This is a genomic window from Enterobacter sp. BIDMC109, from assembly GCF_001037885.1.
Classification (GTDB): Bacteria; Pseudomonadota; Gammaproteobacteria; order Enterobacterales; family Enterobacteriaceae; genus Enterobacter; species Enterobacter hormaechei_C.
The window spans coordinates 1,828,416-1,886,086 of the sequence record NZ_KQ090002.1; the positions used below are offsets into that span (position 1 = coordinate 1,828,416).

At 55.3% G+C, this 57,671-nt stretch carries 46 protein-coding genes and 3 pseudogenes (2 of these 49 cut by a window edge); 39 read left to right on the forward strand and 10 right to left on the reverse strand.

Annotated elements, in window-relative coordinates; all coding sequences use genetic code 11:
- Window positions 1-398, reverse strand: the beginning of a protein-coding gene (gene ldcA, locus SK62_RS08745; protein WP_045348645.1) for a muramoyltetrapeptide carboxypeptidase. Its footprint begins 517 nt before the window's first position; only the first 398 of its 915 coding nucleotides appear in the window; the start codon lies at window positions 396-398; its stop codon lies beyond the left edge, outside the window.
- Window positions 399-505: 107 nt separating this feature from the next.
- Between ldcA and emtA the strand changes: the two genes are divergently transcribed.
- Window positions 506-1,117 (forward strand): membrane-bound lytic murein transglycosylase EmtA, encoded by a 612-nt coding sequence (gene emtA / locus SK62_RS08750; protein WP_017384310.1) that lies wholly within the window; start codon window positions 506-508, stop codon window positions 1,115-1,117.
- A gap of 37 nt (window positions 1,118-1,154) precedes the next feature.
- Here emtA and SK62_RS08755 read toward each other — a convergent pair whose 3' ends face one another.
- Window positions 1,155-1,886 carry a flagellar brake protein YcgR gene (locus SK62_RS08755; RefSeq protein WP_017384309.1) on the reverse strand — a complete coding sequence of 244 codons (732 nt, stop codon included), beginning with the start codon at window positions 1,884-1,886 and terminating at the stop codon, window positions 1,155-1,157.
- Between the two features lie 160 nt (window positions 1,887-2,046).
- On the opposite strand from SK62_RS08755, the gene SK62_RS08760 reads away from it, so the two are divergent.
- Entirely contained in the window at window positions 2,047-4,149 is a 2,103-nt protein-coding gene (locus tag SK62_RS08760; RefSeq protein ID WP_047719469.1) for a TonB-dependent siderophore receptor, read from the forward strand.
- Between the two features lie 90 nt (window positions 4,150-4,239).
- On the opposite strand, the gene SK62_RS08765 is transcribed toward SK62_RS08760, so the two are convergent.
- On the reverse strand, window positions 4,240-5,922 hold the full coding sequence (locus SK62_RS08765; RefSeq protein ID WP_023303876.1) for an alpha,alpha-trehalase: 1,683 nt from the start codon (window positions 5,920-5,922) through the stop codon (window positions 4,240-4,242).
- A gap of 437 nt (window positions 5,923-6,359) precedes the next feature.
- Between SK62_RS08765 and SK62_RS08770 the strand changes: the two genes are divergently transcribed.
- The gene (locus SK62_RS08770; RefSeq protein WP_023303875.1) at window positions 6,360-7,697 is read left to right on the forward strand and encodes a carbohydrate porin; all 1,338 of its coding nucleotides are present in this window, start codon (window positions 6,360-6,362) and stop codon (window positions 7,695-7,697) included.
- A gap of 87 nt (window positions 7,698-7,784) precedes the next feature.
- Here SK62_RS08770 and gap read toward each other — a convergent pair whose 3' ends face one another.
- The gene (gene gap, locus SK62_RS08775) at window positions 7,785-8,795 is read right to left on the reverse strand and encodes a type I glyceraldehyde-3-phosphate dehydrogenase (RefSeq protein ID WP_015570325.1); all 1,011 of its coding nucleotides are present in this window, start codon (window positions 8,793-8,795) and stop codon (window positions 7,785-7,787) included.
- A gap of 78 nt (window positions 8,796-8,873) precedes the next feature.
- Window positions 8,874-9,854 carry a GlxA family transcriptional regulator gene (locus SK62_RS08780; RefSeq protein WP_047719470.1) on the reverse strand — a complete coding sequence of 327 codons (981 nt, stop codon included), beginning with the start codon at window positions 9,852-9,854 and terminating at the stop codon, window positions 8,874-8,876.
- Window positions 9,855-10,701: 847 nt separating this feature from the next.
- On the opposite strand from SK62_RS08780, the gene SK62_RS08785 reads away from it, so the two are divergent.
- The 31 genes and pseudogenes from SK62_RS08785 (at window position 10,702) to SK62_RS08940 (ending at window position 48,620) form a co-directional block, all read left to right on the forward strand.
- A complete protein-coding gene (locus SK62_RS08785) occupies window positions 10,702-11,196 on the forward strand; it encodes a hypothetical protein (protein WP_047719471.1) in 495 nt (164 codons plus the stop codon).
- Between the two features lie 23 nt (window positions 11,197-11,219).
- Entirely contained in the window at window positions 11,220-11,723 is a 504-nt protein-coding gene (gene tssJ, locus SK62_RS08790; protein WP_022648418.1) for a type VI secretion system lipoprotein TssJ, read from the forward strand.
- Window positions 11,724-11,751: 28 nt separating this feature from the next.
- Window positions 11,752-13,096 (forward strand): annotated as a pseudogene (gene tssK / locus SK62_RS08795) (type VI secretion system baseplate subunit TssK).
- 17 nt (window positions 13,097-13,113) lie between these two features.
- Window positions 13,114-14,352, forward strand: coding sequence for a DotU family type VI secretion system protein (locus tag SK62_RS08800; RefSeq protein ID WP_047719472.1), 1,239 nt, complete (start codon window positions 13,114-13,116; stop codon window positions 14,350-14,352).
- Window positions 14,353-14,354: 2 nt separating this feature from the next.
- Window positions 14,355-17,975: a type VI secretion system membrane subunit TssM gene (tssM, locus tag SK62_RS08805; RefSeq protein ID WP_047719473.1), complete on the forward strand. Its 3,621-nt coding sequence runs from the start codon at window positions 14,355-14,357 to the stop codon at window positions 17,973-17,975.
- Window positions 17,976-17,991: 16 nt separating this feature from the next.
- Entirely contained in the window at window positions 17,992-18,708 is a 717-nt protein-coding gene (gene tagF / locus SK62_RS08810) for a type VI secretion system-associated protein TagF (RefSeq protein ID WP_015570330.1), read from the forward strand.
- A gap of 11 nt (window positions 18,709-18,719) precedes the next feature.
- Complete coding sequence (gene tssA, locus SK62_RS08815) at window positions 18,720-19,736, forward strand: type VI secretion system protein TssA (RefSeq protein ID WP_015570331.1); 1,017 nt, start codon at window positions 18,720-18,722, stop codon at window positions 19,734-19,736.
- 75 nt (window positions 19,737-19,811) lie between these two features.
- Window positions 19,812-20,336 (forward strand): type VI secretion system contractile sheath small subunit, encoded by a 525-nt coding sequence (gene tssB, locus SK62_RS08820; RefSeq protein WP_008502644.1) that lies wholly within the window; start codon window positions 19,812-19,814, stop codon window positions 20,334-20,336.
- A gap of 3 nt (window positions 20,337-20,339) precedes the next feature.
- On the forward strand, window positions 20,340-21,839 hold the full coding sequence (gene tssC, locus SK62_RS08825) for a type VI secretion system contractile sheath large subunit (RefSeq protein ID WP_006810956.1): 1,500 nt from the start codon (window positions 20,340-20,342) through the stop codon (window positions 21,837-21,839).
- A gap of 65 nt (window positions 21,840-21,904) precedes the next feature.
- Complete coding sequence (locus tag SK62_RS08830) at window positions 21,905-22,411, forward strand: type VI secretion system amidase effector protein Tae4 (protein WP_017384301.1); 507 nt, start codon at window positions 21,905-21,907, stop codon at window positions 22,409-22,411.
- Complete coding sequence (locus tag SK62_RS08835) at window positions 22,408-22,833, forward strand: T6SS amidase immunity protein Tai4 family protein (RefSeq protein ID WP_017693279.1); 426 nt, start codon at window positions 22,408-22,410, stop codon at window positions 22,831-22,833. Before SK62_RS08830 ends, SK62_RS08835 begins: the two co-directional genes overlap by 4 nt.
- A gap of 180 nt (window positions 22,834-23,013) precedes the next feature.
- Window positions 23,014-23,496, forward strand: coding sequence for an Hcp family type VI secretion system effector (locus SK62_RS08840; RefSeq protein WP_014884229.1), 483 nt, complete (start codon window positions 23,014-23,016; stop codon window positions 23,494-23,496).
- A 75-nt stretch (window positions 23,497-23,571) separates the two neighbouring features.
- Window positions 23,572-24,561 (forward strand): hypothetical protein, encoded by a 990-nt coding sequence (locus tag SK62_RS08845; RefSeq protein WP_047719474.1) that lies wholly within the window; start codon window positions 23,572-23,574, stop codon window positions 24,559-24,561.
- Window positions 24,555-24,971 (forward strand): hypothetical protein, encoded by a 417-nt coding sequence (locus tag SK62_RS08850; RefSeq protein WP_047719475.1) that lies wholly within the window; start codon window positions 24,555-24,557, stop codon window positions 24,969-24,971. The genes SK62_RS08845 and SK62_RS08850 overlap by 7 nt, the downstream gene beginning before the upstream one ends.
- 90 nt (window positions 24,972-25,061) lie before the next feature.
- Window positions 25,062-26,837 carry a type VI secretion system-associated FHA domain protein TagH gene (tagH, locus tag SK62_RS08855; RefSeq protein ID WP_047719476.1) on the forward strand — a complete coding sequence of 592 codons (1,776 nt, stop codon included), beginning with the start codon at window positions 25,062-25,064 and terminating at the stop codon, window positions 26,835-26,837.
- Window positions 26,834-27,631 (forward strand): PP2C family protein-serine/threonine phosphatase, encoded by a 798-nt coding sequence (locus tag SK62_RS08860; RefSeq protein WP_003859969.1) that lies wholly within the window; start codon window positions 26,834-26,836, stop codon window positions 27,629-27,631. Before tagH ends, SK62_RS08860 begins: the two co-directional genes overlap by 4 nt.
- 16 nt (window positions 27,632-27,647) lie before the next feature.
- A complete protein-coding gene (locus SK62_RS08865) occupies window positions 27,648-28,634 on the forward strand; it encodes a hypothetical protein (RefSeq protein ID WP_040117762.1) in 987 nt (328 codons plus the stop codon).
- A 9-nt stretch (window positions 28,635-28,643) separates the two neighbouring features.
- Window positions 28,644-29,456, forward strand: a complete 813-nt coding sequence (locus SK62_RS08870) for a type VI secretion system accessory protein TagJ (protein ID WP_047719477.1) — start codon at window positions 28,644-28,646, stop codon at window positions 29,454-29,456.
- The gene (gene tssE, locus SK62_RS08875) at window positions 29,449-30,012 is read left to right on the forward strand and encodes a type VI secretion system baseplate subunit TssE (RefSeq protein WP_047719478.1); all 564 of its coding nucleotides are present in this window, start codon (window positions 29,449-29,451) and stop codon (window positions 30,010-30,012) included. Before SK62_RS08870 ends, tssE begins: the two co-directional genes overlap by 8 nt.
- 2 nt (window positions 30,013-30,014) lie before the next feature.
- Window positions 30,015-31,886, forward strand: a complete 1,872-nt coding sequence (tssF, locus tag SK62_RS08880; RefSeq protein WP_023296775.1) for a type VI secretion system baseplate subunit TssF — start codon at window positions 30,015-30,017, stop codon at window positions 31,884-31,886.
- Entirely contained in the window at window positions 31,883-32,926 is a 1,044-nt protein-coding gene (tssG, locus tag SK62_RS08885) for a type VI secretion system baseplate subunit TssG (RefSeq protein WP_045911218.1), read from the forward strand. Before tssF ends, tssG begins: the two co-directional genes overlap by 4 nt.
- A 38-nt stretch (window positions 32,927-32,964) precedes the next feature.
- The gene (gene tssH / locus SK62_RS08890) at window positions 32,965-35,580 is read left to right on the forward strand and encodes a type VI secretion system ATPase TssH (RefSeq protein WP_047719479.1); all 2,616 of its coding nucleotides are present in this window, start codon (window positions 32,965-32,967) and stop codon (window positions 35,578-35,580) included.
- A 24-nt stretch (window positions 35,581-35,604) separates the two neighbouring features.
- The gene (locus SK62_RS08895) at window positions 35,605-37,038 is read left to right on the forward strand and encodes a serine/threonine protein kinase (RefSeq protein ID WP_047719480.1); all 1,434 of its coding nucleotides are present in this window, start codon (window positions 35,605-35,607) and stop codon (window positions 37,036-37,038) included.
- Between the two features lie 20 nt (window positions 37,039-37,058).
- On the forward strand, window positions 37,059-37,862 hold the full coding sequence (locus SK62_RS08900; protein ID WP_047719481.1) for a hypothetical protein: 804 nt from the start codon (window positions 37,059-37,061) through the stop codon (window positions 37,860-37,862).
- A complete protein-coding gene (locus tag SK62_RS08905; RefSeq protein ID WP_032648547.1) occupies window positions 37,846-38,298 on the forward strand; it encodes a hypothetical protein in 453 nt (150 codons plus the stop codon). Before SK62_RS08900 ends, SK62_RS08905 begins: the two co-directional genes overlap by 17 nt.
- Window positions 38,299-38,369: 71 nt before the next feature.
- Window positions 38,370-40,931: a type VI secretion system tip protein TssI/VgrG gene (gene tssI / locus SK62_RS22650; RefSeq protein WP_039270586.1), complete on the forward strand. Its 2,562-nt coding sequence runs from the start codon at window positions 38,370-38,372 to the stop codon at window positions 40,929-40,931.
- Window positions 40,931-41,629 carry a hypothetical protein gene (locus SK62_RS22850; RefSeq protein WP_052948413.1) on the forward strand — a complete coding sequence of 233 codons (699 nt, stop codon included), beginning with the start codon at window positions 40,931-40,933 and terminating at the stop codon, window positions 41,627-41,629. Before tssI ends, SK62_RS22850 begins: the two co-directional genes overlap by 1 nt.
- 81 nt (window positions 41,630-41,710) lie before the next feature.
- A complete protein-coding gene (locus tag SK62_RS08920; RefSeq protein WP_023303865.1) occupies window positions 41,711-42,151 on the forward strand; it encodes a DcrB-related protein in 441 nt (146 codons plus the stop codon).
- A gap of 3 nt (window positions 42,152-42,154) precedes the next feature.
- Window positions 42,155-46,579 carry an RHS repeat-associated core domain-containing protein gene (locus SK62_RS08925; protein WP_107591235.1) on the forward strand — a complete coding sequence of 1,475 codons (4,425 nt, stop codon included), beginning with the start codon at window positions 42,155-42,157 and terminating at the stop codon, window positions 46,577-46,579.
- A gap of 8 nt (window positions 46,580-46,587) precedes the next feature.
- A complete protein-coding gene (locus tag SK62_RS08930) occupies window positions 46,588-47,151 on the forward strand; it encodes a hypothetical protein (protein WP_017384278.1) in 564 nt (187 codons plus the stop codon).
- 950 nt (window positions 47,152-48,101) lie between these two features.
- Window positions 48,102-48,620, forward strand: coding sequence for a hypothetical protein (locus tag SK62_RS08940; RefSeq protein WP_047719482.1), 519 nt, complete (start codon window positions 48,102-48,104; stop codon window positions 48,618-48,620).
- A 650-nt stretch (window positions 48,621-49,270) separates the two neighbouring features.
- Here the strand turns inward: SK62_RS08940 and SK62_RS23165 are convergent.
- Window positions 49,271-49,447 (reverse strand): annotated as a pseudogene (locus tag SK62_RS23165) (hypothetical protein); the annotation flags it as partial.
- Here SK62_RS23165 and SK62_RS08955 point away from each other — a divergent pair.
- The 3 genes and pseudogenes from SK62_RS08955 to SK62_RS08965 form a co-directional block, all read left to right on the forward strand.
- Window positions 49,406-50,632: pseudogene (locus SK62_RS08955) on the forward strand (RHS repeat-associated core domain-containing protein); the annotation flags it as partial. The pseudogenes SK62_RS23165 and SK62_RS08955 sit on opposite strands and share 42 nt — an antisense overlap.
- A 10-nt stretch (window positions 50,633-50,642) precedes the next feature.
- Complete coding sequence (locus SK62_RS08960) at window positions 50,643-51,125, forward strand: SMI1/KNR4 family protein (protein WP_017384273.1); 483 nt, start codon at window positions 50,643-50,645, stop codon at window positions 51,123-51,125.
- A gap of 172 nt (window positions 51,126-51,297) precedes the next feature.
- Window positions 51,298-51,771 carry a hypothetical protein gene (locus SK62_RS08965; RefSeq protein WP_017384271.1) on the forward strand — a complete coding sequence of 158 codons (474 nt, stop codon included), beginning with the start codon at window positions 51,298-51,300 and terminating at the stop codon, window positions 51,769-51,771.
- A 57-nt stretch (window positions 51,772-51,828) separates the two neighbouring features.
- Here SK62_RS08965 and ychF read toward each other — a convergent pair whose 3' ends face one another.
- Together ychF and pth are read right to left on the reverse strand one after the other, a co-directional pair.
- On the reverse strand, window positions 51,829-52,923 hold the full coding sequence (ychF, locus tag SK62_RS08970) for a redox-regulated ATPase YchF (RefSeq protein ID WP_003856650.1): 1,095 nt from the start codon (window positions 52,921-52,923) through the stop codon (window positions 51,829-51,831).
- Window positions 52,924-53,049: 126 nt separating this feature from the next.
- Complete coding sequence (pth, locus tag SK62_RS08975) at window positions 53,050-53,634, reverse strand: aminoacyl-tRNA hydrolase (protein ID WP_047719483.1); 585 nt, start codon at window positions 53,632-53,634, stop codon at window positions 53,050-53,052.
- A gap of 274 nt (window positions 53,635-53,908) precedes the next feature.
- Here pth and ychH point away from each other — a divergent pair, with 274 nt between their 5' ends.
- Together ychH and SK62_RS08985 are read left to right on the forward strand one after the other, a co-directional pair.
- Window positions 53,909-54,184: a stress-induced protein YchH gene (ychH, locus tag SK62_RS08980; protein ID WP_003856655.1), complete on the forward strand. Its 276-nt coding sequence runs from the start codon at window positions 53,909-53,911 to the stop codon at window positions 54,182-54,184.
- Between the two features lie 120 nt (window positions 54,185-54,304).
- Window positions 54,305-55,363 (forward strand): MerR family transcriptional regulator, encoded by a 1,059-nt coding sequence (locus SK62_RS08985; protein WP_047719484.1) that lies wholly within the window; start codon window positions 54,305-54,307, stop codon window positions 55,361-55,363.
- Here the strand turns inward: SK62_RS08985 and dauA are convergent.
- Together dauA and prs are read right to left on the reverse strand one after the other, a co-directional pair.
- Window positions 55,349-57,028, reverse strand: coding sequence for a C4-dicarboxylic acid transporter DauA (dauA, locus tag SK62_RS08990; protein WP_040117750.1), 1,680 nt, complete (start codon window positions 57,026-57,028; stop codon window positions 55,349-55,351). The genes SK62_RS08985 and dauA overlap by 15 nt on opposite strands.
- Window positions 57,029-57,152: 124 nt before the next feature.
- Window positions 57,153-57,671: the 3' portion of a ribose-phosphate diphosphokinase gene (gene prs, locus SK62_RS08995; protein ID WP_003856663.1), read on the reverse strand. 429 nt of this gene lie beyond the right edge of the window; only the last 519 of its 948 coding nucleotides appear in the window; its start codon lies off the right edge, out of view; its stop codon occupies window positions 57,153-57,155.

Below are 57,671 nucleotides of genomic sequence, written 5' to 3' on the forward strand. Positions count from 1 at the left end.
AAGTTGCCGGCCAGCATCGGGCCGCTAAAGGTAATGACGTTATGCAACGCCAGCAGGCCGAGCTGGATCGCCGTGAAATCGCTGTGTCCGCAGATTAACAGCGGATCCTGCTGCTGGCGCGCGGCCAGCCCGGCCCAGTCGATGCTCTCCAGCAGCCGGCTTGCGCCATAGCCGCCGCGCACGGCCAGCACAATAGTGTTTTCACCTTCCAGCGTCGCCAGGCTGTTGATATCGCTCAGTCTCTGCGCCTCCGTACCGGCAAAACGCTGCATACGGCGGGGGATAATAGTCTGATTTTCTACCTGATGGCCCATTTCCAGCAGGCGCTGAACGCCCCGCTGTGCCGCCTCCTGGTTGATGCAGTAGCCTGACGGTGCGATGAGATGAAACTGAGGCATGGCAATTCCTTGCTGAATGAGAATCTAATTGTCTATATCATGCCGCTTATACGCCGCCTGCTTCAAGGGGCGACGTACCGCGATGACCGGCTATAAGGATAGATGACGTGAAATTGAGATGGTTTGCTTTTTTGATTGTGCTGCTCGCTGGCTGTAGTTCAAAACATGATTATCAAAATCCCCCCTGGAACCCTGAAGTGCCGGTAAAGCGGGCCATGCAGTGGATGCCGATCAGCGAACAAGCCGGGAAGGCCTGGGGCGTGAGCCCGCGTCTGATCACGGCGATCATTGCCGTGGAGTCCGGCGGCAACCCGACGCTGGTGAGTAAATCGAATGCGGTGGGGCTGATGCAGTTAAAAGCCTCGACGGCGGGAAGAGAGGTCTATCGCTACATGGGCTGGAAGGGACAGCCATCCACCAGCGAGCTGAAAAACCCGGAACGTAATATCTCTATGGGAACCGCTTACCTGAGCATTCTCGAGCATGGCATTCTGAAGGGGATTGACGATCCGGAAGTGATGCAATATGCGCTGGTGGTGTCGTACGTTAACGGAGCCGGCGCGCTGCTCCGAACCTTCTCATCCGATCGCAAAGAGGCGATAGAAGAGATTAACGATATGGATAAAGATGAATTCTTCGAGCACGTTGTGAAGAATCATCCGTCAGCACAGGCTCCACGTTATATCTGGAAAGTACAGAAAGCGATGGACGCCATGTAACGCCTTTGTCGGGCGGCAGCATGCTGCCCGACGCCTTTCAGCGCACTTTGTTCGCGCGTTCCCGCGCTTCACGCTCCAGTGAGAAGATGATGCGCTGTAGTTCGCGTTCGGCGCCTGGCCCGACATTCAGAAAGCGAAAGCTCAGTCGCGGCGTGGTAATGGTTTCGTTTTTGCTGTCCACCACCTTACGCTCGCTGATGGCAATCAGCTGGGCGTCAAACCAGAAGCGTCCCCATCCGCCCATATCCAGCTCAATCTGACTAAAACGCATGCCTTCCACCAGTCCTTCCGGCTTCGGCGTATCCATTAACGCGCCCATCCCGCCCAGTGACAGGTCGAAGAGACGAAAGCGGATCTCTTTTTTGTCCGGCATTTTTGCCTTACAGAAATAGGCCGGGTGAAGCGGGGCGCTGATGCGAAAAAACTCGCGGCGTTGCACGAACCAGAGGTTAGCGGGCAGGGGAGCGATAAACGCAGGCAAACCCTGGTACGCGATCGTGGTCAGGCGGGGCAGTATAAACTCGACTTTAGCCCCCTGCGTTTCGGCCATCACCGAGAGGTTTTCTGCCTGGAGCGCGGCACGGTTTTCTTCGCTCTGGCTACCCAGATCCACGATCAGGTGTTCTGCCGTCACGTCCAGGATCTTACTGATAAACTGGCTGGTTGACCAGTTGATGCGCAGCGGCACCTCGCCCTTTTTCAGGTCGCGTAATACCCCTAATACAGCCAGCGGATTTTGTTTCAGGAACTGCTCACTGTAGCTACTCACGCCAGATGGCTCCTCGATAGATGACAGACTGTCTCTGGGTTATCGGCACGCTGGCATGAAACTTAATACAAACGATCTGTTTTTCTCCGCCGATATTGATTTGCTAATGGAAATGATAATAATTGGCGTTCCCAATACCATCTAATAACAAGACGACACTATGAGCACCTCACGTTTTGCGTTATGCGCGTTGGCAGGCGCCGTCACGCTGGCATTGCAAACACAGGCTTTTGCAGAAGAACCCACCATCGTGGTGACCGGTACAGAGCAGGGCAGCGCGCTCCCTGCCTGGACCAACAGCGCCACGAAATCAGCCGTCGCGGAAAGTAAAACGCCCCAGGTGATCAACACCATCGCCGCTAAAGAGATTGAGCAGCGGCACGCCAGTTCGGTAAACGAGATCCTGCGCTATGCGCCGGGCGTTTCCACGGAGGTGCGCGGGAGCACCTCTTACATGAGCGAGTACAAAATCCGCGGGTTCAACGTCGAGCAGGAGTTCTACAACGGCCTGCAACTTCCCTATAACGTCACCGGGAACACTAAAGCGCGAATCGATCCGCTGCTGATTGAGAGCGTCGATATCCTGAAGGGGCCGTCATCCGTGCTGTATGGCGGTGGCTCCCCGGGCGGGCTGGTCAATATTCAGAGTAAAAAGCCGCAGAAAGAGGCGAAAACAGAACTGGGCTTTAACACCGGAAACCGCAATCTGAAAGAGGGGTACCTGGACTCCACGGGGCAGATTGCGACCAGCGACTGGAACTATCGCCTGCTGGGTAAAGCGACAGAGAGTGACGAACAGGCGCACACCACGCGCTATGAAAACTATCTGGTGGCCCCCTCCGTGACCTGGCAGCCGGATGACAAAACGCGCCTGACCATTGACGCGCTGGCGCAAAATACGCCGAGCCTGACGCCGTCTGATCCGATGCCGCTAAGCTATCTACGGTCTAAATACGCCGATCGTCGTGACTATGCCGGGGATGAGTGGAGCGGCTTTAAGCAGCGTCAGTGGATGCTGGGCTACAGCTTTGAACATGAGTTTGACAGTGGCTGGGGCTTTAGCCAGAAAGCGCGCTACTTTGACGTGGACACCCACCAGCGCAGCGCCTATTCAACCGGGACGGGCAGCGAGGTCTACCAGCTTAACCGCTTCGCCTATACCACGGATGAAGATTTACAGAGCTTCAACATTGATAACCAGGTCACCCGAACCGTCGCGCTGGGGGACTGGAAACATCATCTGCTGGCGGGCTTTGACTACCAGAAGCTGAACTCTCACTTCCATTATCGTTACGCCTCGTCCACACCGGGTATCGATATGCGTAATCCGGATCACTCGCAGATCGATAACGATGCGCTGGGGCTTGAAACCGCGCAGAAAAACCGTCTCAGCTATCAGCAGAATGGCTATTACCTCCAGGATCAGATTGCGTTTGGCGGGCTGAACGTGCTGGCCAGCCTGCGCTATGACGACTACCGTTCTGTCACCACCAACTATCTGCAAAACGGTGACAAAGCCTGGGTATCGCAGGATCGCCTCACTAAGCGACTGGGCGCGCTTTATGCCTTTGACAATGGTCTCTCGCCGTTTATCAGCTATTCGGAAGGGTTCGCCCCGGTATCGCCGCAGGGCACGTTGACCGCGAAAGACGTTAAGCCCACCACCAGCAAGCAGGTGGAGGGTGGGGTGAAATACCTGCTGGCGGATTACGCAACCACCTTCACCGCCTCGGTGTTTAACATTCGTCAGAAAAATGTGGTGACCAGCGATCCGGGCTTCCTCAACTATCGCCAGACCGGGGAAGTGGAATCGAAAGGTGCGGAGCTTTCCGCTATGAGTCGTCCAACGGATAAACTGACGCTGATTGCCAACTATGCCTACACCCACGCCATCAATACCGAAGATGACAAGTACCAGGGCAAACGACCGACGCAGGTCCCTGAGAACGCCTTTAATCTGTGGGGAGATTACACCTTTGACAGCACACCGCTGAGAGGGTTAACGCTGGGGGCAGGGGCACGCTACACCGGGCCGATGGAGATCTCGCCAGCCAACGACGCAGGCAAGCTGGGCGGTACGACGCAATACGATCTGGCGGCATCTTACCGCATGGGCGAGCTGGCGCCATCGCTGGAGGGGCTGACGCTGAAAGCGAGCGCGCAGAACGTCACCAACAAAGAGACGCTCACCTGCTATGACGCGACCAACTGCTGGATAGGCCGCGACCGCACGTTCCAGGTCGGGGCGAGTTACAGCTTCTGAAAAAAGCCCGGTGGCGCTTCGCTACCGGGCCAATCTATTGCACGGAACCGTCCCCTCGCCCCACCGGGGAGAGGGTCAGGGTGAGGGGCGCTACTGCGCCGCCTGTTTCGCAGGTGCAACATCATCGTTTGCCGCAGGCTGATTCTCCGGTACGCTGTCGCACGGCTTCTCTTTCGGGCAGACCATGTCCAGCATCCTGAGCGTCACGCCGTTACTCCAGCCGAAACCGTCCTGCAACGGATACTCACCGCCGCCACCGCCGGTACCGGTCGAAGAGACATCGTACTTCTCAACCAGTTTCTTCTCGCGATCGTAGGTATGCTGAACGTTTTTCAGGAAACGCCAGGTTACGTCCATCGCCACTTTCTGCTGACCATAGTTCTGCAACCCTTCCACCGCTACCCACTGCAACGGCGCCCAGCCGTTCGGCGCATCCCACTGCTGCCCGCTGTTGATGGTGGTGGTAGAAATACCGCCCGGTTTCAGCAGGCGTGACGACGCGGCTGCGGCCACTTTATCCGCGCGATCCTGTGATGCGGCCTTCACATACAGCGGGAAGAGGGCTGCGGCCGTCAGCTGATTACGCACCTTCCCGGTTTTCAGATCGTAATCCGCATACCAGCCCTCTTTATCGTTCCACAGGTGGCTTTCCATGGCTTTCTGACGTGCGGAGGCCAGCGCGTCATATTTACTTGCACTGGCGTTATCGCCGTCTTCCTGACTGGCGCGGGCCAGCAGTTTTTCCATCTTAAACATCAGCGCATTCAGATCCACCGGCACGATGCTGGTGGTGCGGATGGTACCCAGCTTCTGTGGATCGTCCATCCAGCGGGAGCTGAAATCCCAGCCCGAGGCCGCGGCAGAGCGCAGATCGCGGTAAATCTCGGTGGCCGGACGGTTAGGGTTATTTTTGGCGGTGGTCACGTCATCCAGCCACGACTCAGGGCGCGGCGTGTCCCGATCGTCCCAGTAGCGGTTGAGGATCGAGCCGTCATCCAGTTTCACCACGCGTTTGTTCGCCTGACCAGCCTGGAGCCCATCAGCCCCCTCCATCCAGTAAGCGTACTCTTTCTCCATCTGCGGACGGTATTTCTTCAACGCGTCGCTGTCATGCGTGGCCAGCAATTCCACCATCAGCGAGAAGAACGGCGGCTGAGAGCGGCTCAGGTAGTAGCTGCGGTTACCGTTAGGGATATGGCCCCAGGTATCAAGCTCGTAAGCGAAGTTGTCCACCATGTCGCCGATCTTATCCCAGTGGCCGCTCTCGGCCAGGCCCAGCATGGTGAAATAGCTGTCCCAGTAATAGACTTCGCGGAAGCGTCCTCCCGGCACGACATAGGGCTTTGGCAGGGGCAGGAGGGAGTCCCATTTGTTCGCTTTGTCAGTGGTGCGGGTCAGTACAGGCCACAGATCGTCTATGTGTTCGCGCAGGCTCTGGCCCTCAGGGGGAACGTATTTCTCACCTTCCTTCGGCAGGATAAAGTTCATCTCCACGAAGTGGCGCAGGTCAAAACCGGACTGGGTATGCTGCATCCGGTAATCCGCCAGGATGGTTAGCGGGTCGCTTTTGGGAACGGCATCCGCGAAGGTTTTCTGATCCGGGAACAGTTTGGCACTCTGTACTTCATTAAAGAGGGGGCCAAGGAGAATATCAGGTGAGCTTTGCTGGCTCGTTGGCTGGTCTTCAGCATAACCAAATGCGGTAACACCGAGTAGGGCGCCTGCCAACGTAAGGTGTAACAAGCCAGGGCGTAGCATTCGAGTTTTTATCATCGGTTCATCTCCATTCGTCGCTGGGCAGCGTCACCGCTGTCGTCAATCACCTGAAAACCTTAGACGAATATTGCCCGCTTCGCGTGTTAGATATCCCATTTTGCGCATTACCAGACAATTTACCGCCGCGCCCGGACGTGAGAAGCGCGCCGAAAACTATTTACTCGGGGAATGTTTTTTGGGGAATGATTTTAATTAAATATCCTGTCAGGGCACGCCATGAATATTGACCAGGCTTATGGGTTGCAACCTTTTTTAATTCTGTGAGCGGGATTGTGTTTCTTTATTACATTCCGCGAATAACTTTCCGTGAAGGTCACACAAAGTAAAAAACATAACCGACATAACAAAAAACATAATAGCCTGCCGAAAAGCATTTGGACGAAATAGAGTGGCCCATCACTTTGGGTATTCACTTTTATTTCAGGATGGATTCTATGCAATTTAAAAAAATGGTTGTCCTCGTGGGGGCACTCTGTTCTGGCTCTCTTTTTGCGGCACAAAGCGCGACGAGCGTAGATGAAAAACTGGCGCAACTGGAGGCGCAAATCGAGGCGTTGAAACAACAGCAGGCGGCCAGTCAGCAGGCTGCTCCCGTGGTCGTCCAGTCAGAAGAGCCCGTCAATAAAGACGCACCACCGAAGCTGACGCTTTCGGGCTTTGGAGATATAAAATTTTATGGCGATGTGGAATTTAATATGGATGCTGCCAGCAAAACCGGCAGTCTGACTTCTGTTAAGCAAAGTGCTAATAGCGACTGGGCACCGGGAGATAAAGAACGGTGGGATATTAATGGTCGTATTTTGCTGGGGTTTGATGGTTATCGAAAAATGGATAACGGCCATTTTTCCGGATTTTCTGTACAACCACTGGGCGATTTGGCAGGGCAAATGTACCTTGATGATGCGGTATTTTTCTTTGGCGCAGAAAACGACTGGGAAATTAAAGTTGGACGTTTTGAAGCCTACGATATGTTCCCGCTCAACCAGGATACCTTTGTTGAATACTCGGGCAATACAGCGGACGATCTTTATAGCGACGGCTATGGTTACATTTATATGCTGAAAGAGGGGCGTGGCCGTACCGACAGCGGCGGTAACTTCCTGATGAGTAAAACGCTGGATAACTGGTATTTCGAGCTGAATACGCTGTTCAAAGACGGCAGCGATCTGTACGTCGACCAGCGCTACCATGGCGCGGAACTGGAAAATGATAAGAACGTCGCCTATGTCCGGCCAGTTATTTCGTGGCAGGACGGCCCGTTCTCAACGGCCGTCGCCATGGAAACCAATCTGGTCAACAATGCTTATGGCTATCGGGATGACGCGGGTCGTTGGGTCGATCAGTCTGACCGCACCGGTTACGGATTCACCATGACCTGGGATGGTCTGAAAGCCGATCCTGAGGATGGCATAGTCGTGAATCTCAACACAGCGTATCTTGACGCCGCAGACGAAACGGACTTCACCTCCGGCGTCAATGCCCTGTGGCGTAACGCTGAGCTGGGCTATATTTATGCGCATAACGAAATCGACGAATTTAACACTTCAACCTTTGACGCAGAGTGTGAGAATGATTGCTGGATCACCGATCCGGGTGAGTATGATATTCACACTGTCCATGCGTCGTACCTTATTCCCAACGTAATGAAGATGAAGAACTTTAACATTTACCTAGGCGCCTACGCTTCGTGGGTGAACGCGTCGCCGAAAAAGGGAAGCGATAAGAACGACGATCGTTATGGTGGTCGTGTGCGGTTTAAATATTATTTCTGAAGAGTGTCATGATGCCCCTCTGTTAGCAGGCAGAGGGGCCATTTTGCAGGCCGGGTATGCGCAAGCGTCACCCGGCAATACGATCGGCTACAACCCTTTCTTATCCATCAGCACCGCCAGATCCACCAGACGGTTCGAGAAGCCCCACTCGTTGTCATACCACGACAGGATCTTCACCATATTCCCGCCAATCACCAGCGTTGAAAGCCCGTCGATGATGGATGAGCGCGGGTCGCCCTGATAATCACGGGAGACCAGCGGTTCATCGCTGTAGCCCAGGATGCCTTTCAGCGGCCCGCTGGCGGCAGCCTGACGGAACGCGTCATTCACCTCTTCGGCGGTCACGTTGCGGCTCAGCGTCACCGTCAGATCGACAATCGACACCACCGGAACCGGCACGCGCAGAGAATACCCGGTGAGTTTACCGTCAAGCTCGGGGATCACTTTCCCGAGCGCTTTTGCCGCGCCGCTGGAGTAAGGCACAATGGATAATGCTGCCGCGCGCGCGCCGCGCAGATCTTTTTCCGGCTGGTCATGCAGCGCCTGGCTGTTGGTGTAGGCATGCGTGGTGTTCATCAGCCCGTGCTCAATGCCAAACTGCTGGTGCAGCACCTGCGCCGCTGGCGCCAGACCATTAGTGGTGCAACTCCCGTTGCTGACCACAAAATGCTGGGCCGGATCGTACAGCGTGTGGTTCACACCCATTACCACCGTCAGATCATCATTTTTAGCCGGGGCGGAAATAATGACGCGTTTTGCGCCGCCGCTCGTGATATGCACCGCCGCTTTTTCACGTTCGGTGAAGAAGCCGGTTGCTTCAATTACCACCTCAACGCCTGCGTCTTTCCACGCAATGTTTGCCGGGTCGCGTTCACTGAATACGGTGATGCGTTGCCCGTCAACCTGTAGCGCGCCGTCCGCCGCTTCCACAGGCACCGGCAGCGTGCCGAGCAGAGAGTCATATTTCAGCAGATGGGCGAGGGTTTTACTGTCCGTCAGATCGTTAATGGCCACAATCTGGAGATCCGGGTTGCCCAGCGCTGCGCGCAGGACATTACGTCCGATACGGCCGAAACCGTTAATACCGACCTTAACCATGATGCACTCCTTATCTGTGTTGTCTGGAGTTACTGTAGGCGTCAGGTCAGATGGCGTAAATGACAAAAAAGGATCATATTACGCCATTCTGCGGCAGTGGAAGCGCTGGCGGTATTCGCCCGGCGTGAGATGAAGCTGCTTTTCAAAAACGCGGCGCAGGTTGATGCTGGTACCAAACCCGCTTTTTTCGGCAATGACCTCAAGCGGATCCTGGGTCTGCTCCAGAAGCTGTCGGGCGGCGGCCAGACGCGCTTCGGTGACATAACGGGCCGGAGGCACGCCCACGTCACGCGTGAACACGCGGGTGAAATTGCGCGGGCTCATGGCGACCCGTTCGGCCAGCCTTTCGACGCACAAATCTGCGGTGAGGTTTTGCAGGATCCAGCTTTGCAGTTCGCTGACTGGTCCGGTCGCGCCGGACTGCTCCAGATTATAGCGGCTGAACTGTAGCTGGCCGCCAGGCCGACGCAGGTACATCACCATATTCTGCGCCACATTGCGGGCGAGGGTGAAGCCGTAATCATCCTCCACCAGCGCCAGCGTCAGGTCAAACCCGGAGCTGACGCCGCCGGACGTCCAGACGGGGCCATCCTGAACATAGAGCGGGCCGCCCTCAACGTTGACCGCAGGATAGCGGGTTTTCAGGGTTTCCAGAAGCCGCCAGTGGGTCGTTGCCCGGCGCCCATCGAGCAATCCGGCCTGTGCCAGCAGCAGGGCCCCGCCGCAGACAGAGGCGACGCGTCGCGCATGCGGCGCGGCCAGGTGCAGCCAGTCCACCACGGCGGTGCTCTCCAGCTCATTCATGCCGCGGCCGGTAATGATGATCGTGTCCAGTGGCTCGCGCGGATCCAGCTCCGGCAGGCGATAGTCCGCCAGCAGGTTCAAGCCGGACTGGCCGTGGATCACCAGATGAGGCTGGGTGGTGGCGATAATGATGCGGTAGCGGGGCTGCGCAAGGCCGTCCGGGTGCAGCCGGTTGGCCTGCATCAGAATGTCGGCGATACCGGCGGCCTCAAACAACATGCCACCATCAGGAACGATAATCAGGATCTTCTTCATGTCCTGAAAAGTACCTTTATCACAAAATAAGTCAAGCGGAAGGCGAACATTGTAGAAGAGACAAATGAGGCGTGCCGGGTGAAAGAGTAGAACGGCAGATGTTGGGAAGAAGTAAAAGAAATATGTAGTAACGGTAAAACTTCTTGCGTGAGGTTCACTGTCAGCGCCGCTGAACCCCCCAGTTTATGGGCTGCAAGGGAGCGCGCTGAACGATGAGAGAGCAAAAAGATGTAGCCGGGCTTAATTGTTTAGGTGCAAAAAATAACCCCAAAGGGGAATTTTGCTCAGGTTATTTCGGATCGCGAAATTAAATTTCTGCCATTTTCTTTGCCGTCATTTGTTAATGCAGGACGCTCGTGCACAATAAAAGTTATCTTCTGAATGCAACAATGAAAATATCCCAGATATATCCCGCAGCGCACAGAAAAAATGAAATTCTACTAATTATGGTAGTGGCGATAATAAGGGGTTAGGTTAATGATAGTGGTTCTCTTTTGCCTGTTTAGTCATTAATTTTCATGCAGTTACGCTCGTAATTCGTCTAAGAAAAAGACGATTTTAGCTAAGTGCGCATTTTTTATGAGATTAATCCTATAATGCATTGGGCGTATCATTAAACGCCATTAAGCAGGCAGGAAATATTGAATTGATGACAAGCTCATGTAAACTTGTCTACCGTTTGTCAAAATATGTCAGGAGCATGCTGGGCCCATTTCTGTCGGGCTCGTGCGGTAGCTATGCCTTAAAATAGTTACCTGCTGAAAATATCCCGACTATTTTAACAATAGCACCTAAGTCAAATTTTATCCCCTCTCTTCATCCTCTAAATATCGCTACGGAAAAGCATATGAAACTGCGCGTATTGTTATCACTTCTGTTTGTTATGGCGGTGGCGGGCTGTAAGGCGCCGCAGAAACCAGCGATCACCGATGATACGATTGTGACCAGCCAGGTGAATGGCGTCACGCTGACCCACCGTCACGCTGTTACCCCTCCGGCGGAGTTCACTCAGGTGAATGAACCGTACCGTGCCATGTACCCGGCATCCCTGATGAGCCGTCCTGACTACGGCGGAAAAGTGATCCGTACGCTTGAGACCGGCAAAACTTACGTTGTGCTGGGGCAGGTTGAACATTTCTGGATGGCGCTGGCCGATGAAGGGAGTGAACAGCTGATTGGTTACGTGCCGATGCGTGCCGTGATCAAGGCTGACCAGTACGAAGCCACCGTGCGTAAACAGGCACTGCGCCCGAAAGCGCGTAAGAAAACCACCTGTGTTGATGTCGATGGCAACAGCAAAGCCTGCAAAGACAGCGCGAACGGTACCTGGATCCTGAACTAAACGGGTTTCATGAGCATATTTTTATGAATAATAAAAATTTTCATCGGATGTGGTTCCCTTTTTTTGCGTTGATTCTCGCGCTGATCGGTGGTTGTACGTCGTCTTCACACAGCGACCCCTCCCGCTACAATCTTCAGTTTCAGGCTCATCCTCAAATCAATGATTCTGCACCGCTTAAGGTCAGAGTATTGCTGCTGAAATCCGATGCGGATTTCATGTCCAGTGACTTCTACTCCTTACAGAACAACGCGTCAGCCACGCTTGGCGCGAATCTGCTGAACAGCGATGTGTTCTTCCTGATGCCGGGCCAGCTTTCGAAAACCCTGAGCGGACAAAGCTCACCGGAAGCGCGCTATATCGGCGTGATGGCGGAATACCAGGCGCTGGACGGCAAAAAATGGCGCGTCTCACTTCCTTTGCCTGTTCCCGGTGAAAACGCGATTTACCAGTTCTGGAAATGGTCCGCAGATGAACTCCAGGCCAGCGTCTTTCTTGACGTAAATGGTATCCGGGTCATCAGCCAGTAACGCCCTTCATAACAGGAAAGAGATCATCATGACGAAAGCAGAAAAGGTCGTCTGGACCGAGGGCATGTTCCTGCGTCCCCACCATTTTCAGCGGACAGAAAGTTACCTCCTCAACCACGTTCGTGAGTGGGGGGGCCTTGCAGCGATCGTATCTTTGGGGCTTTCTCGACCTTGAGCTGGATGAAGCGATGCTTCGCCAGGGCTGTATTGCCCTGAGCTACTGTAGCGGTTTGCTGCCTGACGGCACCTTTTTCCAGGTTCGCAGCGACCGCAACGGTCCGGCTCCGCTAAAAATCCCCGATAATCTCACCAATGAAAAGGTGGTGCTTGCGCTGCCGGTTCGTCGCGGTGGCCGTGAAGAGGTGATTTTCAGCGAGGAGCAGTCTTCTCTGGCGCGTTTTATTACCTTTGAACAAGAGGTGGAAGACGACAACGCCATGTCGGTTGGGGAGGCGACGGTCCAGTTTGGCCGCCTGCGTCTGACCCTGATGCTGGAGAAAGATCTGACGGCAGAATGGACCGCCATTGGCGTGGCGTACGTCACCGAAAAGCGCAACGATAACCACGTGCGGCTGGATAACAGCTACATTCCGCCAATGCTGAACGCCAATAACAGCCCGCAGCTGTACGGTATGATCAATGACCTGCACGGCTTGCTGGTGCAGCGTAGCCAGCAGATCGGCGGTCGACTGCGCCAGCCGGGGCGTTTCAATACGTCCGAGATGGTTGAGTTCACGCTTCTCTCGCTGATCAACCGCCACCTTGGCGACGTCTCACATTTAAAAACGCTGCCGCTGCTTCACCCGGAAGCGCTCTGGCGCAGCTGGCTGCCGTTTGCCACGGAGCTCGCCACCTGGACGCCGCAGCGTACCGCAGAGAGCATACTGCCGGTATACGACCATGACGATCTCGCCGTTTGCTTCAGCAAACTGATGCTGATGCTGCGTCAGGGGCTGTCGCTGGTCATGGAAGATCATGCCATCCAGCTGCCGCTGCACGAACGCTCCCACGGGCTGAACATCGCCACCGTGCCGGAGACCAGCATGGTCCGCGAATTTGGCTTCGTGCTGGCGGTAAAAGCCAATGTCCCCGGCGAACACCTGCAAACCCATTTCCCTGCCCAAATGAAGGTTGCGCCAGTGTCGAAAATTCGCGATCTGGTCCAGCTCCAGCTGCCGGGCATCATGCTTCGGGCAATGCCCGTCGCGCCGCCGCAGATCCCGTGGCATGCAGGCTACAGCTATTTCGAGCTCGAGAGGGGCAGCGAACTGTGGCACGAGATGGACAAGTCCGGGGCATTCGCGCTGCATCTCGCAGGGGAATTCCCGGGTCTCGATATGGAGTTCTGGGCCATCCGTAGCCCGACAGAATAATAAAGCGAGCGCTTAATATGCAGGAACGACAGGATACCGGCAGTGATGCCGTGTTTACCGGAGCCAGTGGGAACAATCAGCTGGTGGCGGCCGCCAATCCGCTGCTCAATGCGATTCCGCAAATCCGTCATTCGGTTTCCCACGACGATCAGGTCGGGCTGCGCCAGCGCCTGATTGACGAAATTCGCCGTTTCGAAGTGCGATGCCAGCAGGCGGGCTTACCGTATGAAGTGATTGTCGGCGCGCGCTACTGCCTCTGCACGGCGCTGGACGAAGCCGCCGCGCTGACCCCGTGGGGAAGCAGCGGCGTCTGGTCAAGCAATGGTCTGTTGGTGACGTTTCATAACGAAACCTGGGGCGGTGAGAAGTTTTTCCAGCTGCTGGCGCGTCTGTCGCAGAATCCGCGCGAACACATTCTGCTGCTGGAGATGATCAACTACTGTCTGCTGCTCGGCTTTGAAGGCCGCTACCGCGTGCTGGACAATGGCCGGACCCAGCTTGAAACCATCAAACAGCGCCTGTGGCAGATGATCCGTGGCGTGCGCGGCAGCTATCCGCCGCCGCTCTCGCCGCACCCGGAAGATCGCCCCGTTCTGCGCAAGCTCTGGCGGCCGATGATCCCACTCTGGGCGTGCGTGGCGCTGGTCGGCTTTATCGCCTGCCTGTTCTATATCGTGCTGAACTGGCGTCTGGGTGATAACACCAGCCCGGTGCTGGCGAAAATTTACCAGTCCCAACTGCCGGAAACCACCATCCAGCAGCCTGCGCGTCAGCTGCCAGCGGTGCTGAACCTGCGCGGCTTCCTGAAACCAGAAATTGATGCCGGTCTGGTGGCCGTTAAGGATGAGGCGGATCGCAGCGTGGTGATCCTGAAAGGGGACGGACTCTTTGGCTCGGCCTCAACGGTGGTGCGCGATCGCTATGAGCCGGTCATCGACCGCATCGCCCAGGCGATGAATAACGTCAGCGGCAAAATTCTGGTGGTGGGGTACAGCGACAACGTGCCGATCCGCAGCGCACGCTTCGCTTCTAACTATGAACTCTCGCTTGAGCGCGCCCGTTCGGTGCAAAAACAGCTCCAGGGTAGCCTCTCACAGCCTGAGCGCGTCAAAGCCGAAGGGCGGGGTGAGATCAACCCGGTAGCGCCTAACACCACGCCTGAAAATCGCGCCCGTAACCGCCGCGTAGAGATTACGCTGCTGGTATCGCCTGACAATACCCAGGCCGAGCTGAACGGATTGCCGCAAGGAAACTAAGGATGCTGACAACTCTACTTTCTATACTGACCAATCGCATTCTGTGGAGCTTCCTGGGCGTAACGGCGCTCGCGGCGGTCATCTGGATGATTGGCCCGCTGTTGTCCATCGTGGATACCCGGCCCCTTGAATCAGAGCAGAACCGCGTCATCAGCATTGCGGTGGTCTACCTGATTTGGGCCCAGAGCCACATTCTGCCGCGGCTGTATAACGCCTGGCTGAACCGTAAGCTGATGGACAAGCTCAACGAAAATACCACCAGCCCGGAGGCGGCCGATCCGCAGAAACGTCTGAACAGCGAGGAGCAGATCCTTGCCGGGCGTTTCGATGAAGCCGCCCAGATGCTGAAAAAAGCCCACTTCAGCAAAGCGGGACATGGCGCGCAGTGGACGCAGCGCTTCAGCACACAGTACCTCTATCAGCTGCCGTGGTACGTCATTATTGGCGCGCCGGGTTCAGGTAAAACCACCGCGCTGGCCAACTCCGGGCTGCAATTCCCGCTGGCGGATCGCTTCGGTAAAACCGCGCTGCGCGGCATTGGCGGCACGCGCAACTGTGACTGGTGGTTTACCAACGAGGCGGTTCTGCTGGATACCGCGGGGCGCTACACCACTCAGGAGAGCGAGCAGGTTCAGGACGCCGGGGAGTGGCTGGAATTTATCAACCTGCTGCGTAAATACCGCCGTCGCCAGCCCATTAACGGCGTGATTATCACCATCAGCATTTCCGACCTGCTTTCGCAGTCCGCTGAGGCCTCGCGCCAGCAGGCGGTCAACCTGCGCCAGCGTCTCTCCGAGCTGCATGAACAGCTGGGTATTCGCTTCCCGGTGTATGTGATGGTGACCAAAGCGGACCTGCTTAAAGGCTTCCGCGCCTGGTTTGCGGATTACGACAAAGCCCAGCGCGACCAGATCTGGGGCTTTACGCTGCCGTGGGAGCAGACCAAACACGCTGATTACGACCTGATGGGCAACTTCCAGCAGGAATTTTCCCTGCTGCAACAGCGTCTGGATGCTGGCCTTCCGGAAACCATGCTCAAAGAGCATGACGCCAAAACCCGTGCGGAAGCCTATCTCTTCCCGCAGGAGTTCGCCGCGCTGCGTCCGCTGCTGGCTGACTACCTGAGCACGGTCTTTGCTCGCTCAAACTTCGAAACCGAATTTTCGCCGCGTGGCATCTACTTTGCCAGCGGCACTCAGGAAGGGATGCCGTTTGACCGCGTGATGGGCGAGCTGAATCGCGCGCTCTCCTTACCTGAAGGGGGGGAAAGCACGCGCTGGGATTCGGTGAGCAAAGAGGCGCCGATCCCAGGCGCGAAGGGCCAAAGCTTCTTCATTAAAAACCTGCTGCAAAACGTGATTTTCCAGGAAGCGGGCATCGCCGGGGAAAACCGCTGGTGGGAACTGCGCAACCGCGCCGTGATGTGGTCCGGCTACGCGGCGCTGCTGGCCCTGCTGGTGATCCTGGGTGGCCTGTGGCTGACCAGCTACGCCAAAAATAAAGCCTATCTGGAAGAAGTGGACGCAAAAGTGCCGATGCTGGAGCAGCAGAGCAAGGCGCTGCAAAACCAGCCCCAGCGCGATCTGTTTGCGCTTCTGCCGCTGCTTAACAGCCTGGTGGATCTGCCGAAAAGCAATGCCTTCGACGTTAACGACCCGCCGGTTTCCCGCCGCATGGGGCTTTATCGCGGGGATGACGTCAGCGATGCCTCGCAGTCTCTGTACCAGAAGGCGCTGGATCAGATGCTGCTGCCCGCCGTGGCGATGCACATTACCACCTGGCTGCGCAACGACAACGGCAGCGATGTGGAGTACAGCTATGAGGCGCTGAAAGCCTATCAGATGCTCTACCAGCCGAAGCACTATGACGGCAAATTCCTGCACTCGTGGGTGATGCTCAACCTGCAACGCAACCTGCCGCAGAACGTGACGCAGGCGCAGCTTCAGGAGCTGGAATGGCACCTGACCCAGCTGCTGGAGCCAAAAATTCAGGCTTCACCGTATGCGCAGGATGAGGATCTGGTGGCACGTGAAAGGGCGCTTATCAACCAGCAGCCGCTCTCAACTCGCGTATATGGCCGCCTGAAACGTCTGCTGGAGCATGATGAGAACCTGAAGCCGGTTTCGCTTTCAGATCTCGGCGGCCCGCAGAGCGAGCTGGTGTTTTCCCGTAAAAGCGGCAAGCCGGTGAGTGAAGGCGTACCGGGCCTCTATACGCCGGACGGCTACTGGAAGAGCTTCAACGACCAGATCGACAGCGTGACCACCGCCCTGCACGAGGACGACGCCTGGGTACTGGGAGCGACCACCGCCCAGGAAGATAAACAGCAGATCGACAACGCCGTGCGCCAGCTCTACATGCGCGACTTTATCGTCAACTGGGATCGCTTTCTCGCTGACATTCAGCTCAACAACAGCGCCGATCTTTCCCAGCGTATTAACACCGCGCGCCTGCTTTCAGGCACCAACTCGCCGCTGCGCCGTCTGGTGCTTAACCTGAGCAAGGTGCTGACCCTGTCGCGCACTGCGCCTGCGCCGGAAGATGCGCAGAAAGCGGAAGACCAAAGCAACCGCGCCACCCGCACGCTGGAAGCGCTGTTCAGCAACGGTGACAATGCCCCGACGCAGGGCGCGGTCGTGACGCAGGCGCCTGAGCAACTGGTGACCGACCACTATGCGCCGATGATTGAGCTGGCGCAGCCGCTGGAGAAGGGTGGCAAGACCATCGTCTTTGACGATTTTCTTAAGCAGGTTGACGAGCTTTATCGCTACCTGACCGCCGTTCAGGATGCGGCAAACAGCGGTATGCCCGCGCCGGGCGGGGATGCAATCAGCCGCCTGCAAGCCAGCGCGGGACGTCTGCCGGGCGGGCTGCAAACCATGTTCAGCAATATGGCCGTCGGCGCCAGCAGCGATACCCAGCGTCGCGATCTGGAGAACGTGCGTAAGCGCATTAACGTGGAAGTGGGTGGGTTCTGCCGTCAGGCGATTGCCGGGCGTTATCCACTGGTGCGCAGCGCCAGCACCGAGGTGACGCCGGACGATCTCGCCCGCATGTTCGCGCCGGGCACCGGACTGATGGACACCTTTTTCCGCGACAACCTGACCAACAAGGTGGACACCACCCAGGCGAACTGGCGCTTTATGCCGGGCATCGACGGTAAAACGCTGCCGGGCAGCGAAGGGCTGTTGCGTCCGTTCCAGCAGGCGCAGTCTGTCCGCGATGCCTTCTTCGCCAACGGCGCGACCACGCCATCCTTCAGGGTGACGGTGCGCACCGTGCGGATGGACAACACCATTCTGAACCTGACGCTGGACGTGGACGGCCAGCTGCTGCGCTACAGCCACGGTCCGCAGGCGGTGCAGATCATGACCTGGCCGGGGCCGGGCGGGACGAACCAGGTGCGTATGCAGCTCGGTCTGGCCAATGGCAGCACCGCAACGCTGGTGACCAACGGTTCCTGGGCGCTCAACCGCTTTTTCGACAAGGCGCGCACCAGCCCTGGCGCGGGTAGCCTGAGCCGTCAGGCGACCTTCAACGTCGACGGACATCAGGTCACGCTGGAGTTTGCCCCGAACAGCATCCGTAACCCGTTCCAGCTTCCCCGTTTCTCATGCCCATAACCGCAAGGACAGCCGTATGACGAATACCCCTGCGATGAACCGTTATAGCTGGTATGGCAAATTACCCAGCGCCGGAGATTTTTTGCAGCGTCGCTTTCCGGATACCCTGCAACGCCAGTGGTCGCACTGGTTCCAGGTCGGCCTGCTGGCCTGGCAACAGGAAGAGCAGCGCAGCGGCGAGCGCCCGTTTTCTAAAGCCCCGGTGTGGAACTTTGTCGTCCCGCCGATGCTCGGTAGCCAGATGATTCAGATGGGCTGCCTGCTGCCGGGCCGTGACAGCGTAGGCCGCCACTATCCGGTATGCCTGCAACTGAGCTTCACCCCCGCCGAGTGGTCATCCCGCCTGCTCGGGCAGGCTGAAAGCTGGTACCAGCAGCTTGGCCGTCTGGGGCTGCACGCGGTGCGTAACAGCTATTCTGCCTCCCAGCTGGATGAAATGCTGATGACCATCCCGGCGCCCCAGCCGGTTGAGCCGCAAAAGCGTTCCGACATTCTCGACGTGATTGGCTATGACGACGATGGTCAGAGCACGCTGGGCTGGCCGCAGGCGGCAGAGTGTTTTGATCCGCTGCGCCAGACCAGCTACTGGTGGACAAACCGCTGCGACGGCTATCCGCTGTACACCCACGTCCACAGCGGAAACTTCACCGGGCAGCTCTTTACGCTGCTGTTCGATCCGGCAGGCGGCGCCCGTCCGGGCCGCCACGGTCTTTACCCGCCTATGTTTGAATAAGCAGGGATCTTATGAATATCGATGAATTTCTCGCGCCGATAAGCCCCGATAACCCCTGCGGTGAAAACCTGGAGTACGACGCTGATTTCCAGGCCATGGGTCAGGCCAGTCAGGGTAAAGCCGAGCAGCAGTTTGGCGACACCATCATTCCGGCAGAGCCTGCCGACTGGAACACGGTGGAAAAACTCGCCACCAGCCTGCTGGGTCGCACCAAAGATCTTCGCGTCATGCTGGCGTTAACCCATGCCTGGACGCGTCGTCGCGGGCTGGCAGGTTACGCCGACGGGCTACTGCTGGTGCAGGAAGCCCTGTCCCGTTACTGGGAGCAACTTTACCCGCTGCTGGAAGAGTATGGCGAAACCGATCCGTTCTACCGTATCAACGCCCTCGCCGGGCTGAGTGATAAATCTGACCTGACGGTCGCGGTGCGTAACGCCTCACTGCTCCGCTCAAACGGCGATGAGATTTCGCTCCGTGACGCCCAGGCGCTGCTTGACGGCAGTAAAACCGAGTGTCCGGATTATCCGGGCGGTCGTCCACGACTGATCGATGAGCTGGCCCGGGGCGATCAGCCCGGCACCGAAGCGGTAATCGTGATCAACGAACGCCTGCTGGCCATCCGCGAACTGCTTACCGGCTATCTCGGGGAAAGTGGCGTACCGGAGATGGAACAGCTGTTGAAAACCGTCGGACTGGTTTCCAGCGCCTGTCAGGTGACCGATATCAGCAAGCTGCTGCCGAACCGTGACGCGCAGGCTGAACAGCACGCCGAGCCGCAGCCGGTGGCCGCGTCGCCCGTTCAGCAGGTGACGGACTGGCGCAGCGTGCAGGTGACCAGCCGCGCCGACGCCCAGCTGATGCTGGAAAAAGCGAAGCAGTATTTTGCGCAGTACGAACCCAGCCATCCCGCACCGCTGATGATTGAACGGGTGCAGCGGCTGTCTGAACTCAACTTTATGGACATTATTCGCGACCTGGCGCCAGACGGCGTTAACCAACTGGAAAACATCTTTGGACGCCGCGAATGACGCGTCCTGGCATTATGACGACAGGCATGGAGTCTGCCGTTTCACCTTCACCGCGCATCTTTGATGGAGAACATCATGGCAATGAGTAACAGTGGACAGAAATTCATCGCACGCAACCGTGCTCCCCGCGTGCAGATCGAGTACGACGTAGAGATCTACGGCGCAGAACGCAAAATTCAGCTGCCGTTTGTGATGGGCGTTATGGCCGATCTGGTTGGCAAGCCGGTGGAAAATCTGCCAGCCGTCGACGAGCGTAAGTTCCTGGAAATCGACATCGACAACTTCGACGAACGCATGAAGGCGCTGAAGCCGCGCGTGGCGTTCCAGGTGGATAACACCCTGACCGGCGAAGGTAAGCTCAATGTCGATCTGACCTTCGACAGCATGGACGACTTCCTGCCGGACGCGGTGGCCCGCAAAGTAGAGCCGCTGAACAAGCTGCTGGAAGCCCGTACCCAGCTCTCCAACCTGCTGACCTACATGGACGGTAAAAACGGTGCGGAAGAGCTGATCGCGAAAATTCTCCAGGATCCGACGCTGCTCAAATCCCTGAGCCAGTTGCCAAAAAATGACGAAAGTGCGAAAGGTAGCGAGGAATAATCGATGAGCAACCAGACTCAACAACACGATCAGCAGGCGGGCCAGGCGTTCAGCCAGGACGAGTTCAGCGCGCTGCTGAATAAAGAGTTCCGCCCGAAAACCGATCAGGCGCGCTCTGCCGTAGAAAGCGCGGTTAAAACCCTGGCGCAGCAGGCGCTGGAAAACACCGTGACCTTCTCAAACGATACCTACCGCACCATTCAGAACCTGATTGCCGGTATTGACGAGCAGCTTTCACAGCAGGTGAACCAGATTATTCACCACGAGGAGTTCCAGAAGCTGGAGAGCGCCTGGCGCGGGCTGAGCTACCTGGTGAACAATACCGAAACCGACGAGATGCTGAAGATCCGCTTTATGAGCATCTCCAAGCAGGAGCTGGGCCGCACCCTGAAGCGCTACAAGGGCGTGGGCTGGGACCAGAGCCCGATCTTCAAAAAAATCTACGAGCAGGAGTACGGCCAGTTCGGTGGCGAGCCGTTTGGCTGCATCGTGGGCGATTACTACTTCGACCACAGCCCGCAGGACGTTGAGCTGCTGGGCGAGATGGCGCGCATCGGCTCTGCGGCCCACTGTCCGTTCATCACCGGCACCGCGCCGGGCGTGATGCAGATGGAGTCCTGGCAGGAGCTGGCTAACCCGCGCGACCTGACCAAGATCTTCCAGAACACCGAATACGCTGCCTGGCGTTCACTGCGTGAATCGGAAGATGCCCGCTATCTGGGCCTGGTGATGCCGCGCTTCCTGTCGCGTCTGCCGTACGGTATTCGCACCAACCCGGTGGACAGCTTCGATTTTGAAGAGCAGACCGACGGCGCGAACCACAACAGCTACTCCTGGGCGAACGCGGCCTATGCGATGGCAGCCAACATCAACCGCTCCTTCAAAGAGTACGGCTGGTGCACCTCGATTCGCGGCGTGGAATCCGGCGGGGCGGTGGAAAACCTGCCGTGCCACACCTTCCCGAGCGATGACGGTGGCGTGGACATGAAGTGCCCGACCGAGATCGCCATCAGCGACCGTCGTGAAGCGGAACTGGCGAAAAACGGCTTTATGCCGCTGGTGCACCGCAAAAACTCCGACTTCGCCGCCTTCATCGGCGCGCAGTCTCTGCAAAAACCGGCCGAGTATCATGACCCGGACGCCACCGCGAACGCGCGCCTGGCCTCCCGTCTGCCGTACCTGTTCGCCTGCTGCCGTTTTGCTCACTACCTGAAGTGCATCGTGCGCGACAAAATCGGCTCCTTCCGCGAGCGCGAAGAGATGGAACGCTGGCTGAACGACTGGGTGATGAACTACGTGGACGGCGACCCGGCTAACTCCTCCCAGGAAACCAAGTCCCGCAAACCGCTGGCGGCGGCGGAAGTGCAGGTGCAGGAAATCGAAGACAACCCGGGCTACTACGCCGCGAAGTTCTTCCTGCGTCCGCACTACCAGCTGGAAGGTCTGACCGTTTCCCTGCGTCTGGTATCTAAACTGCCGTCGCTGAAGACGAAGGACGCGTAATGATAATTGCCGCCGGGGGGCCATGCCCGGCGTTAGCTTTATAGTATGGAAATTTGAGAGGAAATATGACCGCGAGACCTTCGTTTGTTGCTGCCTGGGCGGCGGCAACACGTATTTACGATGCAAATGATTCTATCGGCAAAGTTAAGCAAGTTATCGGCGGCAAAGTTAAGCACAACTTCGAAATAGCGCCAGATGAGGGCGGGTGGTCAAATAGTTGTGCCGTACGGATGAGTTATGTTCTTAACTATACCGGGCATCCCGTTCCGCGTATTGCAAATCTCACGGTATCCGGTGCTGATAATAAATGGTACTTCTACCGCGTAAAGGATGTCATTGCCTGGTTGACGCGTCAGTGGGGTAAACCTGACATGATCGTGAGTTATCCTTCCTTACCCGTTGAGCAATTAGCCAACAAAAAGGGCGTCATTCTGTTTGAGGTACAGGGCTGGAGTGACGCCGCAGGTCATGCAACATTCTGGAATGGTTTAACCTGTTCGGATCACTGTTATTTCAATGCGCCGGAGACGAATTACACGACGACCAAAGCTAATTTTTGGGAGTTGCCATGAAAAAAATGATTGCTAGTCTACTGTTGCTCACCAGTTCCGCCTCTGTGTATGCAACTGACGATCCGGTGTCGTTTGTCAAAAAAATGCCTTATAAGCAAGTTGTTAAAGACGTTGTTTTTTCTCGCTGCCTGGCACAAGTTGCAGATGATAAAAGCCAGTTTTCTCTGGATGCAGCCCGTAGCAGTAGCGCATTACTGGAATGGGTGCCTTTCGATATTGAAAATGGCAATGACAAAATTAATGCTCTCATTAATAAATATAAAGGTGCAACCAATGCCTTTCATTCTGAGAGAAAACCCGATGTAAAAGGCGTAACCTTAAACTGCCTGCGTCTTTATCATAGTGACGAACTTAATCAACTTGCTCCTCAATTAATCATCGGAAATCCTGACCGCACCTGGATTCAGGATAATCCACAATAGTATAAGACTTCACATTCTTTCCTTTCGTTCAGGGGGAATGTAAGACTGTCAAATGACACGGGTCGTTTGATATGAGGCAGAGGTAAAATATGGACGGTTTTATTCAGCCCCATGCTTTCCTGTTTGCCATATAAGGGCTTTTTCGAAAGCAATATTGTTCATCCACGAAGAGTAGATATTATGGCTATTGATATGTTTCTGAAGGTCGAGGGTGTTACGGGCGAATCTAAAGATTCTAACCACACCGGCTGGACTGATATTACCTCCTTCTCCTGGGGCGCGTCCCAGCCAGGTAATATGAGCGTTGGCGGTGGCGGCGGTGCCGGTAAAGTGAACTTTAACGATCTGCACGTTAACGCTCTGATCGACAAATCCACTACAGCAATCCTGAAACACTGCGCAAGCGGTAAACACCTGACCAAAGTTGAACTGTCCGTCTGCAAAGCGGGTGGTCAGCAGGTTGAATACACCCGCATCACCCTGGAAGACGTTCTCGTGACTTCCGTTCAGTACACGGGTGCAGACAACGGCGATACCGTTGGCGTGACCTATGCATTCCAGGCTGCGAAAGTGAAACAGCAGTACTGGGAGCAGACCACTGCCGGTGGTAAAGGTGCTGAAAGCAGCGCTGGCTGGAACATCAAAGAAAACAAAGAAGCGTAATTGCGCGCGTGACCGGGGAGTTTTCCCCGGTCATTATTTATAGAGACTTAATTTCGTTTGCAAAGGGATGTCAATATGAGCGTAAAATCAACGGTTGCTCCTGGTTATTGTGTTGTTCAGCAGGCTGGTACGTTAGATTTCCAGGCAAGACTACTGTTCAATAAACCAGACAGTGAAGCGGCACGTTATTTTATGCAAGTGAACAGGGACACACGGTGGTTAAAACCCGGGCAAATATTGATCCTTAATGCTCCGGGTGCTGAAAATGCGGTTCAGCTAAAACAATTACAAAATGCAAAGCAAAAGGTTAATGGAGCATTGGCAGAACTGAATACAGATGAAGCTAATTTCTTTAACAAGCATTTTAGTACCATCGCAGCATTAACTAATTTTATGGATAAATCTCTCGGGGTGGTTGCTGATGCAGGTGAAAGGTACTTTAGCGAAATAGAAAAGAAATTAAAAGCTATCGAACTGGCTTATCAAAATCAATACAGAACGCAAGGCACATTGATCGGGCAGCAGTTTTTTGTTGAAAGGCAAAAACTTTTTTCTGAGCTGGACGTTTTATTAAATAAGCTGTCCAGACTAACGCTGAAACTGAAACCTTATGAAGAAATCAAGCACGCTTTAGGTTTATCAAGCAGGTCAATTGTCCACGAATGGAGTACTGCGGGTGTTGCCTCGATACGAGGGTATTCAACATATGTAGACAATGCTTCAAAAGCTGCCCGTTTTCTGAAAATGGGAGGATGGCTTGCTATCGGCTTCGCTGGTGCAAACACAACCAATGAAGTTTACGATGCCTGTACAGTAGGTAGAGAGCAGAGTTGTTCCAAAGTCGCCGTTAAGAAGTACAGTCAATTTGGCACCAGTCTTGCGGGCGGGATTTATGGCGGAAAATATGGCGCCATGGCTGGGGCTGGCGTATGTGTTGCATTGGGCGTGGCAACAGGTGGTGTAGGGTTGCTCGCGTGTTCTGTGGTAGGCGCCGCTGCGGGTGGATACATTGGTGGCGAAGTTGCCGGTGGAGCAACTGAGTATGTCATGGATAAACTATGGTGAATGTAGAAAATATTCTTTTATTTCTGATTGTTGTTTTATTTTTACTTGTCGTAATTATGGATCTCATCAGTTCCCGTTATTTTAAAAAACACGAGGCCGAATATAATCAGCTTCTTTCAGAATATCGGCAAAAAGGCTACGATCTCGATCTGGTGACAAATTACGCATTATTTTTTGGTTCGCTGGCGAACTATCAAAAAATAATCTGGTTTGTTCGTCTTCACAAAGGCGTGAAGATGAAATTTACCAAAAACAGAAATGTTCAGGATGATGCCTATAAATTCGTTCAGGCTTTACCGGAAGAGAGAATCGGCTGGATATTAAAACTGCATCGACGCTATAAAGTTCAGGCCTTACTTTTTACGCTATGGCTGCTTATCGGCATTATTTTCCTGAATGTAGTCAAATAGCTTTAATCAGCCCTTAACCCCCAAACCCCGCCGTTCTCATCCCCGAGAGCGGCAGCGTTTGAGCGCTAATCATACCAGCAGGAATACGCCATGCGATTCACGATTATTTCTACGAAACCCGGTCATCAGCCGCCGCAAAGCAGCTGTGATTTTTATGCCCCGGGCGGCACCATTGGGCGCGGTACGGATAACAATCTGGTGCTGCCGGACAATGACCGCACCATCTCGCGTTTGCAGGCCATCGTTCACGTCGACGCCAGTGGCGAATGCCGCGTCACAAACCGCGGCAGCGTTACCCGCGTGGTACTGAATGATATCCCGCTGGAGCGTGGGCGTCAGGTTGAGCTTCAGGATGGGGATATTCTCGGTATTGATGATTATCGCATTGAAGTCAGCGAACTCATTCATGACACCCAGCCCGTAAGCCGCATGGCGGCCAGCATGCAGCAGGCGCGCCCAGCGGCGACACCTGCACCAGCGCCGCAACCGAAACCGGCCAGCGCCGCGCCTCGCGGAAAAACTGAACCTACGGCCGTGCCGTCGGAAATCTGGGACAGCCTGATGCAGGAGTTTTCCATCTCCGACAGCATCTCCAGCAACCGGGCAAAACCACAGCCCGCCGCATCCCACGATCCGTTCTCTCAGCCTGCGGCCCCGGAGCGGAATGCCGAAGATCCGCTGGCAATGTTTAACGACGCCGAACCGTCGCTTGAACGTAAAAACGTTGATCCGGACACGCTGTTTAGCGATGAAGCGTTGTTTAAAAAAGAGAGCATCTTTGACGATGTCACCCCTTCAACGCTGGTACAGCCGGACGAAAGCAAACCTGCCCAGCCAAAGGAAGAGGCGTCGGACGAACTCGATCCGTTAGCCCTGTTTGGCGGGTCGGCGAGCGCACCTGCCGCGCGTCACGATGACCCTCTCGGCCTGATGGGCGGCGCGCCGTTAACCCATCCGGATGAAATCGTGGCCGATAAGCCGGAGCCAAAGCCTGAACCGCAAGCCGCACAGGAAGAGGATGCGCTGGCCAGCTCACCGCTGTTCGATCCGGAACCGACTGAACCACAGGACGCGCCGCGCGCGGAAGAGGAGCCCGCGCGCCCTGATTACGCTGGCTTCACCATGCCAACGCCGCAGGCCGTGGCGCGCAGCAACGCGCAGGCGCCTAAAGGCCGCCTGCGTATCGACCCGGTTAAAAACGCTGCATCGCCTGCTGCCTCCGCGCAGACCGGCGAGCGGGGCGAGGTGCTTCAGGGCGAACTGCTGGAGGCGCTGCTGGAGGGCATGGGCCTGAGCGAAATGCAGCCGGTACCGCAATTCGACCGGGAAAATATGCGTCAGCTGGGGCAGATCCTGGGCATGTTCTCGCAGGGGACCGTGGCGCTGCTCTCCTCGCGCTCCATCCTCAAGCGTGGGGTGAAAGCCGATATGACCATGGTGCTCGACGATGCGAACAACCCGTTCAAACTGTTGCCGACCGGGAAAACGGTGCTTATCCAGATGTTCGGCACGCCGATGCCGGGCTTTATGCCGCCGACCAAATCGGTGCGTGATGCGCTGATCGATCTCCAGGCACACCAGCTAGGGATGATCTCTGGTATCCGCGCCATTATCGCCGCCATGCTGCAATCCTTTAACCCGGAACAGCTGGAAGAGCAGGCGAAGCAGAACGGGATGACGTCACGCCTGGCGCTGCCGGGCAGCCGTAAAGCCGCGCTGTGGGATTATTTCGTGCGTAGCTATGGCGAGACGGCGGGCGAGATCGAGGACGACTTCCATACCCTGTTTGGCGAAGCCTTCCTCCATGCCTATGACATGGAGGTCAATCAGTACAAAGACTCACAAAGCGGATCGGAAGAAAAATGAATATCGCAACGGCTTCTCTCTCCCGCCAGGGGACGCGCGCCAGCAACCAGGATCAGACGGGAGAAACCATCGGGGAACGTTCAGCCTGCTTTGTCGTCTGTGACGGCATCGCGGGCCTGCCGGGCGGCGAGGTGGCCGCTGAGCTGGCCCGCAACAGCATTATTTCCCGCTTTGACGGCGACAAGCACCTGAATGCGCAGCATATTCGTGACTACGTCCAAACGGCGAACCGCACCATTCTCAGCGAACAACAGGCCGTGCAGGACTATCGCCGGATGGGCACCACGCTGGTCAGCCTGTTTATCGACAGGGATTACCGTCTGGCTTACTGGGCGCACGCCGGAGACAGCCGCCTGTACCTGTTTCGCCGCGGCTGGCTGTGGCATGTCACCACCGATCACAGCCTCGTCCAGCAGATGAAAGATGCCGGGCATCAGACCGACGATCTCAACAGCAACCTGCTGTATCTGGCGCTGGGTATTGAAAATGGCGGACCGGAAGCGAGCTACAGCGATGTCGTGCAGGTTGAGGACGGTGATGCCTTCCTGCTCTGCACCGACGGTTTCTGGCACGGCGTCAGCGAAGAGCAGATGAAGCAGTCGCTGCACATGGTCAATACGCCACAGGAGTGGCTGACCTTAATGAACCAAATCATTCAAAAGAATGCCGAACAGGAGGGCAATGCTCAGGATAACTATACCGCCGTGGCGGTGTGGATGGGCAACCCTCAGGACACCACTTTGCTGCATACGCTCTCTGACGCAGCACAATTTCTTCCCTGCGGAACTGATTAGACACACAAGGATTGATATGAAACTTTGGCTATCGGGTTTGGCTCTTCTGACGGTGGCGACCACCGCACAGGCTGAAAACTTCCGCATCGTGCAGTCTCCTGCGCAGAAGCTGGATATCTGGATCGACAACATTAAAGACAATACGCCGCAAAGCTGGTGTAAGGCGGACGTGGCGCTGCGTATCGTGGCGAACGGCAAGAAAGAGGTTTCGGTGCTGGAAAACTTCGTGCCGCGCCTTGGCTCGCTGCTGGAGCACCAGTGCAGCAAGCTGAATACCCTGAACTGGACGCTTAACGATCCGGAAGGCACGACGCTTGCCCGGGGCACAGCGGCTAAAGCGCAGGACTGGGCGCTGGTGGTGAAGCAGCAGGAAACGGCGGCGGCAACGACCTCCACCTCAGGCGCGCTGCTGCCGCCTGACCAGAATCCGGAGACGCACACCGTGGCGGCAGATCGTACGCCATGGCAGGAGTTCACCCTTCAGGACGGTTGCCATCTGCGCACCTTCTGGGAGGGCGGTTCCTCCGCGCCAGCGCTGTTTATTCCGGATTCCGACACCACCCGCTGCGGCAACGGCAGCTGGCTCAGCGGCCACACCGTGGTGACGCAGAACCGTAACGGGACGCAGAAAGCGATTCCGGTCACCTACATTCACGGCTTCCCGGTGATGGGGCTGAACAACGCGGTCGATCCTGAAAAGGCGCTGATCACCTCCGTCAACAAAGAACGCATGGTCTTCAGCACCCCGAACAGCGACCAGAGCTGGATGATCCTGCCGTACGACAGCACCCTGAACGGCTGGAAGAGCAACGGCACGGTGGCGGTGGAAATCACCCGTGAGATCGCCAGCGACGACGCCAGACTCCAGGCGCGTATCGCAGAGGTGAAGAAGATCTGGAACGCATGGGTTGCACCGGGCGCGGAGCTGAACGTTGTTCTGATTGACACGCTGCGTCCGCAGCTGCGCGATCCGGCAGTGGGCGCCTGGCGCGCGGCGAATTAAGGAGGGGCTATGAATACGCTTTATCAACGTCTGGCGGGGGAGTCGATTAGCGACGCGCTGCTTCGCCTGGAAGCCGATATCAAAGCCCGTCCGGCGGATGCCGATCTGCGCGCTGCGTTTGTGCAGTTTCTGATCCTCAGCGGCAACTGGGCGCGCGCCCTGACCCAGCTGAAAAGCTGGCTGGCGCTGAAGCCGCAGGCAAAACCGACCATAACGCTGCTGGAGCAGGCCATTCAGGGTGAACAGCAGCGGGCGCGCGTGTTCGCGGGAGAGGTACGACCGGCAATGCCCGAGGCGCAGTGGCCGTGGCTGACGACGTTAGCCCAGGCGCTGACCGAAAGCGCAGGGCAAGCGCAAACGCTGCGCCTGGCGGCACTCGAACAGGCCCCGGCAAGCCGCGGGCAGGTCACGCTGGAGAATGAAGAGAGCCATACCTTTGAATGGCTGATGGACGGCGATGCCCGTCTGGGGCCGGTGTGTGAAACCCTGGTCAATGGCCGTTATTTCTGGGTGCCGTTCTGCGCCATCGACGCGATCCGTTTTCAGGCTCCGGCCAGCGTGACCGATCTGGTGTGGCGTCATGCGCTGGTCCGCCTCACGGACGGCACCGAGCAGGTGTGTCAGATCCCGGCGCGTTATCCGTTTGCTGACGGGGCGCCAGACAGCGTTAAGCTGGGGCGCACCACCGAATGGCTCCCGCTGGACGATGACGGCGTCCTGTATGAAGGCATGGGACAGAAAGCCTGGCTGAGCGAGCAAAGCGAAAGCCCGCTGCTTACCCTGAGCCTGGTGACATTTACCTCGGATGGTGCGGATGAGTAATCCCGCTGGCGAAGGCGATCTGCTGCGCAGCGGCTGGCAGGCCCGCAGCAGGCAGGAGAAAGTGGGGGCGCGCGACAAAATGCAGCCCTCACTGCTGGATCGCCTGACGGATAACGATCCGGAAAAAAAACGCGAGTCCGCCAACAGCAATCTGATTACCCACGCCGCGCTGCGTCGTAACGTCCTGCGGGATTTACAGTGGTTGTTTAACACCATTAACCACGATGCCTCCAGCGATCTGAGCGGGCTGACGCAGGTGAGCCGTTCCGTCGTGAATTTTGGCGTGTCGCCGCTGGCGGGGAAAAGAATGTCCGATATTGAATGGCACGATATTCAGCGCAAGCTCACCGAAGCGATTATTAACTTTGAACCGCGGATCCTGCCGCAGGGGCTTCAGGTTCGCTGCGTGTCCGATACCTCCTCGTTAGATCTGCACAACGTTCTGTCTATCGAAATCAAAGGTCGCCTGTGGTGCGTGCCGTATCCGCTGGAATTTCTCTTTCGCACCGACGTCGATCTTGAGAACGGCCATTTTGAACTGAAGGATGCGGGGTAATTATGGAAAGCAAACTGCTCGAATATTACAACCGTGAACTGGCCTATCTGCGCGAGATGGGCGCAGAGTTCGCCGAACGCTACCCGAAAGTGGCGGGGCGGCTCGGCATGCGCGGCATCGAAGTGGCGGACCCGTACATTGAGCGCCTGATGGAAGGTTTCGCCTTCCTGACCTCCCGCGTGCAGATGAAAATGGACGCCGAATTTCCGCGCTTTTCACAGCGTATGCTGGAGATGATTGCGCCAAATTATCTGGCACCTACGCCGTCGATGGCGATCGCTGAAATTCAGCCCGACAGCAGCCGGGGCGACCTGAGCAAAGGCTTTATTGTGCCGCGCGGCACCATGATGGACAGCCTGGCGCTGAAAAAAACCGGCGTTACGTGCAGCTATACCACGGCGCACGAGGTGAACCTGCTGCCGTTAAAAATTGAGCGGATCGAGCTGGGCGGCGTTCCCGCCGACCTGCCGCTGGCCCAGCTCGGCCTGAGCCAGCGGGGGATCAGCAGCGCCTTACGGATCCGCATTGCCTGCGATGGCCCGCAGCATCTCGGGCACCTGGACTTTGACCGCCTGGAGTTCTTCTTAAGCGGCCCGGACATCGAGGCGCTGAAGCTGCTGGAGCTGGTGATGGAGCACCACGCGGGTATTGTCTGCCAGACGGTCAGCAAGCAGCCCCAGCGCCAGCTGCTGTCGTCTGACGCCCTGCGTCAGGAAGGCTTTAATGCGGACCAGGCGCTGCTCCCGGACGATCTGCGCAACTTCGACGGCTATCGCCTGTTGCAGGAGTACTTTGCGTTCCCGGCGCGTTTTCGTTTCATCAGCCTGAGCGGGCTGGGCAAGCTGATCCAGCGCTGCGAAGACGAAAAAGCGTTTGATATCTTCATTCTGCTCGACAAGAGCGACGATCAGCTGGAGCGCGTGGTGGATGCCAGCCACCTGGCGCTGCACTGCACGCCGGTGATCAACCTGTTCCCGAAAGTGGCGGCCCGGCAGAAGCTGAGCGAAAGCCAGCATGAATACCACCTGGTGGTGGATAACATCCGCCCGCTGGATTATGAAATTTATGCCGTGAAAAAAATCTATGCCAGCGCGGATGGTCAGCGGGACGACCAGACGTTTCGTCCGTTCTGGAGCACCTGGAGCGGAGACGCGGGCAACTACGGCGCCTATTTTTCCCTGCGCCGTGAGCAGCGCGTTCTCTCCGAACACGCGCTGCGCTATGGCACCCGCACGGGCTATATCGGCTCAGAGGTCTTCGTCTCGCTGGTGGATGCGCAGCACGCGCCGTGGCAGGAGAATTTGCGCTACATTTCCGCCGAGGTGCTGTGCACCAGCCGTGACCTGCCTCTGATGCTCCAGCAGGAGCTTGGGCAGTTTATTATGGCCGACTCCATGCCGGTGAAGGCGTTAACCCTGCGTAAAGGCCCGACGCCGCCGCGTCCGGCGCTGGCGGAAGGGTTCAGCACCTGGCGGCTCATTAGCCAGCTGCAAATGAACTACCTCAGCCTGATGGACAGCGAAAACGAAGAGGGCGCTGCCGCGCTGCGTCAGCTGTTAGGGCTGTATGCCAACCTGGCCGAGACCCCGGTTGCCCGTCAGGTGGATGGCGTTCGTCACTGCGTGCTGGAGCCGGTGCACCGCCGCGTGCCGGAACCCGGCCCGGTGGTGTTCGCCCGCGGGATCGGCATCACCCTGACGGTGGACGAACGCGCCTTTTCCGGCGCCAGCCCGTGGCTTTTCGGCAGCGTGCTGGAACGCCTTTTTGCCCGCCTGGTCTCCATCAACAGCTTTACGGAGTTCACGCTCAAGAGCCAGCAGCGCGGTGAAATCGGCTACTGGGCGCCGCGCATGGGTAAAAGGGCGCTGGTATGAGTGAAGTTGCCCCTGTAACGCTGCGCGTGCATCGCCTGACGCCGCTGCCCGATGCGTTCTGGCGCGGAGTGCGCGAGACGCCGTGGCGCTACGATCTGTTCCAGCTGTTAAGACGCATTGATGCCCAGGGCGGTGAGCGTTACCCGCTGGGGCGCGCGCCGCTGCCTAAATTTGAGCCGCTGCGTATTGGTCAGCAGCCTTCAATGGGCTTTGCGCCGTCAACGGTTGCTGAGGTCCGGCAGCGGGAAGAGAACGGACTGCATGACGTTTCCATACTGAGCTTCGGCCTGTTTGGTCCTAACGGCCCGCTGCCGGTGCACATGACTGAGTATGCCCGCGAGCGTATTCATCATCATCAGGATCACAGCCTCAGCGCGTTTGCCGACCTCTTTCACCACCGCCTGACGCTGCTGTTCTACCGCGCCTGGGCGGACGCGCAGCCTGCCGTTTCACTGGATCGCAACGACAACAGGCGCTTCGAAGGGTATCTGGCATCGCTGATTGGCATGGGGCAGCCTGCCCAGATGTCGAAAGGCAGCCTGAGCGCGCACGCCCGCTTTACTCACGCCGGGCACCTGACCCGCCACGGGCGGGATCCGGAAGGGCTGGAGAAGATCCTGCGCAACTATTTCAACGTGCCGGTCAGGCTGGTGGCCAACGTCCCGCAGTGGATGCCGCTCTCAACGCGGGAGCAGGCACAGCTGGGCGAGGGGCGGCGTATGCCGCGCATGGGAGAGTCCGCTTTTCTCGGCATTGCGGTACGCGACGTGCAGCATAAATTTCGGCTTGAGATTGGCCCGTTGAGCGCAGACGACTACAACCGTTTTCTGCCGGGCGAAGGGTGGGTGACCGAGCTGCGCGACTGGGTGCGACAGTACGCCGGGGTGGAATTTGAATGGGAAACACGGGTGATCCTGCGCGCTGATGCGGTGCAGGGCGCCACGCTCGGTAGCGCCGGGCGATTAGGGTACAACACCTGGCTCGGCCTTCAGCCTCAGCCTGTTCCGCGTGGCGATCTGGTGTATCGCGCAGAGCGATAATCCTTCCGTATACCGAATCATTGTTAATGGAAACTAACATGTCAGAAATTAGCCGTGCCGTGCTTTTCGGCAAACTGGATACGCTGTTATTTACCTCTCTGGAAAGCGCGACTGCCTTCTGTAAGCTGCGCGGCAACCCGTACGTTGAGCTGGTGCACTGGCTGCATCAGCTGATGCAGCAGCAGGATGGCGATCTGCAACAGGTCATCCGTCACTTCGCCCTTGATGAGCAGCAGCTGACGCGCGATATCGTGGCGGCGCTGGATGCCCTGCCGCGTGGCGCGAGTTCCGTGTCTGATCTTTCCGAGCATATCGACAGCGCCGTCGAGCGCGCCTGGGTCTACGGCTCGCTGAAGTTTGGCGTCAGCCGCATCCGCGGCGGCCATTTGCTGATCGGCATAATGAAAACGTGGAATCTGGCTAACGTGCTGAAAAGCATTTCGGCGCAGTTCACCCGTCTTAACGTCGAGGTGCTGATCGAGCAGTTCGACGCCATTTGCGCCAGCAGCAAAGAGAGCCAGCAGGCCGCCGCCGCTGCGGACGCGCCTGCCGGGGCAGTACCGGCTGCGCAGGGCACGCTGGCGCAGTATGGTCAGGATCTGACGGCGCGCGCCCGGGAAGGGAAAATCGACCCGGTGGTGGGGCGCGATGAAGAGATCCGCCAGATGGTCGATATTCTGATGCGTCGTCGCCAGAACAACCCCCTGCTGACCGGGGAAGCCGGCGTCGGGAAAACGGCGGTGGTGGAAGGGCTTGCGCTGCGTATCGCTGACGGCGACGTGCCGGAGCCGCTGCAAAACGTTCAGCTGTGGCTGCTGGATATCGGCATGCTTCAGGCCGGAGCGGGCATGAAAGGGGAATTTGAGGCGCGCCTCCAGGCGCTGATTAACGAGGTGCAGTCCAGCGCCACGCCAATTATTCTGTTTATCGATGAGATCCACACTCTGATTGGCGCAGGCGGTCAACAGGGCACCGGCGATGCCGCTAACCTGCTCAAGCCTGCCCTGGCGCGCGGGCAACTGCGCACCATCGGCGCGACCACCTGGGCGGAATACAAAAAATACATTGAGAAAGATCCGGCGCTGACCCGCCGTTTCCAGACCGTACAGGTTCACGAGCCGGACGAAGCCAAAGCCGTGCTGATGCTGCGCAGCACCGTGTCGCCGCTGGAAACTCATCATCAGGTTTTACTTCTCGACGAAGCGGTCAGCGCGGCGGTGAAACTGTCGCATCGCTATATTCCTGCGCGTCAGCTGCCGGATAAAGCGGTGGCGCTGCTGGACACCGCCTGCGCGCGCGTGGCCGTCAGCCAGAGCGCGCCGCCTGCCCAGCTGGAAGATTGTCTGCGTCACCTGGCGGCCCTGGACGTGGAGCTGGAGATTGCTGAACGCGAAGCGCGCGTGGGGGCGGGCGATCCGGCGCGTGTGGCGGCCTTAACCGCCGAACGTGACGCGTTCGAAACCCAGCGCAAAGCTCTGGCCCGTCGCTGGGAAGAAGAGCGCACGCGGGTGCAGGAGATTATCCGTCTGCGTGCCGCGCTGTTTGCGGCGGGTGATGAGGATACGGCTGAACTGCGCGGCCAGCTGGCAGAACAGCAGCAGGCGCTGAAGACCTTACAGGGTGACGAACCGCTGCTGTTTGCCGCGGTGGATGAGAACGTGGTGGCTGCGGTGGTCTCAGACTGGACCGGGATCCCGCTGGGCCGGATGGTGAAAAATGAGATCGACGCGGTGCTGAATCTGGCCGACACGCTGAACCAGCGTGTTATTGGTCAGCGTCACGGTCTGGATCTGATTGCCCGTCGGGTAAAAACCTCGCGGGCGAAGCTTGACGATCCGAACAAACCGGTCGGCGTATTCATGCTCTGCGGGCCATCCGGCGTGGGTAAAACCGAAACCGCGCTGGCGCTGGCGGAGTCGCTTTACGGCGGCGAGCAGAACGTTATTACCATCAACATGAGTGAATTCCAGGAAGCGCACACCGTTTCGACGTTAAAAGGTGCGCCTCCGGGCTATGTGGGCTATGGTGAAGGCGGCGTCTTAACCGAGGCCGTGCGCCGCCGTCCCTACAGCGTGGTGCTGCTGGATGAAATTGAAAAAGCGCACCCGGACGTGCACGAGATCTTCTTCCAGGTCTTCGACAAGGGCTGGATGGAGGACGGCGAAGGGCGTCACATTGATTTCCGTAATACCATTATTATTCTGACCTCTAACGTCGGCACCGACCTGATCGCAGCCATGTGCGCCGACCCGGAACTGATGCCGGAGCCTGACGCGTTAAGCGGCGCCCTGCGCCAGCCGCTGCTGGAGGTGTTCCCGCCTGCGCTGCTGGGCCGCCTGCTGGTGGTGCCGTATTACCCGCTGAGCGACGAGATGCTGGGGCAGATTGTGCGTCTTCAGCTCAGGCGAATTCAGCGTCGTCTGGAAGAGAATCACAACATTATTTCTGAATTTGACGACAGCGTGGTCGAACAGATTGTTCAGCGCTGTACCGAGGTTGAGTCGGGCGGGCGTATGGTGGATGCGATTCTGACCAATACGTTGCTGCCTCAGATGAGCCAGATTTTACTTACCGCCAGCCGCAGCGACGAGCAGTACCGACGTCTGCATGTCACCTGCGAGCAGGGCGAGTTCCACTGTCAGTTTGCCGCGTAATAATCATCAAGAGAACTGTAAAAGATGACGGATAATGATAACAATCGGACTGTCCCAAACGCGCTCCCGGTCGGGTACCGTTTCAATGAGTTTGAGATAAAAGAGGTGATTGGCGGCGGCGGATTCGGCATCGTCTATCGCGCCTGGGATCACCAGCTCGAACGCACTATCGCTATCAAAGAATTTATGCCTTCCTCCCTCGCCGTGCGCGGCGAGGATATGACGCTGGTGCTGCGCAGCGAGCGCTTCGGCAAAGCGTTTTCTGCCGGTCTGAACAGCTTCATCCAGGAAGCCCGCCTGCTGGCGCGCTTCAACCACCCGAACCTGCTGCACGTATTGCGTTTCTGGGTGCAAAACGACACGGCCTATATGGGGACGCTGTTTTACAGCGGTACCACGCTGTCGCGTCTGCGCGAAGAGAAACCGGAGCTGATTAACGAGGCGTGGATCCGCCGCATGCTGCCAATGCTCTTCGGCGCCATCAAAACGATCCACGACGAGGGTTATCTGCACCGCGACATCTCGCTGGATAACATTCAGATTCAGGATAACGGCCTGCCGGTGCTGCTCGATTTCGGATCGGCGCGCCGCACCATTGGTAATCTCTCGGATGAGACGGAAACCATGCTGCGTCCGGGCTTCGCGCCTATCGAGCAGTATACCGACGACAATGAAAGCGAGCAGGGGCCGTGGACGGATATCTACGCGCTCGGCGCCGTATTGCGCACCCTCATCGTCGGCTCTCCGCCGCCGGTCAGCGTGGTGCGTTCGATTCAGGATACCTGCAAACCGCTGGTGGAGCTGATGCCGCAGGGGTATTCTATCCCGTTGCTACAGGCCATCGACAAGGCGCTGGCGCTGCATATGGAAGACCGTCCGCAATCCATTGAGGAGTTCGCGGCGCTGATCGAGATGCCCGTCGCCGGTATCGACGAGGTGCTTACCGCGAAGAAGACCGGCACGATGCTGGTGCCGGTGGAAGAGGAGACATCTGCTTCCGCGCTGGACTGGCGACGTTACAAGCTTCCGGGGCTGGTGGCCGCGGGCGTGCTGGTTGGGGTGGTTGCCGGTGCGATGCTGTTCGGCGGCGACAGTCAGGAAACGCCAGCGCAGACGGCGCAAACGCCTGCCGTGAGCCCTCCGGCTGAGACCTCCGCCCAGGCGGAAACCAGACCGGCAACGGCAGACGTGAGCGAGCCGGTTGCGCCACCTGCTACGGCGCAGCAGAGTGCGCCGCCTGTCGACGCCAGCCCGGTCGCGCTGGTCTACATCCGCATGCTTGATGGCGAGACGCTGAAGGTGAACGGCGAGTCTAAAGCGCTGCGTCCGGGCAATAACGGTTACGCATCGCTGAAATTGCCTGCGGGCGAGACCCGCATTGAACTGGAAGGCAATGGAAGAACGCGTACCCAGACGCTGGATATTGCGAAGCCAGGCACCTGGCTGGTGAATCCGTAGGAGTTTAAACAGGAGATACTATGGAAGTGTACGATCTTCGAAGCCAAAGGCTTCGTCCAAAGGAATTCGAAAAGATTGTCTCTCCTGTCTATGCACGGAGCGACGTAGGGCGTGAGTTTGTTGTGGTGCGAGGCGTTTCAAATCCATTTCACAGCATTGATGGTTTAACGTTACGACATCGTTTCGAATTTAATCCTAATGCCGTTTTTGATCCCCTCTATGCGCAAAATCTTAATAAAATAGAGCGGTTAATTGACTCAGGGGAGGTGGTCTTAATAGATCACCGTCAACGGACAAAAGCCCTATATCCCTTTTTCATCTCTGAGTCAGGGGAGTTGTTTTGTGTTGATGAGACGATCTACAACTCAGCTTTTGTGAATTACGTCCTCGAACGTTACCGAAATAATGTCGCTCTATTTGGAAAACCAGCCCCAACGCGTGATTCATTCGTTCCCTCTACCAATAATTACGGACCGGGTTACTGGAAAACTGTTGAAGATGATTATCATGGCACAAAAAATGTTGTGATTATGGCGATTAATCGACTGACGAGCATGGGGGATGAGGGACGAGTATTTGGGTCGGACGGTAAAGATTACATGAATACGTCGCGCGATAAAATTCAGCGCTGGACAGCGCTACCCGGAGATCTGGACGGTGAATCGCGCGTGTTTATATCTGCGAAATCGGTCATCAGACGATACGGAGAACAACGATCCATTTATCAGAAATACCTTGAGAGCGATGATTCCTGGGCAGTAAGTGGTAAATCATGGCAATGGATACCTGGAGTCAGAGAAGAGGATTATGAATTTAAAAAGTAAATTATGGTATTTCTGGGGAAGCATGGATGTACTGGCTCTTTTGCTTTATTCTGTAAACTCACTTCGCCAGGACAGGATCCCCTTCATTTCAGATTTAATCGCGTTCACAGGAACCTCAGATGTAGTTTCAGGAGGCGGTTACTACTTTATCGTAACACTCTTTTTTATATTTGATTTGCTCTTATTACTTTCACTTTTTATTTCAGCTTGGTTGTTTTTTAAGAAAAAAGACGTTGCGATTAAATTTGCCCTTATTCAGGAAGTTTTCCGTCTAATTTCGTTCAGATGTTCGGTTTCTTTTTTCCCACTTCTGGTAAGTGTGTTTGGTATTTCAAGTGTCTGGGTAAATTTAGGATTGTTCGTTATCTCGGAACTGCTAAAAGTATATTCTCTTGTTTACTTAATGGGCAAAAGAAAAAGAACTCATTCACTTTAATATATAAATGACGCTGATGCGTAGATGCGAACCTCTTTTCTGAATCGCATAAGCTAGATGGAATAAAGATTATGCTCAACCGAATTACCGTTCAGCTCCCGGTTGAGGGGCTGCTCTTCTGGAAACTCTCCGGCCGCGAGGCCATGTCCGAGTCGTTCGCGCTGACGCTGACCCTTCTCGGCACGGACGCGCGCATTGACCGCAGCAGGCTGCTGGGCCAGCCGGTCACGGTGACTATCCCCACGCAGAACCTGCTTACCCCCCGCTATATCAACGGCAAGGTGACGCGCGTGGCGGTGAGCGCCGTGGAGCTGACGGGCACCCGCTATGCGGTGTACCAGCTGACGGTGGAGCCGGACCTATGGCCGATGAAACGCGACCGTAACCTGCGTATCTTCCAGGGCCAGACGGTACCGCAGATTGTCAAAACTCTGCTGGGTGAGCATCTGGTTAACCTCGAAGACAAACTTACCGGCAGCTACCGGGTGTGGGACTACTGCGTGCAGTATCAGGAGTCGAGCCTGGACTTCATCAGCCGCCTGATGGAGCTGGAGGGGATTGCGTACTACTTCAGCCACGAGGCGGACAAGCATACCCTGGTACTGACCGACGCCGCCACCCAGCACCAGCCGTTCAGCGGCTATGAGGTCATTCCTTACCACCAGACGCCGTCCGGCGGCAGTACGGACGAAGAGGGCATCAGTCAGTGGGCACTGGAGGACAGCGTGACGCCGGGGATATACAGCCTCGACGACTATGACTTCCGCAAGCCGAACGCGTGGCTGTTCCAGGCGCAGCAGAACCCGGCGTCGCCGAAGCCGGGCAGCATCGACGTGTACGACTGGCCGGGGCGCTTTGTCGACAAAGGTCACGGAGAGTTCTATGCCCGTATCCGTCAGGAGCGCTGGCAGGTTGAGCATCAGCAGATTCAGGCCACGGCCACGGCAGCGGGCATTGCGCCGGGCCACATCTTCACGCTAACCAACGCGCCGTTCTTCAGCGACAACGGCGAGTATCTGGTGACGGCGGCGGGCTACCACTTTGAAGAGAACCGCTATGCGAGCGGCGAGGGGGAGACCATTCACCGCACCGATTTTACGGTGATCCCGTCGGCGGTGGTGTACCGCCCGGCGCAGTCCACGGCGTGGCCGCGCACCTACGGCCCGCAGACGGCGAAAGTGGTCGGGCCGCAGGGCGAGAGTATCTGGACGGACAAATACGGCCGGGTGAAGGTGAAGTTCCACTGGGACCGTCTGGCGAAAGGGGATGACACCAGCTCCTGCTGGGTGCGCGTGTCGAGCGCCTGGGCGGGCCAGGGCTACGGCGGGGTGCAGATCCCGCGCGTCGGCGATGAGGTGGTGGTGGACTTTATCAACGGCGACCCGGACCGTCCGATTATCACTGGTCGCGTGTATAACGAAGCCAGCATGCCGCCGTGGGCGCTGCCGGCTGCGGCGACGCAGATGGGCTTTATGAGCCGCACCAAGGACGGTTCCGTGGACAACGCCAACGCCCTGCGCTTTGAGGACAAGGCGGGCGCAGAGCAGGTGTGGATCCAGGCCGAGCGTAATATGGACACCAGCATCAAGAATGATGAAACGCACAGCGTCGGCGGCGCGCGCAGTCATTACGTGAAGAAAAATGAGCTGCATCGCGTGGAGGCTAATCAGATCCAGGCCGTGAAAGGCGGAACCGAGATCCTGACGGGTAAAGGCAAGCTGGATGCGGCGGTAGAGCAGTATGTTATTGCTTCCGGGACGAAGCTGCGGCTGGTCTCGGGCGAGAGTGCTATTGAGCTGAACGCTAACGGTAAGATTAACCTGATCGGCAAAGAGTTTAACTTCTTTGTGGAAGGGGATGGTTATATTACCACGGGCGGTAAGCTGCACCTGAATACCTCTGGCACTAAACCTGGCACAACGGCACCGGGGTCGGGACATAAAGGGGATATTGATGCAGCTGTGCAGGAGAAGTTTTCGCCTGAACAAAGAAAGAAAGGGGCAGGAGCGTCTCCTGTGCCATCAGAGTCTGCAACGAAACCAGCACCTCAAGCTACAGCAAGTAATGCCACTTCAGCACCACCGACTCAAGGTGAGGACAAGTTTTCAAAGATCTCACCTATTATTTTCCAGAATGAAGGCGGATACGTTAATGACCCTAACGACTCCGGGGGAGCTACCAATAAAGGAATTGCGTGGAAAACATGGCAGAAATATGCCAAGGAAGATCTTGGCGTTGAACCCACATTGGATAACCTAAAAAATTTAACCAATGAACAAGCTGAGACAATTTACCGTAAACGTTACTGGGAGCCGTCTGGATTTAACAATCTTAATGATCCTAAACTCGCACTAATGTCTTATGATTGGACCATAACCTCCGGCGGAGCCGGTAAACAAATCCAAAAATTGCTGAACAATGAGTTTGGCCAGCAGTTGATTGCAGATGGGAAAATAGGGCCTAAGACAATAGAAGCAATGAACAGCGTAAGCGACTCAGCGAAACTTACGTCCAGAATAGCGGACATCCGTAAAGAGTATTATGAAAATCTTGTGGTAAATAATTCCAAAAATGCTAAGTTTTTGACAGGTTGGTTAAATCGAGTTGATCGGTGTGCACAGGTGGCTTTGTAATGAATATAAAATTAGTAATGTTATTGATGGTTGCAGGTTTTAATAGTGGTCATGCAATAGCTAAAGATATGTTTTCTGGTCAGTGGAGCGGAGAACAAAAAAATGAGTCAACACTCACTTTACGATTAACTCAAGCTGGTCAAAATGTGAATGGTAGTTATTGTTATGTTACGCAAAACGGTAACCGCATTGACTGTCCCCCAGATGATGAGAGTAATCTAAAGGGTGTTATTGCTGAAAATAGAGCAAATGTGGAATTTAACTCTTCATTTGGTGGTGAAAAGGGACGTGCGAAACTGGAAGTGGTTGGTGATAAAATGATTTGGACTTTAATTACACCGCCACAGAAAGGTGAATATTCTGCTCCGCGGAATTATGAGCTAACAAGAGAGTTAAAGTCATCGGCGTCCGAAAAAAGAATTTTTGATACCGATAAATTCAATATTACTCTAGTAAATAAATGTGGTTCTTTTGAAAGCGACTGCAATGATATGTTTTATCTTGGAATTAGAAAAAGTGATAATAGTACAATATCTTTAGATGGTAAGACTTTAAACGATGCGACAGGAAAAGTAATTGGTTCTTTATTTAAGAATGGCGAAATTACCTATACAGTTACCTATAACCCATTAAAATTGGTAGTCAACAAAGGTGGTCATATTTTAGTTGATCAGCCAGGTCAATGGGTTAATAAGTAGAACCTATTACTAAAGGTCAGTATTCTCTGACCTTTATTTTTGCCTTAACTTTCCTTGATATTAATCACCCCGAGTTCACTTATGAAATACACCCTCCAGGAAGGTTCCTTTACCCTTTTTCCTGCCGCCTGGCAGGACAACAGCATGAACATCATTCGCGATGACGAAAGCGGGCTGTCCGTGGTGGTCAGCCGCGGCGTTATCCCGGATGGCAGCGACTACGAACAAGAGTTTCACCGCCAGTGGGACGTGCTGCGTCCTCAGATGGGTGAGATCGCCCAGAGCGAATTTCAGCACGTAAAAGCCGGGCCTGACGGAAAAATTAACGGGCTGGAAGTTGAGACCACCTTTGACCGTAACGGCCAGCGCCTGTGGCAAAAACAGCTGGCCGTGCAGACGCCGGGCAAACCGGTACTGATAATTTTTACCCTCTCGGCCTTAAAAGCCTTTACGGAAGAGGACGAGGCGCGCTGGAGCGCACTGAAGCAGAGTCTGACGCTAAACGACAACCGGAATGTGTAAGGCATGAGCGATAACAACGCGGCCCGTAAGGGCGACGAGATTATTCACTCCAGCATTTTTGCTGATATTACCAGCATTGTGGCGGAAGGTGCCGCCTATGCGGTGATTGGCGCGGCGGTGGGCGCGGCAGCGACCGTCGCGGCCCCACTGCTGGGAGCCGGGGCCGCAGCAGCAGGCGTGGCGGCGATTGGATCCAGCTGTCTGTTGAGCGGCATTATCGGCGGGGTTCTGGCGAACGTCGCCGGGATCACCGACGATATCAGCAACGCCGCTGAAGGGCTGGGTAACGCGCTTTTCCCGCCGTCGCCCGCGGGCAAAATCACCACCGGTTCGAGCAATGTTCTGACAAATAAACTTCCCGCTGCACGCGCCGCCGGGACGTTAACCCCTGCCGATACCCCGTCCCCTGAGCCGCAGTCGCCGGGCAGCTTTGCCGACTACGCGGGCATGCTGCTCTCCGCTGCCGGACAGTTCGGCAGCGAGATGTGGCAGCCGAGCGTCGCCTCTGCCGCCGCAGGGACCTCGCCGCTGGAAGAAGACAAGGTGGCGTGTGATAAACACTCCGGGCCGCAGTATCTGGCGGAAGGCTCGAAAAGCGTCTTCATCAACGGACAGCCTGCGGTGCGCGCAAAAGATCGCACCACCTGCGAGGGCACCGTTTCCGACGACGTCTCCCCGAACGTGATCATAGGCGGCGACACGCTCACGGTCCGCGATATCAAAAGCGGTAAAACGCCGGGTCTGGCGCTGGGGATGATTGCGCTCTCCCTGCTGCGCGGGCGGCCAGGCAAGATCCTGAAAAACATGCCCTGCGCGCTGGCTGCTGCCGGTGGCGGGATGCTGGCGGATATGGCCGTCAACGCCGTGTTCGGCTCCTCGCACCCGGTTCACGCCGCTACCGGCGTGAAGGTGCTGAATGACGACGACGAACTCGATTTCTCGCTGCCAGGGCGCTTTCCGCTGCGCTGGCAGCGCAGCTACAACAGCCTGACCACCCGCGAAGGGCTTTTCGGTCTGGGCTGGGCTACCACCTTTGACAGCTATCTGGCGCTGGAAGAAAACAACGCCACCTGGTTCGATGAAACCGGGCGCGAGCTGAGCTTTGAACTGCCGCCGGTCGACCGCGCCTTTTACAGCATCAGCGAAGGCATCATTATCCGCCGCAATGAGAGCGGCGACGTGGCGATAGCTGACGATGACGGCGCGGTGTGGCGTCTGTATAAACCGACCCGCGCTAACCCCTCCATCCTGCGCCTGGCCTCCCTCAGCGACGAGTACGGCAACGCGTTGCTGACGGAATGGGATGAGCACGGGCGGCTGGTCGGTCTGCACGATGAGCCGCGAGCGATCGATGTCACCCTGCGCTATGACGATGAACGTTTCCCGCAGCGCGTTACCGCTGCCAGCCATTTTGACGGCAACCAGACATGGCCGCTGATGCAGTGGGGGTACGACGCGCGCGGCCAGCTGGCCAGCGCAACGGATGCCTCCGGCGTGGTAACCCGTGAATACCGTTATAACGATGATGGCCTGATGGTCTGGCACCGTCTGCCGGGCGGGCTGGAGAGCGAATACCGCTGGCAAAAATTCGACCACTGGCGCGTGGTGGAAAATCGCACCAGCACCGGCGACGGCTGTCGCTTTACCTACGATTTAGCCGCCGGGCTGACGACCGTCGATCACTACGACGGTCAGACGCGAAAGCATTACTGGAACGCGCAAAACCTGATTGTTCGCTACGTTGACGAGCGCGGTGAGAACTGGCGCTACGAGTGGGATGACAACGAACTCCTCACGCGTCGCATCGATCCGCTGGGTAATGCCGTTACCTTCGTCTATGACGAGATGGGCAACCGGGTGCAGGAGATCGACGCCGACGGCAATACCCGCACCACCACCTGGCTGGAGCACCGTGCGCTTCCGGCGTCCATCATCGAAGCCGACGGTAGCGCCACCCGGTTCCTGTATGACGAACATCACGGGCTGAAACGCGTGGTGGATCCGATGGGGCAGACCACGCTGCTGCGTCGGGACGAGTTTGGTCAGGTTGTGGAAGAAGTTGATGCCGCCGGGAACAGCCGCTACCAGGAGTACAACGAAGCCGGGCAGATGGTGCGTGCGACGGACTGTTCTGGCCGCGTGACACAATACCGTTATCATCCGCTGGGCTGGCTGGTGGCTGAGATAAGCGCCGACGGCGAAGAGACGCGTTACCGCTACGACGCCGCGGGGCGTCCGGTGCAGCTCGACCGATCAGAAGGCTGGACCGAGTCGCTCAAATGGAACGAACGTGGTCTGCCGGTGAAGCATGCGGGCGCCGACGGGAAAGAGAGCGAGTTCAGATACGACGAGGCAGGGCGCTTAACCGCCACCCGCAATACGCAGGGTGAAGAGGTGCGCCGCCGCTGGGACAGCCGCGGACGGCTGGTCGCCATGGAAAACGAAAACGGCGAAGCGTATCAGTTCCGCTGGGGCGCAGACTCGCTGCTGCTGGAAGAGGTGGGACTCGATGGCGTGGCCTCGCAGTATCGCTACGATGCCTGCGGACGTACGATAGCGCGCACCTTTGCCGCCGGACATCCGGAGGCCATTACCCATGCCTTCGCCTGGAGCGCGAGCGGCCAGCTGGTCGCCCGCACCACGCCGGAAGGGCAGACCCGCTACCACTACACCCCGTCCGGACTTGTGAGCCGGATTGGGCTGCATCCCGCGCTTTCAGCCGATGCCTGGAGCGCCGAGGCCGAGCAGGAGCTTGTGTTTGAGTATGACGCGCTCGGGCGCGTCACGCGCGAAACGGGCGAGCACGGGGAGCTGGCGTGGGAGTATGACGCGCTGGGTAACCGCACCTCCGTCACGCTGCCCGATGGTCGGGAGCTGAAACAGTTCTACTACGGCAGCGGACATCTGCTCAGCATCGCGCTTGATAAGCTCTCGGTCTCCGACTTTACCCGCGACGAACTTCACCGTGAAACCAGCCGTACGCAGGGGCTGCTAATCACACGCAGCGAATACGACCGCCTTGGCCGACTGCATCGCCGGGACGTCTTTACCGGCAATGCCCAGCGCCCGTCGCCGCGCCGCTGGTCCCGCCGCTGGGATTACGACTATCGCAATAACCTGGTGCGGGAAGAGCGGGACGATAACCCGTTCAGCTGGTACCGCTGGCAGTACGACAGCGCCGGACGTCTGCTGGTTCAGGACGGCACGCTGCCCGGCCAGGAGCAGTGGCGCTGGGATGCTGCCGGTAACCCGCGCGAAGGCTCTGCTGAGAAGGTCACGCACAACCGTCTGACGCACCTCAACGGCATTCGCTGGCGCTATGACATCCATGGCCGCACCGTGGAGAAGGATAACGGCCAGACCCGCTGGCACTACCGCTATGACGGCGAGCACCGCCTGACGGAGGTCATCAGCCAGCCGCGGGACCGCAACAGGCCGCAGACGCAGGTCAGCTTCCGCTACGATCCGCTCGGGCGACGCATCAGCAAAACGCGACGCCAGATGCTGTTTGGGCAGCCAACCGGTAAGCCAGTCACCACCCGGTTTGTCTGGGAAGGGTTCCGGCTGTTGCAGGAGGTGCACGGGGATGTGCCGCTCACCTACGTCTACAGCGATCAGGACAGCTACGATCCGCTGGCGCGTATTGACGGCGTTGATGCCCCGGAGATCTTCTGGTTCCACTGCCAGCCCAACGGCACGCCGGAGCGGATGACGGATATCGAAGGGCAGGTACGCTGGGAAGGGGTGAGCAGCGCCTGGGGCAAGCTGCTGCGGGAAAGCGAGACGCAGGTATCAGGATATTCCCAGAACCTACGTATGCAGGGGCAATACCTGGACCGTGAGACAGGGCTGCACTACAATCTGTTCCGGTATTATGACCCGGACTGCGGACGATTTACGCAGCAGGACCCGATAGGGCTGGCGGGAGGGATTAACCTTTACCAGTATGCGCCGAATGCGCTGGGGTGGGTAGATCCGTGGGGGTTGACTCCTGACGATCTCATTCGTTACCGGCCACATGATTCTCTTTCTGCTCAAGGTGGAGCTAGAAGCTCTGCTATTTCTAGGGCATGGGTGCAAGAAAAAGCCTTATTGCAGGATGGTGGGGCTGGCACAAGAAATTGGACAGCGCAAGAGAGGGATTTAATTTTGAAGACTCCCAACAAGAGCCTAACCTCTGTGATGTCCCGGGCAGGCTATACCGGGCATCATATCAATTCGGTAGAAGGCAATGGTACACTTGGTTCCAAATGGCAAGGTGATCCGAGGAACATTGTATTCTTGAAAAATCATAACCATCCCGACAAGTTCAATGAGCATGTCCATGGTGATCAAGGACATAGAGGGAATACTAAGAACTCGACGCGTGGGCGCTTAATCGATAGAGAAAGAACATTAAAATCTAGACAACGATGTAAGCAATTATAGGTGGAAAGATGAACATAAAAAATGCAGTCCAAGATCTTGTGAACAAATTTAAAATGAATGAATTGAATATGGGAGAGATAGACTATACAGACGATGAAAATGAGACTTCTTTTCCCGTGAATTTAAATGGGGAGGTTGATTTTTTTTATCGTCATTTGATTTTAAATGACAGTCCAACATTTGATGGTACTTTTTATTTACAGATTATTGAACCTCAAGATCTCAACGAAATATTATCCGGTTGGCGAGTTCAAAATGATACGGCTTGGCGCGATGAATATATAATCTTTGCTGAAAGAAATGGTGACGTTCTTTTTTGTGACACCCAAAATCTAACATCTCCTGTTTATGGTAGCATTCAAAAACGAAACTTTATAATTTCTGGTTCCTTAGCTGACTTTTTGAATGCTTTTTGTTCTGCTATTGAGATGGAACAAAATAATTATGATGGTGATGCTACAGATGATGAATTTAATTTAAGAGAAGATTTTCTGGAAGATATCGATGTGATGCTTAAAACTAAACTAAAAGATGTTGAGGTTGAAGGGTTTAAGAAATTCTTTTTTGGTTAGTTTTTAAGTTTTTTAATAATAAAGATTTACTGTCTTAGATACCTCCTTGCTTCTAAAAGCATTTATTTCTTATTCCCCTTTTTATAGGTGAGGAGGTTTATTTGCTATTGCTAATGAATAAACACATGAATAATACTTACATCTCTTGTAGAAAAAGGAAACGAATTTCATGATAAAAAAATAAGCCGAGGCTTTAGAGCAATAACAAAATGTCCGGCAGGCTCTTCCTGAGCCGCAGATCGAATGGAAAATTGCCAACTGCAACTCTGCGTACATGTACAGTGCTTGCTTTGCTCTCAAGGAGAACGATGAGGCGAAAAAATGGGGGGGAGAGGATACTTAGTACACGTGGATCGGATATAGAGACAGCGCCGTTAATCGACCTCGGCATGGTTTTTTATGAGTTGAATCAATTTGATGAAGCGTACAAATATTTTAATGATTCTTATAACTACGTCAAAGAACGAACGTTTCAAGACAGAGCTGAAAAATACCTTGAGTTCTATTTTCCTAAGAGTGCGCAAGTTCGTTTTTTTCATAAAAAACAAATCAAACTTTAAACAAGAAGTTCATCCCATCGCCATTTTTAACGATTTGATTTTTTGCTTTCTGCACGCAACTTCCCTTTTTCTTTACGTCATGCTCATTCTTTTAAGTGTAAAGTCTTTAGATATTAGACTCTGAGCCTTTAAAAGTCTTTTACCAGCTGTACGCAATAATGAAATTATGACAACTGCGATCGTCTGCTGGTAATCCACCTCGAACGACTTGCTGGAAAGGACACGCACAACCCCCTGACGCATGCTTAATCCGTTAAATCAAGGGGGATTGGCTCCTAAGCACGTTGATCCAACAACGCCAGGTAGATCGTATGTATTACCATCAGTATGGGCAGAATGGCTTGAAGAAGTAGCGATTCCAGGCTCCGGTAATGTAAAATAGGTTACTATATGAATATTAATAAAGATGATGATCTCCTTGTGATAGTAAAGAAAGAAGGAATATATTATTGGTTCGTGGCGTTCAAAGAAATGTGGATTTTAGATAGAATTAAATGGATAGAGGGTTTTGTGAAAAGTGGGGTGGAAATAAATCTAAAGGATGTCCATAAGGAAAGATATGACATACCCGTAGTAAATGAAGAAAACGCGCAGATATTTATTGATGGGTTAATTAAAGATGGCTATTCATTCGATAAGGATGACATAGCTGATGAGTTTTTTAGTAGGCTTTCGCAAAAAACAACTTGGTGGGATATATATGATCTTATGCCGGATTTGCTTATAGATTTTGATAATAAAAGACTATATTCTGAGTATGTTGAAAGTATGCATTATCAAAAATATGTTCCTGATGGTTGGCAAGGTGAGCTTGTTGATTTCTGCGGTAATGGAACGTTACCTCAAGATGAAATGTTCTGGATAAAGAATGGAACAAATCATAGAAACGTTATCATTGCTGAAGGGTAAAAAAAATTTTCAGCATACCATTTTAGATTATGCAATTGTCTTACAACACGCGAGTTAGTTTTTGTGTTAACCGATAAAAAGCCATTATTAACCGTTGTAACCCTATTTGATGCTTAGGGCAAAAGCTTCTTTGCCTGCACTGCCACGAGGCACATTTTTCTATTACTTAAAAATCATCTGAACGAAGAAGGGGTTGTTGTCTTTAGCTATGTGGAAAACCAAAATGGCTGGCATGATTGGTTTTATTTAAATGGTATGAAGCGTAACGCGTTGTCTCGATCAGGCCCTGCTTATTATGATAAAATGCGATTCAAAACTTTTAACGATTCCCGCTCGCAAAAAAAAGGATTTAGAAGATATATTATTGTCGACCGGCAGACCTCTCCTAAGAAACGGTGGTGTCAGCCTCGCTAAGTATTAGAGTCTGGCCTTACTTGTTGAGTGATTAATCGAGGTGCCTTTTCAGACGTTAAAGCTTGCGACTACACAAATCATTTCTTTGGAGGTGAGCAAGAAGTCAGATCTCTAAGATATTTTTTTGACTCCCTAATAAAAAATGTACGTGAAAGCGTGGATTTTTCCCGTTCATAAAAATTAAACGTAAACAAGAAGTTCATCACATCGCCATCTTCAACAATGTAGTCTTTTCCTTATGCACGCATCTTGCCTCCTTCTTTCGCGCCTGGCTCTTCCTGACCCAGCTCTTCCATAAACTCTTCACGGTCGGCATCGTCCAGTTCAGTATTATCGGATTCAACCGTGGCGCAAACTACTAACACTAACGAACCCGCAGCGAATATGACCGTCTTGGCCGCCTGCATCGCCGGGATATAGTTACCGGTAATTTTCAGTGCTCTTGGTTGCACCGCTGGGATACTACCGGTAACCCGCTCGAAGGATCTGCTGAGAAGGTTACGCACAACCGGCTGACGCAGCTGAACGGCATTCGCTGGCGCTATGACGTCCACGGACGCACCGTGGAGAAAGATAACGGACAGACCCGCTGGCACTACCGCTACGACGGTGAGCACCGCCTGACGGAGGTGATCAGCCAGCCGCGGGACCGCAACAGGCCGCAGACGCAGGTCAGCTTCCGCTACGATCCGCTCGGGCGACGCATCAGCAAAACGCGCCGCCAGATGCTGGGCGGCCAGCCAACCGGCAAGCCGGTCACCACGCGGTTTGTCTGGGAAGGGTTCCGGCTGTTGCAGGAGGTGCACGGGGACGTGCCGCTGACCTACGTCTACAGCGATCAGAACAGCTACGACCCGCTGGCGCGCATTGACGGCGTTGATGCTCCGGAGATTTTCTGGTTCCACTGCCAGCCCAACGGCACGCCGGAGCGGATGACGGATAGCGAAGGGCAGGTGCGCTGGGAAGGGGTGAACAGCGCCTGGGGCAAGCTGCTGCGGGAAAGCGAGACGCAGGTATCAGGATATTCTCAGAACCTGCGGATGCAGGGGCAATACCAGGACCGTGAGACAGGGCTGCACTACAATCTGTTCCGGTATTACGACCCGGACTGCGGGCGGTTTACGCAGCAGGACCCGATAGGGCTGGCGGGGGGGATAAACCTTTACCAGTATGCGCCGAATGCGCTGGGTTGGGTGGATCCGTGGGGGTTGGCATTAAAGGGAGTCGACTTTACAGGAAGCCCAGATCTTTTCCCAATCAATGGAACAAAACAGAATATTGTATCTATTACAATGCAAGGAACTCGAGATAGAGATTTCACCGAGGCTTTCAAGGCAGCCGGTATTTCTAAAAGCGATGCAACTGGATATACATGGCATCATGTCGATGATTTTGACCCAGCCACAGGAAGGACAACAATGCAATTAGTAAAAACTTCTGCGCATGAAGCTACTTTCCCACATAAAGGCTCAGTCTCACAATTCGAGAAATATTTTGGTGTAAAATATGGTTCCCAAGAAGCCATTGCTGTTTCTCATTCTAAAGGCTGGTTGAAGGGGCGTGTCCCGAAAAAATTGCGTGCAAACTGTCATCAGTGAGGTATAACCTATGAACCATTTCAGTAACTGTGAAAAAAAGATTGGACGTGCAGATATTACTAAAACGGAAGAGAAATTATCTATTACTCTTCCGGATGATTTCGTTTCACATTATCTGCAATTTAATGGTGGCACTCCTGAGAAAAGTTGGTGGGACGGTGATGAAGATTTTGAGCCAGTAGAGGTGGCAGGGTTTAAACCGTTTGTTTATAATAGTCAGACAAATAATGACCCTAGATCTTTAATCGACGGTTGTTATATCAGCATGTTGGATAGGGAAGTGATTCCTAAAAACCTGCTTCCTTTCGCAAATGATTGGGGAGGGAATTTCTTCTGTCTAGATTTAGACAATTACTCAATAGTATATTTTGCTACAGATTCTTTTGATGAGGATTTGACTATGCAAGAGAATCACATAAAACTTCAAAGATATCTGACAAATTCATTTGCCAATTTTGTTAATGGATTAGTAGCAGAAGAAGATCTTTCTTAAAGAATATTTAAAAATTTAATCGATTTATTTACTTCGATTGCTGTTGTTTTGATATTCATATTTTTAATAAAGCTCTGTGACACAAACCATAGGGTTTTATTATAAAACAGCATGACAGGCTTGGTGGTATGAAAGCAGCTAGAATCCCATGTAGAATAAATCAGGTTAAAAAATGAAGATATCCCAGTTAGCAATACATAGGTTAAATAATATTAATTGGTTTGTTAATCTTGGTGTAGCAACGACACTCCCTGGTGTTATCCAGGCTCAGTCCCTTAGCTTATTTATAAAAGGCTTGAATAGCGATGAATGGGAAAGTGCCACCTTGGAGGCTGGTTATGAAATAACGGGCTATCTCGCAAAAAAACACACTAACAAATATCAATATTGGAACTCTTTGGTCAAAGAAGCTAAGAAAGTTGTGGAGAATGATATTATCCCAAAAATAATCTTCCCAGAGTCTGAGAAAGGATCAATGACTGAGAACTTAAAATGGGACCTTGTGAATTACTTGCTTGAAGATGCGTATAGTTCTTTACTACATGAGCCATTCGCTTTTGAAGGCTTAATTAATGTTTATGAAGCTGGGCATATGCCCTGTGGATGGTCAGGTACTTGGCCAGCGGGCAAACTAGTTATCTATTGATAGGACACGCGAAAAAAAATCCACGCCAAAGCGTGGATTTTTTTCATTCAAAACAAATCAAACGTTAAACAAAAAGTTCATCACGTCGCCATCTTTAACGATGTAATCTTTCCCTTCCGCACGCATCTTGCCTGCTTCTTTCGCGCCTTGCTCACCCTTGTAGGTGATGAAGTCTTCAAACGCGATAGTCTGCGCACGAATGAAGCCTTTCTCGAAGTCGGTGTGGATCTTACCAGCCGCCTGAGGCGCGGTCGCTCCCACAGGGATGGTCCACGCACGCACTTCTTTCACGCCAGCGGTGAAGTAGGTTTGCAGATTCAGCAGCTCATAGCCCGCGCGGATCACGCGGTTCAGGCCCGGCTCTTCCAGACCCAGCTCGGCCATGAACTCTTCACGGTCGGCGTCGTCCAGCTCAGCGATGTCGGATTCAACGGCAGCGCAAACCGCCACAACTACAGAACCTTCAGCCGCAGCGATTTCACGCACTTTGTCGAGGTACGGGTTGTTCTCGAAACCGTCTTCGTTGACGTTGGCGATGTACATGGTTGGCTTCAGGGTCAGGAAGCTCAGGTATTTGATCGCCGCTTTGTCTTCGTCAGTCAGGTTTTTCAGCGCGCGCAGCATGCCCGCGTTTTCCAGCTGTGGCAGACATTTTTCCAGCGCAGCCAGTTCCGCTTTCGCATCCTTGTCGCCGCCTTTGGCTTTCTTCTGCACGCGGTGAATGGCGCGCTCGCAGGTGTCAAGGTCAGAGAGGGCCAGCTCGGTGTTGATGACGTCGATGTCGTCAGCCGGATCCACTTTGTTGTTAACGTGGATAATGTTGTCGTTCTCGAAGCAGCGCACAACGTGGCCGATCGCTTCGGTTTCACGGATGTTGGTCAGGAACTGGTTGCCCAGGCCTTCACCTTTGGATGCGCCTTTTACCAGACCCGCGATGTCCACGAACTCCATGGTGGTTGGCAGAATGCGCTGTGGCTTCACGATTTCCGCGAGCTGGTCCAGACGCGGATCGGGCATAGGAACAACACCGGTGTTCGGCTCGATGGTACAGAACGGGAAGTTCGCCGCTTCAATACCTGCTTTGGTGAGCGCGTTGAACAGGGTGGATTTGCCAACGTTTGGCAGACCGACGATACCGCATTTGAATCCCATTTCTAAATCACCTTAATATCTTGATAATCAATCCGTTAACGATAACCGATTGAAGAAAAGTAAATAACTACGCCTATTATACACGTAACCCGCGCGACGCGCGGTAAAAAAGCCCCAGGGCGCCGTTTATTGCGCTTTGAAAGCGTGCAGTCGATTGGTGGCTTTCGTCAGGCCGTCCTGAAGCCAAATCTCGGTGCAGCGAGCCGCTTCGTCCACCGCTTCGTCAATCAACTTCTGCTCAGAAACCGGGGGTTTACCCAATACGAAACCAACAACTTTGTTTTTATCGCCCGGATGGCCGATTCCCACGCGCAAACGGTGGAAATTAGGGTTATTACCCAGTTTGCTGATGATGTCTTTCAGACCATTATGGCCGCCATGACCGCCGCCCAGTTTGAACTTCGCCACACCTGGCGGCAGGTCCAGTTCGTCGTGGGCCACCAGGATCTCATCCGGATTGATGCGATAAAACGTTGCCATGGCCGCCACGGCTTTGCCGCTCAGGTTCATAAAGGTGGTTGGCACCAGCAACCGCACGTCAGCACCCGCAAGATTGATGCGTGAGGTATACCCGTAAAACTTGGGTTCTTCACGCAGGGGAGCGCGCAAACGCTCCGCCAGCAGATTAACATACCAGGCACCGGCGTTATGGCGGGTAGCGGCATACTCTGCGCCCGGATTGGCGAGGCCGACAATCAGTTTAATCGTCACGATTTACTTCCTAATGGGTTCCAGATCTGGCGCGTAGTTTACTGTCTGGCGCGCCGCTTGACAAAGTTCTGCCTGCGGTACACCGAAATGCGAATAATTTCCTCTTTGAACAATTAGAATTTCAAGCTGTTCAATGTCTTATTTGTAAATTTTTGTCCGGGAGTGATCTGTAAATGTGATCATTCACGCAACTCATATAAGAGGCGTTGTCTATACTTTACACACAAGGAGAAGGGGCTTTTCCCCTGACAACCCAAAGTTCCGGAGGTGACATATGAAACGCAAAAACGCTTCAATGCTCGGTAACGTGCTAATGGGGTTGGGACTGTTCGTGATGGTCGCCGGTGTCGGTTATTCAATCTTAAACCAATTACCGCAGCTTGACCTCCCACAATACTTTGCGCATGGCGCGGTGCTGAGTATCTTCCTAGGTGCGGTATTGTGGCTCGCCGGGGCGCGCGTGAGCGGACATGAGGAAGTCTGCGATAAATACTGGTGGGTGCGCCATTACGATAAACGATGCCGCCGCGACCAGCGCAAGCATAGCTAGTGCCCCATAAAGAACACCGAAACGACTTCATCTGAAGTCGTTTTTTTTTGCATGACGCATTGACCCTCACGTAACGTAAGGCTCCAGAGTAACGACACTGGCAGAACAAAAGGAGCCGTTATGTTGATACAGGTGGGTGAACTGGCGAAACGTGCCGGGATCACCGTGCGGACTTTGCATCACTACGAGCAAACAGGGCTGTTGTTACCTTCTGCCAGAAGCGCGGCAGGCTACCGGCTTTATAACCTGACGGATGTGCAGCGTCTGCATATGATCCAGACGCTGGCAAAAGCCGGGCTGGAGCTTGCCGAAATCAGGGATTTTCTGGAACAGCGTTCGCTGTCATTAGCCGAATTACTCGACGGGCAAATCACTCTGCTGGACAAGCAACTGCGTAGTATCCATACGCTGCGCAACCGGCTGGTGGAGTTGCGTACCGGGCTGACCGACGATGCGACGCCGGATCTGGAATCCTGGCTACAGACTCTGGAGTTAATGAATATGTACGATCACTGGTTTAGCAAAGAAGAGTTGCAGCAACTGCCGTTTGCGGTAGAGAAAGAGGCGCTGGCGGATATCTGGTCGGGGCTGGTGACGGAGGTTAAACACTTGCTGGAACAGAACGTCAGCGTCACGGACGCGCGGGCGACCGATTTGGCTTCACGGTGGATGGAACGCCTGGAGCAGGATACCGCAGGCAAACCGGAATTTTTGACCCGTCTGAACGAGATGCACAGCGTGGAGCCGCAGATGCAGGAGCAAACCGGCATTACGCCGGAGATAACTGATTACATCACGCGGGCGTTTGCCGAATCAAAGCTCAGCATCTGGGAGAAATATCTCACTGCCGAAGAGATGGCCTTTACCCGGTCGCACTACTTTGACCGGATGATGGAGTGGCCGCCGTTGGTGGCGAAGTTGCATCAGGCGCAGCGGGATAATCTCAGTCCCGCTTCTGACGATGCGCAAAAGCTGGCAGAAAACTGGCTGGTTTTATTCCAGTCCTATGCGGGAACAAACCCGCAGACCCAGCAAAAATTTCGTCTCGCCATGCAGCAGGAGCCGCATCTGATGAAGGGCACGTGGATGACGCCTGCCGTGCTTGAATGGCTCCAGCAGGCGATCGGGGTGATGATGCAAAGACGCGTCTCTGCATCAGATGACTCACAGATCCGCTAACGCAGCTTCACGGTTAGGGTAGAAGGACAATCGGCCAGGGATTGGCTGCACGCCCGCGCGCGCCATGGTGCGCAGGGGCTGGAATTCAAGGTTACTCACCCGCAGTTCACAGCCTTCCGGCAGACGCACAACAAAGCGCTGGAAGGCATCCAGACCGCCGGCATCCAGCACCGGGACGGCATCCCATTTCAGCACCACAATCCGTTTGCCCGCGATGCGGGATTCCAAATCGCTGAACAAACCTTCCGCTGCGGCGAAGAACAGCGGACCAATCACGCGCAGCACCAGCACATCGTCAGGCACCTCAACGTTAACCGGGGAGAGACGCGTCATCTGCGCGATGCGGCGCATAAACAGCAGCGAGGCCAGCACAATGCCGACGCTGATGGCGATAACCATATCGAACAGTACGGTCAACGACATGCAGATCAGCATCACGATAATGTCGTCTTTCGGCGCACGGCGCAGCAGGTTAACCACCTTATGCGCCTCACTCATGTTCCAGGCCACCATCAGCAGCAGCGCAGCCATGGCCGAGAGCGGAAGCCATGAAAGCAGCGGGGCAAGGATCAGCAGCGCCATGATCACCAGCAGGGAGTGAATGACCGCCGAAACCGGTGATGTCGCGCCCGCACGTACGTTCGCGGCGGAACGGGCAATCGCAGCCGTAGCGGTAATACCGCCGAAGAACGGTGCAACGATGTTCCCTAAGCCCTGGCCGACCAGCTCGCTGTTGGCTTTGTGCTTAGTGCCGGTCATGCCGTCGAGCACGACGGCGCAGAGCAGGGATTCAATCGCGCCCAGCATTGCCATGGAGAACGCGGCAGGCAGCAGAGCGCGAAGGGAATCCCAGCTTAGGGTGAAGCTTGAGCCCGGCATGTCCCACGGCAGAACCAGCTGCGGCAGCAGCTGCGGAATGCCGCTGCCCTGTGAGCCGTCCGCCAGAACATAGTGGAACTGGGAGCCAATGGTGGCGACCTGTCCACCGAGCAGGTTGACAACGCCCATCACCGCGCAGCCCAGCAGCAGAGCGGGCAGATGCCCCGGGAGACGAATGCCTAAGCGAGGCCAGACGATAAGTGTGCCGAGGGTAACGATGCCAATGGCTGCATCGCCCAGGTTGGCCGTCGGCAACGCCATAAACAGCGCGCCCACTTTCTGTAAATAGTGCTCCGGAACATGGGCCATTTGCAGGCCGAGGAAATCCTTAATCTGCATGGTCCCGATGGTAATCCCAATCCCCGAGGTGAACCCCAGCGTTACGGAAAGGGGAATATATTCAATCAGGCGACCAAAGCGGGCCAGACCAAACAGAATTAAAAAGATGCCGGACATCAGGGTGGCAACCAGCAGGCCTGCCAGACCAAACTGTTGGGAAACCGGGTAGAGGATCACCACAAAGGCGGCAGTCGGGCCGGAGACGCTGAAGCGGGACCCGCCCGTCAGCGCAATCATAATCCCCGCAACGGCCGAGGTGTACAGCCCGTACTGCGGCGCGACGCCGCTACCAATCGCCAGCGCCATCGCCAGCGGGATGGCAATAATCCCGACGGTGATCCCGGCTATCAGGTCACGAACAAAGCGTGACGATGTGTATTTCTCTTTCCAGCAGGCGTCGATGAGGGCGCGAAAGGGCAGAACATGTGAGGAGGTTACGTTTTTCACAATTATCTATCATCCGTGTGCGCATCATCTGTCATGTGAATGGCAGGTGAAGGAGGCATAAGTCATACAAATAAATACTATAAACAAAAAAACCCGCCGTAGCGGGTTTTTTGGCCGTGTTCGATCAGTGTTCGAACATTGCAGAGATCGATTCTTCGTTGCTGATACGACGAATCGCTTCGGCCAGCATCCCGGACAGAGTCAACGTACGCACGTTTGGCAGCGCTTTGATCTCGTCGCTCAGTGGAATGGTATCGCACACCACAACTTCGTCAATGACGGAGTTACGGAGGTTGTTTACCGCATTGCCGGAGAAGATCGGGTGAGTGGCGTAAGCGAATACGCGTTTCGCACCACGCTCTTTCAGCGCTTCAGCGGCTTTACACAGCGTACCGCCGGTATCGATCATGTCGTCCACCAACACGCAGTCGCGGCCAGCCACGTCACCGATGATGTGCATCACCTGAGAAACGTTAGCGCGCGGACGGCGTTTGTCGATGATCGCCATGTCGGTATCGTTCAGCAGCTTCGCGATAGCACGAGCACGTACCACGCCGCCGATGTCCGGAGAAACCACAATCGGGTTGTCCAGATTCAGTTGCAGCATGTCTTCCAGCAGGATTGGGCTGCCGAATACGTTATC

Coding starts and splice junctions, on each gene's coding strand:
- SK62_RS08760 (WP_047719469.1), top strand. CDS start 2,047: ATGAGCACCTCACGTTTTGCGTTATGCGCGTTGGCAGGCGCCGTCACG.
- SK62_RS08830 (WP_017384301.1), top strand. CDS start 21,905: ATGACCGCGAGACCTTCGTTTGTTGCTGCCTGGGCGGCGGCAACACGT.
- SK62_RS08985 (WP_047719484.1), top strand. CDS start 54,305: ATGTTGATACAGGTGGGTGAACTGGCGAAACGTGCCGGGATCACCGTG.
- SK62_RS08960 (WP_017384273.1), top strand. CDS start 50,643: ATGAACCATTTCAGTAACTGTGAAAAAAAGATTGGACGTGCAGATATT.
- SK62_RS08860 (WP_003859969.1), top strand. CDS start 26,834: ATGAATATCGCAACGGCTTCTCTCTCCCGCCAGGGGACGCGCGCCAGC.
- SK62_RS08770 (WP_023303875.1), top strand. CDS start 6,360: ATGCAATTTAAAAAAATGGTTGTCCTCGTGGGGGCACTCTGTTCTGGC.
- SK62_RS08800 (WP_047719472.1), top strand. CDS start 13,114: ATGCAGGAACGACAGGATACCGGCAGTGATGCCGTGTTTACCGGAGCC.
- SK62_RS08900 (WP_047719481.1), top strand. CDS start 37,059: ATGGAAGTGTACGATCTTCGAAGCCAAAGGCTTCGTCCAAAGGAATTC.
- tssE (WP_047719478.1), top strand. CDS start 29,449: ATGAGTAATCCCGCTGGCGAAGGCGATCTGCTGCGCAGCGGCTGGCAG.
- tagH (WP_047719476.1), top strand. CDS start 25,062: ATGCGATTCACGATTATTTCTACGAAACCCGGTCATCAGCCGCCGCAA.
- SK62_RS08920 (WP_023303865.1), top strand. CDS start 41,711: ATGAAATACACCCTCCAGGAAGGTTCCTTTACCCTTTTTCCTGCCGCC.
- SK62_RS08850 (WP_047719475.1), top strand. CDS start 24,555: ATGGTGAATGTAGAAAATATTCTTTTATTTCTGATTGTTGTTTTATTT.
- tssC (WP_006810956.1), top strand. CDS start 20,340: ATGAGCAACCAGACTCAACAACACGATCAGCAGGCGGGCCAGGCGTTC.
- SK62_RS08940 (WP_047719482.1), top strand. CDS start 48,102: ATGAATATTAATAAAGATGATGATCTCCTTGTGATAGTAAAGAAAGAA.
- SK62_RS08930 (WP_017384278.1), top strand. CDS start 46,588: ATGAACATAAAAAATGCAGTCCAAGATCTTGTGAACAAATTTAAAATG.
- tssJ (WP_022648418.1), top strand. CDS start 11,220: ATGAATAATAAAAATTTTCATCGGATGTGGTTCCCTTTTTTTGCGTTG.
- SK62_RS08845 (WP_047719474.1), top strand. CDS start 23,572: ATGAGCGTAAAATCAACGGTTGCTCCTGGTTATTGTGTTGTTCAGCAG.
- SK62_RS08895 (WP_047719480.1), top strand. CDS start 35,605: ATGACGGATAATGATAACAATCGGACTGTCCCAAACGCGCTCCCGGTC.
- SK62_RS08835 (WP_017693279.1), top strand. CDS start 22,408: ATGAAAAAAATGATTGCTAGTCTACTGTTGCTCACCAGTTCCGCCTCT.
- tssI (WP_039270586.1), top strand. CDS start 38,370: ATGCTCAACCGAATTACCGTTCAGCTCCCGGTTGAGGGGCTGCTCTTC.
- ychF (WP_003856650.1), bottom strand. CDS start 52,923: ATGGGATTCAAATGCGGTATCGTCGGTCTGCCAAACGTTGGCAAATCC.
- ychH (WP_003856655.1), top strand. CDS start 53,909: ATGAAACGCAAAAACGCTTCAATGCTCGGTAACGTGCTAATGGGGTTG.
- SK62_RS08785 (WP_047719471.1), top strand. CDS start 10,702: ATGAAACTGCGCGTATTGTTATCACTTCTGTTTGTTATGGCGGTGGCG.
- SK62_RS22850 (WP_052948413.1), top strand. CDS start 40,931: ATGAATATAAAATTAGTAATGTTATTGATGGTTGCAGGTTTTAATAGT.
- tssA (WP_015570331.1), top strand. CDS start 18,720: ATGAATATCGATGAATTTCTCGCGCCGATAAGCCCCGATAACCCCTGC.
- tssM (WP_047719473.1), top strand. CDS start 14,355: ATGCTGACAACTCTACTTTCTATACTGACCAATCGCATTCTGTGGAGC.
- tagF (WP_015570330.1), top strand. CDS start 17,992: ATGACGAATACCCCTGCGATGAACCGTTATAGCTGGTATGGCAAATTA.
- tssF (WP_023296775.1), top strand. CDS start 30,015: ATGGAAAGCAAACTGCTCGAATATTACAACCGTGAACTGGCCTATCTG.
- SK62_RS08870 (WP_047719477.1), top strand. CDS start 28,644: ATGAATACGCTTTATCAACGTCTGGCGGGGGAGTCGATTAGCGACGCG.
- SK62_RS08840 (WP_014884229.1), top strand. CDS start 23,014: ATGGCTATTGATATGTTTCTGAAGGTCGAGGGTGTTACGGGCGAATCT.
- tssB (WP_008502644.1), top strand. CDS start 19,812: ATGGCAATGAGTAACAGTGGACAGAAATTCATCGCACGCAACCGTGCT.
- SK62_RS08780 (WP_047719470.1), bottom strand. CDS start 9,854: ATGAAGAAGATCCTGATTATCGTTCCTGATGGTGGCATGTTGTTTGAG.
- SK62_RS08925 (WP_107591235.1), top strand. CDS start 42,155: ATGAGCGATAACAACGCGGCCCGTAAGGGCGACGAGATTATTCACTCC.
- SK62_RS08965 (WP_017384271.1), top strand. CDS start 51,298: ATGAAGATATCCCAGTTAGCAATACATAGGTTAAATAATATTAATTGG.
- SK62_RS08765 (WP_023303876.1), bottom strand. CDS start 5,922: ATGATAAAAACTCGAATGCTACGCCCTGGCTTGTTACACCTTACGTTG.
- tssH (WP_047719479.1), top strand. CDS start 32,965: ATGTCAGAAATTAGCCGTGCCGTGCTTTTCGGCAAACTGGATACGCTG.
- SK62_RS08865 (WP_040117762.1), top strand. CDS start 27,648: ATGAAACTTTGGCTATCGGGTTTGGCTCTTCTGACGGTGGCGACCACC.
- SK62_RS08905 (WP_032648547.1), top strand. CDS start 37,846: ATGAATTTAAAAAGTAAATTATGGTATTTCTGGGGAAGCATGGATGTA.
- gap (WP_015570325.1), bottom strand. CDS start 8,795: ATGGTTAAGGTCGGTATTAACGGTTTCGGCCGTATCGGACGTAATGTC.
- tssG (WP_045911218.1), top strand. CDS start 31,883: ATGAGTGAAGTTGCCCCTGTAACGCTGCGCGTGCATCGCCTGACGCCG.